The 55,683-nt window shown below is 63.8% G+C and carries 54 protein-coding genes and 2 tRNA genes (2 of these 56 running past the window's edge); 36 read left to right on the plus strand and 20 right to left on the minus strand.

The window, feature by feature from the left end:
- The 3 genes from serS to AC1RMD_RS13450 all read left to right on the plus strand — a co-directional run.
- Window positions 1–716, plus strand: partial view of a serine--tRNA ligase gene (gene serS, locus AC1RMD_RS13440; RefSeq protein ID WP_492927117.1) — the 3' portion only. It extends 574 nt beyond the left edge of the window; the window shows 716 of its 1,290 coding nt (coding positions 575–1,290); its start codon lies beyond the left edge, outside the window; it ends in the stop codon at window positions 714–716.
- 67 nt (window positions 717–783) lie between these two features.
- A tRNA-Ser gene (locus AC1RMD_RS13445) sits at window positions 784–873 on the plus strand.
- Between the two features lie 32 nt (window positions 874–905).
- A tRNA-Ser gene (locus AC1RMD_RS13450) sits at window positions 906–996 on the plus strand.
- A gap of 160 nt (window positions 997–1,156) precedes the next feature.
- On the opposite strand, the gene AC1RMD_RS13455 is transcribed toward AC1RMD_RS13450, so the two are convergent.
- Window positions 1,157–1,699, minus strand: coding sequence for a UPF0149 family protein (locus AC1RMD_RS13455; RefSeq protein WP_492927118.1), 543 nt, complete (start codon window positions 1,697–1,699; stop codon window positions 1,157–1,159).
- Window positions 1,700–1,774: 75 nt separating this feature from the next.
- Here AC1RMD_RS13455 and AC1RMD_RS13460 point away from each other — a divergent pair, with 75 nt between their 5' ends.
- On the plus strand, window positions 1,775–2,290 hold the full coding sequence (locus AC1RMD_RS13460) for a hypothetical protein (protein ID WP_492927119.1): 516 nt from the start codon (window positions 1,775–1,777) through the stop codon (window positions 2,288–2,290).
- A 1-nt stretch (window position 2,291) separates the two neighbouring features.
- On the opposite strand, the gene AC1RMD_RS13465 is transcribed toward AC1RMD_RS13460, so the two are convergent.
- Complete coding sequence (locus tag AC1RMD_RS13465) at window positions 2,292–2,441, minus strand: hypothetical protein (protein WP_492927120.1); 150 nt, start codon at window positions 2,439–2,441, stop codon at window positions 2,292–2,294.
- Window positions 2,442–2,558: 117 nt separating this feature from the next.
- On the opposite strand from AC1RMD_RS13465, the gene AC1RMD_RS13470 reads away from it, so the two are divergent.
- The 6 genes from AC1RMD_RS13470 (at window position 2,559) to AC1RMD_RS13495 (ending at window position 8,900) form a co-directional block, all read left to right on the plus strand.
- On the plus strand, window positions 2,559–3,287 hold the full coding sequence (locus tag AC1RMD_RS13470; protein WP_492927121.1) for an SIMPL domain-containing protein: 729 nt from the start codon (window positions 2,559–2,561) through the stop codon (window positions 3,285–3,287).
- Window positions 3,284–4,270: a phosphotransferase family protein gene (locus AC1RMD_RS13475; protein WP_492927122.1), complete on the plus strand. Its 987-nt coding sequence runs from the start codon at window positions 3,284–3,286 to the stop codon at window positions 4,268–4,270. Before AC1RMD_RS13470 ends, AC1RMD_RS13475 begins: the two co-directional genes overlap by 4 nt.
- Before the next feature lie 195 nt (window positions 4,271–4,465).
- Window positions 4,466–4,609, plus strand: a complete 144-nt coding sequence (locus tag AC1RMD_RS13480; RefSeq protein WP_199538447.1) for a hypothetical protein — start codon at window positions 4,466–4,468, stop codon at window positions 4,607–4,609.
- 142 nt (window positions 4,610–4,751) lie between these two features.
- A complete protein-coding gene (locus AC1RMD_RS13485; protein ID WP_175001208.1) occupies window positions 4,752–4,889 on the plus strand; it encodes a hypothetical protein in 138 nt (45 codons plus the stop codon).
- 141 nt (window positions 4,890–5,030) lie between these two features.
- The gene (locus AC1RMD_RS13490) at window positions 5,031–5,396 is read left to right on the plus strand and encodes a hypothetical protein (RefSeq protein WP_492927339.1); all 366 of its coding nucleotides are present in this window, start codon (window positions 5,031–5,033) and stop codon (window positions 5,394–5,396) included.
- A 78-nt stretch (window positions 5,397–5,474) separates the two neighbouring features.
- On the plus strand, window positions 5,475–8,900 hold the full coding sequence (locus tag AC1RMD_RS13495; protein ID WP_492927123.1) for a response regulator: 3,426 nt from the start codon (window positions 5,475–5,477) through the stop codon (window positions 8,898–8,900).
- A gap of 6 nt (window positions 8,901–8,906) precedes the next feature.
- Here AC1RMD_RS13495 and AC1RMD_RS13500 read toward each other — a convergent pair whose 3' ends face one another.
- On the minus strand, window positions 8,907–10,319 hold the full coding sequence (locus AC1RMD_RS13500; protein ID WP_492927124.1) for a M16 family metallopeptidase: 1,413 nt from the start codon (window positions 10,317–10,319) through the stop codon (window positions 8,907–8,909).
- Between the two features lie 4 nt (window positions 10,320–10,323).
- Window positions 10,324–11,637, minus strand: a complete 1,314-nt coding sequence (locus tag AC1RMD_RS13505) for a M16 family metallopeptidase (protein ID WP_492927125.1) — start codon at window positions 11,635–11,637, stop codon at window positions 10,324–10,326.
- 116 nt (window positions 11,638–11,753) lie between these two features.
- Between AC1RMD_RS13505 and AC1RMD_RS13510 the strand changes: the two genes are divergently transcribed.
- The 8 genes from AC1RMD_RS13510 (at window position 11,754) to AC1RMD_RS13545 (ending at window position 19,613) form a co-directional block, all read left to right on the plus strand.
- Entirely contained in the window at window positions 11,754–12,233 is a 480-nt protein-coding gene (locus AC1RMD_RS13510) for an acyl-CoA thioesterase (protein WP_116989659.1), read from the plus strand.
- Between the two features lie 9 nt (window positions 12,234–12,242).
- A complete protein-coding gene (locus tag AC1RMD_RS13515) occupies window positions 12,243–12,521 on the plus strand; it encodes a KTSC domain-containing protein (RefSeq protein WP_492927126.1) in 279 nt (92 codons plus the stop codon).
- Window positions 12,522–12,535: 14 nt separating this feature from the next.
- On the plus strand, window positions 12,536–13,066 hold the full coding sequence (locus AC1RMD_RS13520) for an SET domain-containing protein (protein WP_492927127.1): 531 nt from the start codon (window positions 12,536–12,538) through the stop codon (window positions 13,064–13,066).
- The gene (locus AC1RMD_RS13525; protein WP_492927128.1) at window positions 13,059–13,547 is read left to right on the plus strand and encodes an MgtC/SapB family protein; all 489 of its coding nucleotides are present in this window, start codon (window positions 13,059–13,061) and stop codon (window positions 13,545–13,547) included. The genes AC1RMD_RS13520 and AC1RMD_RS13525 overlap by 8 nt, the downstream gene beginning before the upstream one ends.
- Window positions 13,548–13,701: 154 nt before the next feature.
- Complete coding sequence (locus AC1RMD_RS13530; protein WP_492927129.1) at window positions 13,702–16,488, plus strand: type VI secretion system Vgr family protein; 2,787 nt, start codon at window positions 13,702–13,704, stop codon at window positions 16,486–16,488.
- 9 nt (window positions 16,489–16,497) lie between these two features.
- Window positions 16,498–18,228: an esterase/lipase family protein gene (locus AC1RMD_RS13535; RefSeq protein WP_492927130.1), complete on the plus strand. Its 1,731-nt coding sequence runs from the start codon at window positions 16,498–16,500 to the stop codon at window positions 18,226–18,228.
- Window position 18,229: 1 nt separating this feature from the next.
- Window positions 18,230–19,315, plus strand: coding sequence for a T6SS immunity protein Tli4 family protein (locus AC1RMD_RS13540; protein WP_492927131.1), 1,086 nt, complete (start codon window positions 18,230–18,232; stop codon window positions 19,313–19,315).
- Between the two features lie 31 nt (window positions 19,316–19,346).
- A complete protein-coding gene (locus AC1RMD_RS13545; RefSeq protein ID WP_492927132.1) occupies window positions 19,347–19,613 on the plus strand; it encodes a PAAR domain-containing protein in 267 nt (88 codons plus the stop codon).
- A 77-nt stretch (window positions 19,614–19,690) separates the two neighbouring features.
- On the opposite strand, the gene AC1RMD_RS13550 is transcribed toward AC1RMD_RS13545, so the two are convergent.
- On the minus strand, window positions 19,691–22,540 hold the full coding sequence (locus tag AC1RMD_RS13550; RefSeq protein WP_492927133.1) for a bifunctional diguanylate cyclase/phosphodiesterase: 2,850 nt from the start codon (window positions 22,538–22,540) through the stop codon (window positions 19,691–19,693).
- 178 nt (window positions 22,541–22,718) lie between these two features.
- Between AC1RMD_RS13550 and AC1RMD_RS13555 the strand changes: the two genes are divergently transcribed.
- Window positions 22,719–24,308 (plus strand): flavin monoamine oxidase family protein, encoded by a 1,590-nt coding sequence (locus tag AC1RMD_RS13555; RefSeq protein WP_492927134.1) that lies wholly within the window; start codon window positions 22,719–22,721, stop codon window positions 24,306–24,308.
- Window positions 24,309–24,329: 21 nt separating this feature from the next.
- The gene (locus tag AC1RMD_RS13560; RefSeq protein WP_492927135.1) at window positions 24,330–24,788 is read left to right on the plus strand and encodes a Rid family hydrolase; all 459 of its coding nucleotides are present in this window, start codon (window positions 24,330–24,332) and stop codon (window positions 24,786–24,788) included.
- Window positions 24,789–24,797: 9 nt separating this feature from the next.
- Here the strand turns inward: AC1RMD_RS13560 and AC1RMD_RS13565 are convergent, their stop codons facing one another.
- Window positions 24,798–25,547, minus strand: coding sequence for a spermine/spermidine synthase domain-containing protein (locus tag AC1RMD_RS13565; protein WP_492927136.1), 750 nt, complete (start codon window positions 25,545–25,547; stop codon window positions 24,798–24,800).
- 137 nt (window positions 25,548–25,684) lie between these two features.
- Between AC1RMD_RS13565 and AC1RMD_RS13570 the strand changes: the two genes are divergently transcribed.
- The 9 genes from AC1RMD_RS13570 (at window position 25,685) to fdhD (ending at window position 35,005) form a co-directional block, all read left to right on the plus strand.
- Window positions 25,685–25,960: a hypothetical protein gene (locus tag AC1RMD_RS13570; RefSeq protein ID WP_217943819.1), complete on the plus strand. Its 276-nt coding sequence runs from the start codon at window positions 25,685–25,687 to the stop codon at window positions 25,958–25,960.
- A gap of 13 nt (window positions 25,961–25,973) precedes the next feature.
- Window positions 25,974–27,149: a GGDEF domain-containing protein gene (locus AC1RMD_RS13575; RefSeq protein WP_492927137.1), complete on the plus strand. Its 1,176-nt coding sequence runs from the start codon at window positions 25,974–25,976 to the stop codon at window positions 27,147–27,149.
- A 123-nt stretch (window positions 27,150–27,272) separates the two neighbouring features.
- Window positions 27,273–28,727, plus strand: coding sequence for a Ppx/GppA phosphatase family protein (locus tag AC1RMD_RS13580; RefSeq protein WP_492927138.1), 1,455 nt, complete (start codon window positions 27,273–27,275; stop codon window positions 28,725–28,727).
- 15 nt (window positions 28,728–28,742) lie between these two features.
- Entirely contained in the window at window positions 28,743–29,534 is a 792-nt protein-coding gene (locus AC1RMD_RS13585) for a substrate-binding periplasmic protein (protein WP_492927139.1), read from the plus strand.
- 13 nt (window positions 29,535–29,547) lie between these two features.
- Complete coding sequence (locus AC1RMD_RS13590; protein ID WP_492927140.1) at window positions 29,548–32,190, plus strand: ATP-binding protein; 2,643 nt, start codon at window positions 29,548–29,550, stop codon at window positions 32,188–32,190.
- Entirely contained in the window at window positions 32,187–32,564 is a 378-nt protein-coding gene (locus tag AC1RMD_RS13595) for a response regulator (protein WP_492927141.1), read from the plus strand. The genes AC1RMD_RS13590 and AC1RMD_RS13595 overlap by 4 nt, the downstream gene beginning before the upstream one ends.
- 64 nt (window positions 32,565–32,628) lie before the next feature.
- On the plus strand, window positions 32,629–33,252 hold the full coding sequence (locus tag AC1RMD_RS13600; protein WP_492927142.1) for a hypothetical protein: 624 nt from the start codon (window positions 32,629–32,631) through the stop codon (window positions 33,250–33,252).
- Window positions 33,253–33,359: 107 nt separating this feature from the next.
- A complete protein-coding gene (locus AC1RMD_RS13605) occupies window positions 33,360–34,133 on the plus strand; it encodes a GNAT family N-acetyltransferase (protein ID WP_492927143.1) in 774 nt (257 codons plus the stop codon).
- Between the two features lie 53 nt (window positions 34,134–34,186).
- On the plus strand, window positions 34,187–35,005 hold the full coding sequence (gene fdhD, locus AC1RMD_RS13610; protein WP_492927144.1) for a formate dehydrogenase accessory sulfurtransferase FdhD: 819 nt from the start codon (window positions 34,187–34,189) through the stop codon (window positions 35,003–35,005).
- On the opposite strand, the gene AC1RMD_RS13615 is transcribed toward fdhD, so the two are convergent.
- Complete coding sequence (locus AC1RMD_RS13615) at window positions 35,006–37,327, minus strand: FdhF/YdeP family oxidoreductase (RefSeq protein ID WP_492927145.1); 2,322 nt, start codon at window positions 37,325–37,327, stop codon at window positions 35,006–35,008.
- A 72-nt stretch (window positions 37,328–37,399) separates the two neighbouring features.
- Here AC1RMD_RS13615 and AC1RMD_RS13620 point away from each other — a divergent pair, with 72 nt between their 5' ends.
- Complete coding sequence (locus AC1RMD_RS13620) at window positions 37,400–37,657, plus strand: ArsR family transcriptional regulator (protein ID WP_492927146.1); 258 nt, start codon at window positions 37,400–37,402, stop codon at window positions 37,655–37,657.
- A gap of 10 nt (window positions 37,658–37,667) precedes the next feature.
- Here AC1RMD_RS13620 and AC1RMD_RS13625 read toward each other — a convergent pair whose 3' ends face one another.
- The 3 genes from AC1RMD_RS13625 to AC1RMD_RS13635 all read right to left on the minus strand — a co-directional run bounded on the left by AC1RMD_RS13625 (window position 37,668) and on the right by AC1RMD_RS13635 (window position 40,688).
- Window positions 37,668–38,648, minus strand: coding sequence for a PEP-CTERM sorting domain-containing protein (locus tag AC1RMD_RS13625; protein ID WP_492927147.1), 981 nt, complete (start codon window positions 38,646–38,648; stop codon window positions 37,668–37,670).
- 82 nt (window positions 38,649–38,730) lie between these two features.
- Window positions 38,731–40,194, minus strand: a complete 1,464-nt coding sequence (locus AC1RMD_RS13630) for a radical SAM protein (protein ID WP_492927148.1) — start codon at window positions 40,192–40,194, stop codon at window positions 38,731–38,733.
- A 68-nt stretch (window positions 40,195–40,262) separates the two neighbouring features.
- Window positions 40,263–40,688, minus strand: a complete 426-nt coding sequence (locus AC1RMD_RS13635; RefSeq protein ID WP_492927149.1) for a hypothetical protein — start codon at window positions 40,686–40,688, stop codon at window positions 40,263–40,265.
- Between the two features lie 325 nt (window positions 40,689–41,013).
- Between AC1RMD_RS13635 and AC1RMD_RS13640 the strand changes: the two genes are divergently transcribed.
- Both AC1RMD_RS13640 and AC1RMD_RS13645 read left to right on the plus strand, forming a co-directional pair.
- Window positions 41,014–41,481 carry a nuclear transport factor 2 family protein gene (locus tag AC1RMD_RS13640; RefSeq protein ID WP_492927150.1) on the plus strand — a complete coding sequence of 156 codons (468 nt, stop codon included), beginning with the start codon at window positions 41,014–41,016 and terminating at the stop codon, window positions 41,479–41,481.
- 19 nt (window positions 41,482–41,500) lie between these two features.
- Entirely contained in the window at window positions 41,501–42,076 is a 576-nt protein-coding gene (locus AC1RMD_RS13645) for a TetR/AcrR family transcriptional regulator (RefSeq protein WP_492927151.1), read from the plus strand.
- On the opposite strand, the gene AC1RMD_RS13650 is transcribed toward AC1RMD_RS13645, so the two are convergent.
- The 3 genes from AC1RMD_RS13650 to AC1RMD_RS13660 are packed head-to-tail and all read right to left on the minus strand — an operon-like array spanning window position 42,077 to window position 45,661.
- Window positions 42,077–42,865, minus strand: coding sequence for a hypothetical protein (locus tag AC1RMD_RS13650; protein WP_492927152.1), 789 nt, complete (start codon window positions 42,863–42,865; stop codon window positions 42,077–42,079).
- Between the two features lie 48 nt (window positions 42,866–42,913).
- Entirely contained in the window at window positions 42,914–44,113 is a 1,200-nt protein-coding gene (locus AC1RMD_RS13655; protein ID WP_492927153.1) for a DUF1501 domain-containing protein, read from the minus strand.
- A gap of 12 nt (window positions 44,114–44,125) precedes the next feature.
- Window positions 44,126–45,661: a DUF1800 domain-containing protein gene (locus AC1RMD_RS13660; RefSeq protein ID WP_492927154.1), complete on the minus strand. Its 1,536-nt coding sequence runs from the start codon at window positions 45,659–45,661 to the stop codon at window positions 44,126–44,128.
- Window positions 45,662–45,795: 134 nt separating this feature from the next.
- On the opposite strand from AC1RMD_RS13660, the gene AC1RMD_RS13665 reads away from it, so the two are divergent.
- Window positions 45,796–47,130, plus strand: a complete 1,335-nt coding sequence (locus AC1RMD_RS13665) for a hypothetical protein (RefSeq protein WP_492927155.1) — start codon at window positions 45,796–45,798, stop codon at window positions 47,128–47,130.
- A gap of 111 nt (window positions 47,131–47,241) precedes the next feature.
- Complete coding sequence (locus tag AC1RMD_RS13670; RefSeq protein WP_492927156.1) at window positions 47,242–47,622, plus strand: DUF1801 domain-containing protein; 381 nt, start codon at window positions 47,242–47,244, stop codon at window positions 47,620–47,622.
- A 97-nt stretch (window positions 47,623–47,719) separates the two neighbouring features.
- On the opposite strand, the gene AC1RMD_RS13675 is transcribed toward AC1RMD_RS13670, so the two are convergent.
- The 6 genes from AC1RMD_RS13675 to AC1RMD_RS13700 form a co-directional block, all read right to left on the minus strand.
- On the minus strand, window positions 47,720–48,007 hold the full coding sequence (locus AC1RMD_RS13675) for a hypothetical protein (RefSeq protein ID WP_008447145.1): 288 nt from the start codon (window positions 48,005–48,007) through the stop codon (window positions 47,720–47,722).
- A gap of 182 nt (window positions 48,008–48,189) precedes the next feature.
- Entirely contained in the window at window positions 48,190–48,885 is a 696-nt protein-coding gene (locus AC1RMD_RS13680) for an ABC transporter ATP-binding protein (protein WP_492927157.1), read from the minus strand.
- A 15-nt stretch (window positions 48,886–48,900) separates the two neighbouring features.
- On the minus strand, window positions 48,901–49,695 hold the full coding sequence (gene phnE / locus AC1RMD_RS13685; protein ID WP_492927158.1) for a phosphonate ABC transporter, permease protein PhnE: 795 nt from the start codon (window positions 49,693–49,695) through the stop codon (window positions 48,901–48,903).
- Complete coding sequence (locus AC1RMD_RS13690) at window positions 49,692–50,519, minus strand: PhnE/PtxC family ABC transporter permease (protein ID WP_492927159.1); 828 nt, start codon at window positions 50,517–50,519, stop codon at window positions 49,692–49,694. Before AC1RMD_RS13690 ends, phnE begins: the two co-directional genes overlap by 4 nt.
- A complete protein-coding gene (locus AC1RMD_RS13695; RefSeq protein WP_492927160.1) occupies window positions 50,519–51,337 on the minus strand; it encodes a phosphonate ABC transporter ATP-binding protein in 819 nt (272 codons plus the stop codon). Before AC1RMD_RS13695 ends, AC1RMD_RS13690 begins: the two co-directional genes overlap by 1 nt.
- 3 nt (window positions 51,338–51,340) lie before the next feature.
- Window positions 51,341–52,216, minus strand: coding sequence for a putative selenate ABC transporter substrate-binding protein (locus tag AC1RMD_RS13700; RefSeq protein ID WP_492927161.1), 876 nt, complete (start codon window positions 52,214–52,216; stop codon window positions 51,341–51,343).
- Window positions 52,217–52,372: 156 nt separating this feature from the next.
- On the opposite strand from AC1RMD_RS13700, the gene egtD reads away from it, so the two are divergent.
- Both egtD and egtB read left to right on the plus strand, forming a co-directional pair.
- A complete protein-coding gene (gene egtD, locus AC1RMD_RS13705; RefSeq protein ID WP_492927162.1) occupies window positions 52,373–53,377 on the plus strand; it encodes an L-histidine N(alpha)-methyltransferase in 1,005 nt (334 codons plus the stop codon).
- Between the two features lie 15 nt (window positions 53,378–53,392).
- Window positions 53,393–54,646 carry an ergothioneine biosynthesis protein EgtB gene (egtB, locus tag AC1RMD_RS13710; protein ID WP_492927163.1) on the plus strand — a complete coding sequence of 418 codons (1,254 nt, stop codon included), beginning with the start codon at window positions 53,393–53,395 and terminating at the stop codon, window positions 54,644–54,646.
- A 3-nt stretch (window positions 54,647–54,649) separates the two neighbouring features.
- On the opposite strand, the gene AC1RMD_RS13715 is transcribed toward egtB, so the two are convergent.
- Window positions 54,650–55,683, minus strand: partial view of a cytochrome C gene (locus AC1RMD_RS13715; protein ID WP_492927164.1) — the 3' portion only. It continues 541 nt past the right edge of the window; the window shows 1,034 of its 1,575 coding nt (coding positions 542–1,575); its start codon lies beyond the right edge, outside the window; its stop codon occupies window positions 54,650–54,652.

Genomic DNA, 55,683 nt, shown 5'->3' on the forward strand with positions numbered 1-55,683 from the left:
GCTACACCCCGTACATGGTCAACGCCGATTCGCTGCGCGGCACCGGCCAGCTGCCGAAGTTTGAAGCCGACCTGTTCTCGGTGAAAAAAGGCGGCGCGGAAGGCGAGGGCGAGAACTTCTACCTGATCCCGACGTCGGAAGTCACGCTGACCAACCTGGTGCGCGACGAGATCGTGGCGGCCGACACGCTGCCGCTGAAGATGACCGCGCACACCCCGTGCTTCCGCTCGGAAGCGGGCAGCTACGGCCGCGACACCCGCGGCATGATCCGCCAGCACCAGTTCGACAAGGTCGAGATGGTGCAGGTGGTGCATCCGGACACCTCGTACGCGGTGCTGGACGAAATGGTCGGCCATGCGGAAACCATCTTGCAGCGCCTGGGCCTGCCGTACCGCGTGATGTCGCTGTGCACCGGCGACATGGGCTTCGGCGCCACCAAGACCTACGACCTGGAAGTGTGGCTGCCGGCGCAGAACACCTATCGTGAAATCTCGTCGCTGTCGAATTGCGAAGCCTTCCAGGCGCGCCGCATGCAGGCGCGCTTCCGCAACGCCCAGGGCAAGCCGGAACTGCTGCACACGCTCAACGGTTCGGGCCTGGCGGTGGGCCGCACCCTGGTCGCGGTGCTGGAGAATTACCAGCAGGCCGACGGCTCGGTGGAGATCCCGTCGGTACTGCGTCCGTACATGGGTGGATTGACTCACCTGAAGGCGTAAAATAGCCCTTCCTTTTTCCCGACGGCCTGCTATAATCTTGCCTTCTCGCAGCAGCAGGTGGGAAAACGGAGAGGTGGCAGAGTGGTCGAATGTACTTGACTCGAAATCAAGCGTACGTTAAATCGTACCGTGGGTTCGAATCCCACCCTCTCCGCCACAAAACGCTGCTGTAAGAAAAATGTACCACCAGGAGAGGTGGCAGAGTGGTCGAATGTACTTGACTCGAAATCAAGCGTACGTTAAATCGTACCGTGGGTTCGAATCCCAACCCTCTCCGCCATGAATAGCAGTAGAGAAAAAAGCTTCCGGGAGGAAGCTTTTTTTTCGTCCAGATTTTTTGCTGCCGTGCGACGCAGCGAAAATAGCAACGCCATGATCGCCGCAGTCACGCGCACCATCTTGGCCGTCCTCATCGTCTCCCAGCAGACCGATAGGATCGGTTAAGCGTCGCCGCAACACTTCTTGTACTTCTTGCCGCTGCCGCAAGGGCAGGGGTCGTTGCGGCCGACTTTCGGGCCTTTCGGCGGATGCCAGTAGGCGTTGATCTGGATCACCGACGGCGTCACCGCGTCGGCCCATGACGCGCCTTCGCGCCGGAACGGCGCCAGCCATTCCGGATGGGCCGCTTGCAACGGCGCCCAGGCCGCCGCATCCACCTGCATGCCGGCGGCGAAACCTTCGCACCACTGCTCGGGACCCCAGTTGCCGCCGCATTCGTAGATGGGCTCGAAACTGGCGGGATCCTTGCTCATCCAGGTTTGCATGTAGTGGTAGTGGCGCAGCGCCAGCGGCTCGGCGGCGGGATTTTTCAAGGCCGCCGGCAGCCAGCCTTCCGGCGCCGGTTTGGTCGGGCCGATGACGATGGCGGTCAGGAATCCTTCCAGCCAGGATACGTCCTGCAGCGCGTCCAGCGCATCGTATTCGTCGTCGTTCAGTGGCGTGTGTTGCATGGTGGGGATCTCGTAGTCTGTGTGAGCCGACATTCTACGCACCAATCATGCGGCCATGTTTGCGACTTTGGCAATATGATGGGTGCCTATGCCTACAAAGGAGCAGACATGAAACCAATAAAAATGCTGGCCGCGGCCACTTTGCTGATGAGCGCCATGCTGGCCCAGGCCGCGGCTCCCGGCGCCGCGCCGGACGCCGCCCGGGTCAAGGCCGCGCACGACCTGCTGGCGTCCATGCAGGCCGAGAAGATGATGCGCACCACCGCCGGCATGAGCAAGTACCCCAGCCCGGCCCAGCGCGAGCTGATGATGGCCAAGCTCGACAAGGTTCCGGCCGAAACCATCTACAGTCGCCTGGCGCTGCCGGTGGCGCGCCTGCTCAGCACCGAGGCGGCGGTCGAGATGACCCACTACTACCAGTCCAGCTATGGCCAAAAGGTGCTGACCGAGACCTACAACGGCCCGGCGCGCCTGTATCCGGTCGATCCGACGCCGAACGCCAAGGAAAAGGCCGAGCTGAAGAAACCGGCCTTCGTCAAGGCCAACCAGGAATTCAAGGCCGCCGAGCAGGCCATCCATCACGAAGCCTTCCTGCTGGTCGCCGAGATCAACAAGGGTAAATAGTTTATTTCGTTTTCGGCGGCGCCGGCTGGCGCGGGGGCGTCTCGACTATCAGCACATGCTTGTCGACGGCGCCCGATTTTTCCTGCTTGACCACCTGCACGGCGACGGGCCGGTTGTCCTGCACCGAACGCGGACGTGTTGGAACCAGCATCTTCTTCCCCTGAGTGATTGTGGTTGGAGTGGCAAATGGGTATGTCCCTACTTTTTGCAAGTTGTTTAATAGTAAAAAGTATTGGATACTCCAGCTTTCACTTTTGAAGGAAGTTCGATGTTGAAGAAACTCGCTCTGGTCGTCGCCCTGTTGCCGTTGGCCGCGCAGGCGTCCAACCTGCCGGATTATCCCTTCATCCACGTCAGCGGCGAAGGCTTCATGTCGGTGATGCCGGACTTGGGCGAGATCGATTTCGACATCAGCGCCTTCGACGCCGACACCAACGCCGCCGTGGCCGTGGTGCAGGCCCGCGTGGCGGAAGTGCAGGCCTTGCTGGCCGAGCAGGGCGGCGAGACCGGCAAGGACGCCGGGGCCGACGTCAGCTTCCGCGACCTGCGCAAGGAAATGCGCAAGTCCGCCAATCCCGATCCGAACGCGCCGCCCGAGTATGAGATCCGCAGCGCGGTACACGTCGTCGTGCGCAACCTGGGCAACTGGCGCGCCATCATGCAGGGCCTGCTGGGCAAACCGAATATCGATCACCTGAGCACCAGCTTCGGCCGGACCGACCGCCTCCAGACCGAGCAGGAACTGACCGCCGTCGCGATCAAGGATGCGCAGCGGCGCGCCGAGGGCATGGCGGCCGGCTTCGGCAAGAAAGTGGGGGCGGTGACGGCCATCTCGTCGGGCCAGCTGCGCAACCTGACCAACGCCGTCGGCCTGCTGCCGGTGGACTTCTACAACAATCGTCGCGGCAGCAATGCCTCGCCGGCGGAGAAGGACTTCCTGTCGATCCAGTCGCTGCAATGGACACAGACCGTGGACGTGATCTTCCGCATCAAATGAAAGCCTTGCTCGATTGCCTGCCGCGAGGCGTCGACAATGCCGCCTGCCGCGACTTCATAGAGAGCACGCCTTTGGCGTCGTGGCTGCCGGTGCTCGACCATCTGCGCCGGGAGTTTGGCCTGGCGGACGGTCCGTGGCAGAAAATCCCGCAAGGATCGAACGCCTTGTTCGACCTGAGGGCGGAGGTGATCGTCAAGCTGGTGCCGCCCAACTGGCGCCGGCAGGGCGACAAGGAGGTGCTGATTGCCCCGCTGTTGGAGGGCAAGCTGTCGGTGCGAACGCCCGGTTTGATCGGCAGCGGCGAAGTCGACGACTGGGTGTTCGTCGTCTCGACCCGCCTGGACGGCGTGGTGCTGGCGGACGTGTGGCCGACGCTGGCGCTTGAACAGAAACGGGCGATCATGCTGCAGACTGGGCAACTGTTGCGCGAATTGCGCGCCGTGGCGTTCGACGACGAGATTGCGATCAAGGTGGATTGGCCGTCGTATGTGCGGGGCCTGGTGGACGGCTGCCTGGCGCGGCATCAACGCCGGCAGATGCCGCAGGGCTTGCTGGACCAGGTGCTGCCGTATCTCGCGGCGGCGCAGGACTTTGCGCCACAGGGCGCGGCGCGCTTCATGCATATGGACGTACATCCGTGGAACTTGCTGGCGAAGCAGGAAGCGGGCGGCTGGAAGCTGACCGGCCTGCTTGATTTCGGCGATGCGATCGTCGGCAACAGCGACCGCTTCGAGCTGTTGACGCCGATGATCTTCATGGCGCAAGGCGACCCGGTGCTGCTCAAGGCGCTGCTCGACTCGTACGGCGCGCCAGGCGACATCAGTCCGTCCACCTTGCAGCGCCAGTTAACGGCATGCATGCTGGTCAGGCCGGACTCCGACGTCCTGTTCTGCATGGGGCAAGTCCCGTCCAGCGGTCCGCGCGACAACTGGGAACAGATCGCCGCGCAGATCTTTCCCATAGAACACCGGGGTCAAGTCTGACATTCGGACACGAGCTCTGCCGTAAGCAAGGGCACGGCAGAGCTCGTGTCCGAATGTCAGACTTGACCCCCGGTGGTGAAGCGACGGCCGGCGTGCGGCAACGCACGCTGGACGGCGATCCGCCACTTGTTTATCCGCCGTTTCTCCTAATCTGCCTCTTGAACAGCTTATTTCCACTTCAAGGAGGAATGCCCCATGAACATTCGCGCCCACACCACGCCCGAGCCCGATATGCCGCCGCCGCAGCCGGAAAAAGATCCGCCGCCGGACAATATGCCGCTGCCCGACCAGGCGCCTATCGAAGAGCCGCAACCCAAGCAAGCGCCGATCAAAACCTGACCGTGTTACCCCGTGAGAAAGTGTGATAGTTGTTGCTCAATGGATACATATTTTAAACTTTGTGCTGAGCGTCACATTGGGGTAATCAAAGAGTTTCTATAATTAAGTCATGTCATCGATTCACCCTCTCACGGAGAGCATCATGGGCAATTCCTTACACAATAAAATCTACCTCGGCCGTCGTAGCGTCGCCTTCAGTGCGAAGCGTGTTCAAGCCCTGATTTGTGTAGCGGCATTTGCCACCATTGGCCTGATCTGGCTGGCGATACGAGCGTTTTGAGCCACACTTTATTCTCGTTTTGAGGCGGCCATGCCGCCTCCGATCGCGTATCGGAGGCGTCGGGACGGTGCATTGTCTTGCCGTCGCTGCGCCGGGCGCGTACCATGAGGGCCGCAGCAGTCTCTTATGGATAAAATGGCAATGAAGAACGAGAAATTAACGCAAGACGAATACAACGCACTTGATGAAGTGAAGCGCGGCATCAAGGGCGAGCGCGTCAGCGCCTGCGTCGGCCGCAACACCAAGCGCCTGACCGGCATCAAGCTGTTCACGATCGCCAAGAACGGCCGCATTTCGCTCACCGACAAGGGCGAGGAAATCTTGTTCCTGCGCCGTTGCGTGCTGGGCTTGCGCGCCGTCGAAGCCGATCCGGCCAGCGTCATCGACGCCGACGTCGCCCAGTTCCTCGGCAAGAAGTCGCATATCGTGCCGCGCGCCGAAGGCGGCTACGATATCAGCGACAAGGGCCGGGAATCGCTGGCCGATATCGCCAGGCAAGGCTTGTAAAACAAAAAAACGCTCCTCCGGGGCGTTTTTTTTGCGTTAATGTAGAGGCATTAAAACAAGAAGAGACCGCCAGCCGCCATGAAAGCGCATACGCTGCAGAAATTCCGTAAACTGTTCGGCGTACTCGTTGCGGCGGTGGCTGCGGTGCTGTTGCTGGTCTCCCTGTTCGTCGCCCATGTGCTGCAAGTGAGCCAGGCGCGCTACTACGCCAACGCGGCCGAGACGGCGCACAACCTGTCGGTCTCGCTGGAAAACTTCCTGCACTCCCATTTCGAAGAGGTCGACCTGGCGATGCGCCGCGCCGGCGTCGAGTTCCGCGCCATGCATGCGTCCGGGCACTTCGATGACGAGAAGTTCGGCGCCTACCTGCGCACGCTGCGCGAACGCATGCCGAACGCGCAGGCGGTGCGCGGCGCCGACGCCGCCGGCCGCGTGATCTACGGCGAACAGGTCGATCCGGCCCATCCGCAAACCGTGATCGACCGCGAATTCTTCCAGCGCGCCAAGGTCGAACATGAGCTGATCATCGGCGTGCCGGTCAAGTCGCGCATCAGCGGCGAGTGGGTACTGCCGCTGGTCTACCCGCTGGCCATGGCGGACGGCAGTTTCGGCGGCACCGCCTACGCGCTGATGAACAGCTCGCGCCTGACCGAGCTGTTCTCGTCGCTGAACGTCGGCGCCAACGGCTCGATCGTGCTGCTGGACGACCGCCGCCGCGTACTGCACCGCCATCCGCTGGCCGACAACATGGCGATCGGCAGCACCATCGAGGTGACGCCGCAAACCCGGGCCATCCTGGACGGCAAGCAAAAGGGCGATACCTACAACATCGTCAGCGGGCGCGACAACCGCGAGCGCACGGTCAGCCTGGAGCGCGTCGGCGCCTATCCGATCTATGTGGTGGTCGGGCTGGCCAGCGAGGATTTCCTGGCGCCGTGGCGCAAGGAGGTGCGCAACGCCATCCTGTTCCTGGCCGTGCTGGCGGCCATCGCGGCGGCGCTGCTGGCGGGCGTCTGGTATTTGATGCGCAAGCAATACCAGTCGGTGCTGCAACTGGTGGAGGCCGACCGCGCGCTGCAAGCGTCGATGGTGCGGTTGACGGCGTCGGAATCGCGCTGGCGCTCGCTGACCGAGGGCCTGCCGCAAATGGTGTGGACCGTGACGCCGCAGATCCGCCTCGATTTCATGAGCCACCACTGGGAGCGTTTCAGCGGCGTGCCGTCGGCGCTGCTGATCGAGGCGGGCGACTGGGCGCCGCTGCTGCACCCGGACGACCGCCCGGCATTGCAGGCCGAGTGGCGGCGCGCCAGGGCCGCCGGCGACGCCTTCCGCTGCGATTGCCGGCTGCGCCGCGCCGACGGCGCCTGGCGCATCTTCGACAACCACGCCTTGCCGCAGAAGGACGGCGACGGCGCCGTGCTGGGCTGGGTGGGCAGCAGCACCGACCACACCGAGGCGCGCGCCGCGCACGACGCGCTGCTGCTGGCGAAGGAGGAGGCCGACAAGGCCGGCCGCGCCAAGTCCGAGTTCGTCGCCAACATGAGCCATGAGATCCGCTCGCCGATGAACGCCGTGCTGGGCATGCTGCAACTGCTGCAGCAAACCGAAATGAGCGAACGCCAGCAGGACTATGCCGCCAAGGCCCAGGCGGCCGCCAGCGCCTTGCTGGGACTGCTCAACGACATCCTCGATTTTTCCAAGGTGGAGGCCGGCAAGCTGGCGCTCGACCCGCATCCGTTCCGGCTCGACAAACTGTGGCGCGACCTGGCGGTGATCCTGTCGGCCAACGTCGGCGGTAAGAATATCGAAGTGCTGTTCCGCATCGATCCGCAACTGCCGGCGCTGGTGGTGGGCGACGCCTTGCGCCTGCAGCAGATCCTGCTCAACCTGGCCGGCAATGCCATCAAGTTCACCGAGCAGGGCGAGGTGGTGCTGTCGGCGCGGCTGCTGGCGCGCGGCGCCAACACGCTGTCGGTGGCGTTCGCCATCCACGACAGCGGCATCGGCATCTCGGCGGAGCAAAGCCGGCGCATCTTCGAAGGCTTTTCGCAGGCCGAGGCCTCGACCGCGCGCCGCTTCGGCGGCACCGGCCTGGGCCTGGCGATCAGCCAGCGCCTGGTGCGCCTGATGGGCGGCGAACTGAGCGTGACCAGCGAACTGGGCAAGGGCAGCGTGTTCGCGTTCACTATCGATTGCGGCGTGACGGCCACGCCGGCCGAAGCGCTCGGCCTGGCGCCGTCGTCGCCGGAGCACGGCTTGTTGAAGGACCTGGCCTGCCTGGTGGTGGACGACAACCCGGTGGCGCGCATGGTGCTGAGCGAAATGGCGACCTCGTTCGGCTGGCAGGTCGACGTGGCCGAGGGCGGCCGCGAGGCGCTGGCCGCCGTGAGCGGGCGCATGGCCGAGCGGCGCGCCTACGACGTGGTGTTCATCGACTGGCGCATGCCAGCCTTCGACGGCTGGGAAACCAGCTGCGAGATCCGTAAGCTGGCGCCGCACGGCAAGCTGCCGCTGATCGTCATGGTGACCGCGCACGACCGCGAACTGCTGGCGCAGCGCCACCTGGAGTTGGAACCGGTGCTGGACGGCTTCGTGGTCAAGCCGGTCACGGCGTCGATGCTGTTCGACGCGGTGGCCGATGCGCGCATGGAAAAGCGGGCGCCGCTGGCGGCGGTGGCGCTGCCGTCGCTGCGCCGGCTGGAGGGCCTGCATCTGCTGCTGGTGGACGACAATCCCGCCAACCAGCAAGTCGCCAGCGAACTGCTGGGCAACGACGGCGCGGAAGTCGAGGTGGCCAGTTCCGGCCAGATAGCGCTGGCCGCCGTTTCGCGCCCCGGCCCCTTGCCGGACCTGATCCTGATGGACATCCAGATGCCGGAGATGGACGGCTATGAAGCGACCTTGGCGATCCAGCGCAGGCTGGGCGCGCAGGCGCCGCCCATCGTGGCGATGACGGCCAACGCCATGCCGTCCGACCGCGTCGCCGCGCTGGATGCGGGCATGGTCGATCACATCGGCAAGCCTTTCGACCTGGTGCAGTTGATTGCGGTGATACGCAAGCACGCGCGGCGCGGGCGCGCGCCGGTGGAGGCGGCCATTGAGACCGCTGCCGACGATACGGCCGGCGCGGCGCCGCTGGCGGCGGCCGGCATCAACAGCGCCGCCGCGCTGAAACGGCTGGGCGGCCTGCATTCGGTGTATCTGATGGCGTTGCGGAGTTTCGCGGCGGAGGCGGGCAATATGGCGGCCCAGCTGCAAGCGGCTTGCGCGGACCGGAATCTCGACGAGGCGCTGCCTTTGCTGCATACGCTGAGGGGCCTGGCCGGCACCGTGGGCGCCGACCGTCTGTCCGGCCTGGCGCACCTGGCCGAGCAGGCGCTGAAGGTGGATGCCAGCGCCGCCGCCTGGGACCAGCTGGCGCTGGTGGTCGACGCCATCCCCGACACTGCGGACGACGTCGAACAACTGGCGCGCCAGCTGGATCCGGCCGGCGCCGTTCCCTGACCTGGCTTAACGAGGCTGGAAACCGTCCGCGCTGATTTGCAGCTCGGTCACTTCACCGTAGGTCTTGGCGATCTCGCGGATGGCGTCGGCTTTCCCCACCAGCACCGTCTGCAGATTCTTGCGCGGGAAGTGCTTGTCCACCAGCGCCTTGGCGCGTTCCGGCGTCAGGCTGTCGACATCCTTCATGAAGTTGTCGATCTGCTCGCGGCCGACCTTGGACGCATACATATCGCCCAGCAAACCGGCCAGCTGCTCGCCGGTCTCATAGCGCGGCGGGAACTGGCCCTTGACGTAGGCCTTGGCCGATTCCAGCGTCGGCTGGTCGATGCCCTTGTCCCACAAACGCTGGTAGGTCTTGTGCGCCAACGCCAGCGCCGCTTCGGTCTTGGGCAGCGCGGTGAAGCTGGAGATGGCGAAGGTGCCGGTCTGCGACAAGGTGGCGAACTCGCTGCGGGCGCCGTAGGTCAGCCCCGAGTTGACGCGCAGCTCGTCGTTCAGCCACGAGGTGAAGCGGCCGCCGACGATGGTGTTGAGCACTTGCAGCGGCACGTAGTCCGGGTCGTTGCGGGCGATGCCGACGCCGCCGATCAGGAAGGTGGTCTCGATCGCATCCGGCTTGTTGACCAGCCACACGCGCGCCTTGTCGGCCTGTACCTTGCCGTTGTCCTGCTGCGGCAGCGCCGGGCCGCTGGCCTGCCACGCGCCGAACAGCGACTCGATCTGCTTGCGCATCTCGGCCGCCTGGAAATCGCCGACCACGATGATGGCGGCGTTGTCCGGACGGTAGTAATGCTGGTAGTAACCCTGCACGTCAGCCTGCTTGAGCGCGCTGACACTGCTGACCGTGCCGCTGGCCGGGATCGCATACGGCGCCTCGCCGAACAGCATGGCGCGGTAGTAATTGGCCACCACATTGCGCGGCGCTTCCTTGGCCTGCTTCAGGCCGTTGACCTTGCGGTCGCGCAGCTTGGTCAGCTCGGCTTCGTCGAAGCTCGGTTGCTGGATGATCTCGGCAAACAGCGGCAGCAGCGCGGCGCTGTCGGCGCGCGCGAAGTTGGCTTGCACGGTGCTGGCCTCGGTGCCGGCGCCGCCGGCCAGGCGGGCGCCGCGGAAGTCGAACGCCTGGTCGATGGCGGTCTTGTTGTGGGCTTTGCTGCCCAGCAGCAGGGCGTCGCCGGTCAGGTTGGACAGGCCCGGCTGCTTGGCGTCGTTGACGGCGCCGGCCTTGACCACGGCGCGCACCGAGATCAGCGGCACTTCATGGCGCTCCATCAGGTACACGGTCAGGCCGTTGGGCAGGGTGACGGTGTCGAACGCCGGCAGGCGGAAATCTGCGGCGCCGGCCAGCGGCGCGGCGCCGATGGCGGCCAGCACGGCGGCGGCCATTACGGTTGCGTTGATGCTCACTTTGATGCTCATGTAATCAATCCTCCTTCGCAGCCAGCACGCCGACGGTGCGCTGCGATTTTTTCAGGTATTTGGCGGCGACGGCCTGGATATCGGCGGTCGTCAATTTTTCGTAGGCGGCCGGGGCGTCGAACATTTTCTTGTAGTCGCCGAAGAACACCTCGTAGTTGCCCAGCTGCTGGGCCTTGCCGTTGATGGTTTCCTGTTCGCGGTACAGGTTGAGCAGCTTCTGGTTCTTGACCTTTTGCAGCTCGTCCGCCGTCACGCCGTGCTTGACCACGTTGTCGACTTCGGCCAGCAGGGCTTTTTCCAGCTGCGCCGGTTCGGTCTTGGCGGTGGCCACGGCCGACAGGTACAGCAGGCCCGGATCGAAGCCGTCCATGCTGCTGGCGCTGACCTGGGTGGCCAGCTGCTGCTCGACCAGCGTCTTGTACAGGCGCGAGGTCTTGCCGTCGCCCAGTATGCTTTGCAGCACTTCCAGCGCGTAGAAGTCGGCGCTGTTGGCGGCCGGGACCTTGTAGGCCACCACCAGGTTGGCCGAGGTGGCCGATTCCTTGGCGACGAACACACGGCGTTCGCCTTTCTGTTCAGGCTCCACGGTGCGCACCGCCGGCGGCAGCGCGCGTTTCGGGATGCCGCCGAAGTACTTGGTGGCCAGCTTCCTGACGTCGTCGGTCTTGACGTCGCCGACGATCACCGACACCGCGTTGTTGGGCGCGTAGTAGGTGGTGAAGTAGCGTTGCAGGTCGTCCTGGGTCCAGGCCTTGATGTCCGATTCATGGCCGATCACCGGCCACGAGTACGGGTGGGCCTGGAAGGCGACGCCGTTGATCTCCTCGCGCAGCGCGCGGATGTTGGAGTTCTCCAGGCCGGTGCTGCGCTCGGACAGCACCACGCCGCGCTCGCTGGCCACCATTTTCGGGTCGATCGTCAGGTGGGCGATGCGGTCGCTTTCCAGCGTGAAGATGGTCTCCAGCGACGAGGCCGGGAACCAGTCCTGGTAGACCGTCAGGTCGTTGCTGGTGTAGGCGTTGTTGGAGCCGCCGCGGGCTTCCATGGTGCGGTCGAACATTTTCGGGCCGAAGTTTTTCGAGCCGTTGAACATCATGTGTTCGAAGAAGTGCGACAGGCCGGTGGTGCCGGGCGTCTCATTGCGCGAGCCGACCTTCCAGAACGTGTACATATTGGCGTTGGGGATGGTGTGCGATTCGAGCACGATGAACTTCATGCCGTTGGCCAGCGTGAAGGTGTGCACCTCGTCGGCCGTGACGGCCTGGGCGGTGGCGGCCGCGCCGAGCATGATGCCGGCGGCCAGGACTTTCCATTTCATGAGTGCTCCTCTATACGTGAAGCGCAAAGCATACGATAAACTTAGTTGGTTTTGATAACTATTTGCGAATGACAAGCTTAGCGGATAGCATGGAGAAAACAACTAGGGAGTATGCAATGGAAAAACCGATGAGCTGGACCGCGCACGAACTGAGCATGACCGTCCTGATGACCCCGGACATGGCCAATTTCTCCGGCAATGTCCACGGCGGCACCATCCTCAAATACCTGGACAGCGTGGCCTACGCCTGCGCCAGCCGCTATTCGGGCAGCTATGTGGTGACGCTGTCGGTGGACCAGGTGATGTTCCTGCAACCGATACACGTGGGCGAACTGGTGACGTTTTTGGCGTCGATTAACTACACCGGCCGCACCTCGATGGAGGTCGGCATCCGCGTGGTGACGGAAAACATTCAACAGCGTCTGGTGCGGCACGCCAATAGCTGCTACTTTACGATGGTGGCGGTCGATGAGAGCCGCAAACCGGTCGAGGTGCCGCCGCTGGCGCCGGAAACCGAAGAGCAGAAACAGCGCTGGGACCAGGCCCTGCTGCGTAAGCAGGCCCGTCAAATGGTGCATGGAGCTCGCAAGGCCTGAGGAGGCTGTATGGAAATGAAACGCATCAATGCCGGCAAGCTGCGCGCGATCGGGTACGATGCGCGCGATCGCATGCTGCGGGTGGAGTTCGACGACGGCCGCGCCATCGATTATTCGGGCGTGGGCAACGAGGTGTGGCGCAAGTTGTCGACATCGGCCGCCGCCTGGAGCTATTATCGCGATCATATCGAGGATGAATTCACCGGCCGGCGCGACGTGGTGCGCAAGCCCACCAGCCGCGCCGACCTGGAAGACCTGTTCAAGCCGCCCGGCGGCGACGCCACTTAACCTGCACCGTACTTATGCTCACTGAAAACGTCCTGGAAAGTCCTGCGGAATTGTCCGACCAACTGGCCTATGTGGTCAGGATCTCGCCGGTGCATGGCCGGGGCGTGTTCGCCAACCGCGATATCGCCGTCAGCGAATGCGTGATCGAATACACCGGCCGCGAGATCCCGTGGTCGGTGGCGCTGGAGCGCGCGGCCGAGCAGGACATGCCGCACAACCACACCTTCTTCTTCAGCCTGGCCAACGGCAACGTCATCGACGGCGGCGACCAGGGCAACGAGGCGCGCTACATCAACCACTCGTGCGAGCCCAACTGCCAGGCCATCGAGGACGAGGGCCGCATCTACATCTATGCGCTGCACGACATCAGGTGCGGCGAAGAGCTCAGCTATTCCTATCCGCTGATCTACGATGGCCGCCACACGCCGGCCATCAAGCGTTCCTTCGCCTGCCGCTGCGGCGCGCCGGGCTGCACCGGCACCATGCTGGCGCCCAAGAAGCGGCGCCGCAAGCCGAAGGGACCTGAACAGGCATCGCATGATTGATTATTGGAGCGTGGCGGGCCGGCTGGTGATTGCGATGCTGTTCGGTTGCGTCATCGGACTGGAGCGCAACCTGCGCGGCAAGCCCACCGGCATGAAGACGCTGGGCCTGGTGGCGCTGGGTGCGGCGCTGGTCACCACGGCCAGCATGGAGTTCGCCTCGGTGTCCGGCGAATTCAGCCATGATGCGCTGAGCCGGGCCATCCAGGGCGTCATCACCGGCATCGGTTTCCTCGGCGCCGGCGTGATTGTGTTCCATCATGAGTCGTCGAAGATCAAGGGGTTGACCACCGCCGCCTCGATCTGGGTGACGGCCGGCATCGGCATCATCTGCGGCATGGGCGCGTGGCAAATCGCCGGCATCGGCCTGATCCTGGTGCTGCTGCTGTTTTTCCTGGGCCAGCCGCTGGAGCGCATGCTGCACCGCCGTTGGATGGGCATGAGCGAGAAGGAGCGGGCCGAGATCGACTTGCATGAAGAATAGCTTTAGCCATCGCTTTTAAATCGGGCGTAAAGCAGTTGTTGATTGCTGTATGTCAAAAGGGGAATCCACGACAGTGACATGATCGCCAACCTGAGCGGCACATCCGTGGTGGCAGTCGAGAAGGAAAGACTGCTGCCTTGCCGGGGGGGCGATTGTGGAACGCGACAATGATTTCTTCAGCTTCATGGGCCAGGCCAAGGAACTGGTGGCCAGCAACCGGCCGCTGCGCCTGCGGCTGGATCTGCCGGGAGGCGTCAACGACGACATGCTGCTGCCGCAGCGGGTGTTCGGCTCGGAGACCTTGTGCGGCGGCATCGAGTATCGCGTGCTGTGTGTATCGGCCGACGCGTACCTGCCGCTGAAGCAAATGATCGCCGTGCCGGCCGCGCTGGAGTTCGTCACCGACATCGGAGAGTTGCGCAGCGTCTGCGGCATCGTCACCGAGGCCAGCTCGGGCGACAGCGACGGCGGCCTGGCCAGCTATCAACTGGTTATCCGCGACGCGCTGGCGATACTGGAAAAGCGCACCAACACGCGCGTGTTCCGCCACATGGACGAGGTGGAGATCGTCCAGCGCATCCTGAATGAATGGCGGCATAAGAATTCCACGCTCGGCGTCTGCTTCAAGCATGAGCTGGACGAGTGCTTCGAACTGCGTGAATATCCTCAGCGCGAATTCACCATGCAGCACAACGAATCGGACGCGGCTTTCATCCGGCGCCTGCTGAAGCGGCGCGGCATCGGCTGGTATGTGCGCGCCGAAGGCGGCAAGTACCCGGTGCATACGCTGGTGCTGTTCAACAACGCCGACATGCTGCGCCAGAACGCCGCCGGCACCATCCGCTATCACCGCGACGCTGCGACCGAGCAGCGCGACACGATCACCTCCTGGAACGCGGTGCGCAGCCTGCAACCGGGCACGGTGACGCGGCATAGCTGGGACTATCGCAACTCGCAAGGCCGCGACTTCATGATGATGGACATCGGCAGCGGCGTGAACCAGGGCATGAGCGGCAACGAGCTGGCCGCGAGCCTGGACGACTATCAAATCCTCGCGCCACATGCGGGGAGCGACAACGAGGACCTATGCCGTCTGGGCAGGCTGCGTATGCAGCGGCATGACTATGAAACGAAATGCTTCCACGGCGAAGGCAGCGTGCGCGATCTGTGCGCAGGGGAGTACTTCACGCTGGCGGGGCATCCGGAGGTGGATGGGCATCCGGCTCAGGAGCGGGATTTCGTCGTCACGGCCTTGCAGGTGAACGCGCAGAACAACCTGCCCAAGGCGCTGGCGGCGCGCGTGGAGCGCTTGTTCGCCCGCAGCCGCTGGATGCAGGGCGCGCAGGAGTTGCAGATGCAAAGGGATGTGGCGGACAAGGTGGCATCGGGACCGCTGCGCATGCATATCCAGTTCACGGCGGTGCGGCGCGGGGTGATCATCGTGCCGGCTTACGATCCGCGCACGGACCTGCCGCAGGCGCTGATGCAGAGCGCGATCGTTGTTGGGCCGAAAGGGGAGGAGGTCCACTGCGACCAGATGGGGCGGGTGAAGATTCGCTTCCCCGGCACCCGCGCGGCGGACCACGAGCAAGCCTCCAACGCCGGCGCATCCGATACCCAGACTGATTCCGCCTGGGTACGCGTGGCCTCGAACTGGGCGGGCAACGGCCCCGGCAGCCTTGAACAATGCGGCAACATCGGCCTGCCGCGCATCGGCACCGAGGTGTTGGTCAGCTTCCTCGGCGGAGACCCGGACAAGCCGGTGATCGTGGGCCAGCTCTACAACCAGCAAGCGCAGCCGCCAGCCCTCAGCAACGCAGACAACCTTCCTGGAAACCGCTACCTTTCCGGCATTAAAAGTCGTGAGGTGAAGGGGACGCGCGCGAATCAACTTCGTCTCGATGACACTCAGGGACAGATCAGTGCCCAGTTGGCTAGTGATCACGGTGCGACACAGCTTAATTTAGGCTTCCTTACTCAACCTAAGGTGGATGGCTACGGTGATCCACGAGGGGAAGGCGCAGAGCTGCGCAGTGAAAATGCGATATCGATTCGTGGAGCACAAGGCATTTTGATCAATGCTAGTGAGCGAGGAGATCCAGGTGGGCGTTTGTTGAGTCGGGCAGAGCTTATCCGTAGCGCGGAACTGGCCAGGCAAGTCGCCGGCGAACTGGCTACTCTCGCCGAGAAACATGCAGAGGATCCGACAGCGAGTCCAGAACTGACCAAGTTAGTGGATCGAATTAATAATTGGGATGGTGGCCGCTCAGGTAGTAGCGGTTCTGTCTCACAAAGCGGAGAACCTATTGTTGCCGTATGCGCCACGGCTGGGACTTTTGTCGGCAGCGAAAGTGCGTTGACACTCTCGGCGAGGTCGTCGTTAGACATGACTAGTGCCGAAGATGTTCAGATAGCGGGCGGCGCAAACCTTTTCCTTCGTGCTGCTCGTGGCGTTAGCATGTTCGCCTTCAAATTAGGCATCAAACTCATCGCTGCCAGCGGCAACATTCGCATTCAATCACAGGATGGCGATGTTGAGATCACTTCATTGAAGCGCATAAAGCTGATTGCAAATGAAGGTATCGAGTTTCAATCACCGACGGTCAAACTGGTCGCTCAGGGGTGTCAGGTCAATTATGGTGGCGGCGCTATAACTCAGCAGAGTAGTGGTGTGCATACGATCAAGTCATCAAAATTCATCCATGAGAGTGGAGGGGATGGTTTCCCTGAAAACTTACACCTCCCTAAAACGGACGTCGAACATGACCAGCATGTGCTTGTAACTGACCTCATTACCGACCAGCCGCTTGCCGGCCGCCGCTACCGCATTACGTTGGAGGATGGCCAAATATTCGAAGGTACAACCGACAAGGAAGGACTAACGGATAAGTTTAGTTCCAAAACGGCTTTTGCAAAATACCAGATCGAGCTTTTGGATTGAGGAGGCAAGATGCCAAACCAATTAGGTGTCCAAGCGGGAATAAATGGCGTCAGAGCAGAAGGATGCTGTACTCCGAAGGAGGACCAGCTTCCGCAGAAGATGAGCGTTCCACCAAGGAAAGTCATACCCATCATCTTTCTGCCTGGAATTATGGGGTCCAATCTTCGGATGAGTGCGGAGCGTCAAGCGAGGCTTAGAAAATCCAACAATATCGCCTGGAGGCCAGATCGTACTGGAGAGGCCCTTGCAATGGTCAATGCCAACGCGGCAAGGAGACAGCTCCAACTCGACCCATTGGAGACAGAGGTCGATATATATGATCCCACGACTAACCCGACAGGGGATAGTAAAGAGACGGCCGCGAAGCGTCATGACCTGGGAAACATTAGAGTCAAGTTGAACCCAGGAGTCAAGTCGCCGCTATTGACTGACGATCCAATTGGAGCACCGAACCCCAAAACTAAAGAAATGAAAGCTAAAGAGCGAGGGTGGGGCGAAGTGTACTTTGGCAGCTATAGGGAAATTTTAGAAGTTTGCGAAGAGGCGTTCAATCAACCTTGGCTTACGACTCATTGGGCCAAGATATTTGGTAAAAATCCGACGGAATGGGGAGCGGTGTCGCAGCCAGCATTAAAGGCTTTAGTGGAGAAAGAGCATAAAGATGCCGTCGCTGGTTGCTGGTTTCCTGTCCATGCTATGGGTTACAACTGGCTGCAATCTAGTGGAATTTCGGCAAAAATTTTGAGTGGAAGAATTAGAGAGCTAATTAAAAAATATCAGGCGCAGACGTATCAATGTGAAAAAGTAATATTGATGACCCATTCGATGGGTGGATTGGTTGCACGGGCATTGATCCATCCAAAAGTGGGCGGTTTGGGGGCTGAAGTATTGGGTATTGTGCATGGTGTTATGCCGGCAATCGGTGCACCTGCCGCATATAAACGCATGCGCTCCGGTTTCGAAGAGGCTTTTGGCGGCCTTGACCCTGCGCCTAAAGTGCTGGGAAATTTCGGCTCGGAAGTGACTGCAGTGCTGGGTAACGCACAAGGCGGTCTTGAACTATTGCCGAATAAGGTTTATGGAAACGGATGGCTTGAGATAAGACAGAACGGAACACTATTGCATAGTCTTCCAAAGTCAAACAACCCGTACAGTGAAATTTATAGATTACGTGGGAAGTGGTTCAATCTTCTGCGGGAGGATTGGCTTAATCCTGCTGAGCTTCCTGACTGTGGTTTTGATAATACATGTGATTTATTACGAGGTGCGGAAGAGTTTCATGATGCTATTCGTGATGCGTATCACTCACTTAGCTATGCCCATTACGGAGCCGATCCGGCAAGGCAGTCTTGGGAACGGGTGGTTTGGAATTTGGACAAGAAGAAAAATTCTGCCAGTTGGCAAGATTTACTTATTGTTACCGACAGTGGACATGGCGTCCTGGAATTAAATAAGACTGGCGAGGTCCCTGAAGCAAGTATTGGCTATTCAATTGATGGTGTCGAAGCGGGTTCTCCTAGTATTCCGGGTGCACTTGGCGTTTCGTTGGGTAAAAGCTCTGGCCCAGGTGATCAAACCGTTCCTTTACGTTCAGCTGAAAATCAACTTCAAAGTGGAAAATTTCAAGGAGTTTTTCAACAACAGGGCTATGAACACCAATCCAGCTACAGCGATATGCGTGCTGTTCAATCAACTCTATATAGTTTAAGTAGAATAATAAGTACGATGAAATGGAGTTGACATGCTTAAATTAACCAAGGCTCCATATCGCAACATAGTTCTAATTTTTACGGCCTTTCTATTTTCATTATTTTTTCTTACTTTCCTAAAGAAAGCAAATGGAGATAACATGCTACCGACATCTTCGCGCATTAATCAGCTTTTCGAAAAAACCAAGACGATTTGCGTGGGCAGGTTCCTGATAGATGTTCCACAGGAGTCGGAAGTAGTTTACGGCCCCACTTATCTTCCTTGGCAAATCACTGCCTATCCAGGTAAGGGCGATAGTATTGATATGATCGTCGCCGAACGGCTAAGCGAACTGGACGCGGAAAAGGCATGGGCGAGTGGCCCCTTGGCCGATGAAGACTCTTCCGTAGGTAAGATGCTCAACGGGACAATGCCGAGTCAAAAAATCATCTTCGGTGTTAGCAAAGGAAGTAGCCGCATCTATAGAATTGACTCATATGTAAAGGTGAACGGTGATTTGTTCATTCAAAAAGCTAATCCGATTTCTTCAAAAAGGGACGCGACCGTACGTGGACTAAACGCTATTGCTGCATCGCTTCGTTCAAGAGGGGAACTTGAAATTCCTACGCAACCGGGCGTATGCATTGAAGCTGGATTTGTCAGTGATTCCGACATTTCAGGTCCTGAGGCGTTAAACATAGGAGTCAGGCTGTCTGAATTCCCTGATGTGCACCTTTCGCTTTCTGTCACAAAGAAAAATGTTCGTGTGGAGTCCGATGCGTTGGAACCTCGGTTGCGGCAAGCTGAGGAGACAGCAAGTCATTCGGGAAATGCAGCGTGGTACTCGCACATCAAAACACTTCGTCGTGGACGGCGTCAAATTGGCAAGTGGCATGGCTTTGAAATGCTGGCGCGGAAGCCTGCGCAGGCAGAGGAAGGGGAGTCGCACGAGTTCGTATTTGTGAGTCAGGGCGAACCTAAAAATTCATTGTTGCCTGTTCTCGAAATTGAGTTCCACACCGGCGTCAAAGAAAACCGTATCGGCGGGACCAAGCCAAGCGTCAGTGACGATGAAGCAGTCGCCATATGGGATAGGCTCACCACATCCATCCGCGTTCGCCCCACAGTTGCTCAGTGACGGGTGTTAGTTTAACGTCGAGGAAGTCTATATGCCAAACGTCATCCGCGTCGGCGATCCTACATCGCACGGCGGCAGTGTCCTTAGCAGCAGCGTCGCCCATTTTACTGTTGAGGGAAAATCTGTCGTCGTCGTTGGCGACAAATGCAGTTGCCCCATCAATGGCCATCAGAATTGCACGGTTGCGAGTGGCAGCGCGACTCATACGGTGAATGGCAAGGCGGTAGCGTATGACGGTGATAAGACCTCGTGCGGTGCGACGCTTATGTCGACGATCGCTACTTTCTCGTCGAGTTGACTTTGTTCCATTTTTATGTGGCTCATCGTTCCGAACGGAATTTTCAAAGCAATGTCCTGCGGTCACATTCAAGGCTCTTATATTGCAATTGGCTGCGGCAGCAGATTCCTGCCCTCGACCAGCATCTGCTCGAAGGCCGCCACCGGCACCGGCTGGCTGAAGTAATAGCCCTGGATCTCATCGCAGCCGTTGCGCCGCAGGTAGTCCAGCTGCGCCTCGCTCTCCACGCCTTCCGCGATCACCCGCAGCTTGAGGTTGTGCGCCAGCGCGATGATCGACACCACGATGGCCGCCTCGTCGTCGGCGCCGATGTCGCTGACGAAGGAGCGGTCTATCTTCAGCACATCGATCGGGAACTTGCGCAGGTAGGAGAAGCTGGAGTATCCCGTGCCGAAATCGTCGATCGACAAGGCCAGCCCCAGCGCCTTGAGCTTGTGCAGCAACTCCACCGCCAGCGCCACGTCGTTCATGAACAGGCCCTCGGTCAGCTCGATGTCCAGGCAGGACGGCGGCAAGCCGGTCTGCTCCAGCACCTCCGCGATCGACGCCAGCAGGTTGGGCTCGCCGAACTGGCGCGGCGACAGGTTGACCGCGATCCGCAGCGGCCCATGCCCGGCATCCTGCCAGGCCTTGGCCTGCGCGCAGGCGGTGGCCAGCACCCAGGCGCCGATCGGCACGATCAGGCCGGTCTCCTCGGCCAGGCCAATGAAGCGGTGGGGCGTCACCATGCCCAGCTCGGGATGCTGCCAGCGGATCAGCGCCTCCATGCCGACGATGCGGCCGCTGCGCAGGTCCACCTGCGGCTGGTAGTGCAGCACGAACTCGTCGCGCTCGAGCGCGCTGCGCAGCGCGGTCTCGATGCGCACCCGCTCCAGCGCTTCCTCGTTCATGGCCGGCTGGTAGAACTGCGTATTGTTGCGGCCCAGCTTCTTGGCGCGGTACATGGCGATGTCCGCGTGTTCGATCAGGCGCTGCGCCGGCGTGCCGTCCGGATCGTAGATCGCCACGCCGATCGAGCAGGTGACGAAGAACTCCTTCCCCTCCAGCAGCACCGGCTGCGCCACCGCCCGCATGATGCGGTGCGTGATGTCCAGCGACAGCGCCTCGTCCGGGTATTCGGTCAGGATGGCGACGAATTCGTCGCCGGACAGGCGCGCCACGGTATCGCTCTCGCGCACGCTGTCCTGCAGCCGTTGGGCCACGGTCTTGAGCAGCAGGTCGCCGGCCTTGTGGCCCAGGCTGTCGTTGACGAACTTGAAGCGGTCGAGGTCGATCAGCATCACCCACAGCGGGATGCCGCTGCGGTTGGCGAAGGCGGCCGCCTGCGTCAGCCGGTCTTGCAGCAGCACGCGGTTGGGCAGGCCGGTCAGCACGTCGTGGTGGGCGATGTGGTGGATGCGCTGCTCGGACAGCTTGCGCTCGGTGATGTCGGTGCCGGTGCCGCGATAGCCCTTGAACCCGCCGTCCTTGTCGAACAGCGGTTCGCCGCTGATGCTGAACCAGTGCTGCTGGCCGTCGGTGCCGGGCAGCGCGTAGTCGAAGTTGAGGAAGGGCAGGTGGGCTTCCAGCAGCGCGATATGGTCCTGGCCCCAGCGCGCCTGCAACATTTGCGGATGGTGTTCCCAGCGCGTCTTGCCGATGAAGCTGTCCGGGTCCTGCTTGCCCTTGTCGAAGAAGCCGCCGGTGATGCTGGTGAAGCGGAATTGCGCATCCTGCTCCCAATACCAGTCGGACGACAGCGCCAGCAGGCGGCGGAAGCGCAGCTCGCTTTCCTGCAAGGCCTCCTCGGTGCGCTTGCGGGCGGCGACGTCTTCGTTCAGCAGCTCATTGCTCAATTGCAGGGCGCGGGTGCGCTCCTCGACCAGCCCCTGCACCCGCACCGAGCGGCGCGCCAGCGAGTTGACGAAGGCCGCCGTCAACAGCGAGAACAGCAGGCCGCCGATCGAGGTCGACAGCGAACCCAGGTGGCTGGCCAGGAAGGGCCGCGGCAGCGGCGTCACCTGCACGTGCCAGGCCTTGCCGGCCGCGCTGAAGGTGCTGGTGTAGAGGTCGTGGTAGTCGAAGGCCAGCCAGCGCTGCAAGGGCTTGGCGGCCGCCGTCTGCTCGTCCGGCTGGCCGAGGCTGAAGATCAGGTTGTCCGGCCGGACGTCGTCGCCGACGTAGACCCGCACCACCAGCGAGGCGTCGTCCAGCAGGTCGGCGCCATGCAGGATTTTGTGGATCAGGTCGGTGGAACGGATGACGGCGCCGGTATTGCCTATCCAGGCCGCGCGCCGCTGCGCCGCCGTGGCCGTTTGCGCGCCGGGGCGGTAGACCGGCATCAGCAGCACGAAGCCCTTCTGGTTGCCGCGTTCCTGTTGCAGCCGCAGCAGCGGCGTGGCCATGATGGCGCCGGCCGCCACGGCCTGGTTGATGATGTTGGACATCGGCCCCAGCGACATCACGTCCAGTCCGAACGCCGCCTCGTTGCCTTGCAGCGGTTCCAGATAGTCGACGATCGCATGCTGCGGCCGCGACGACAGCGGCAGGTGGCCGCCGTCGAACATGCTGTAGCCGGGATATTGGTTTTGCAGCGCGGCCGTATAACGGCCTGCCTCTTCGTCGTTCAGCACGCGGTGGTAGTTGAAAGCTTGCACAAAAGGATAACGCGCCAGCAGCGGCCGGGTGAAGTCGCCGAACTGTTCGCGGTTGACCGGGCCCACCGATTTGATCAGGTCGTTGAGGATGGTGACCAGTTCCAGTGTGTCGTCCAGGCCGCGGCGGATGGCGGCCGCCCGTACCTGCGCGCGCTGCTGGAAACTGAGTTCCATCTTGCCGTATTCCAGCGCGCTGACCGCCACGAACAGCATGCCGGTGACCGCCATCCCGGTGACCAGTGTCAGCGTCGCGGCCAGCGAGAACGGCGGTGGCTTGGGGAACAGCGGCATGCGGCGCTTTCTGGGTGGGGACGGCAGGGCTTGCAGTTGAATCTAGTGTGTCATAACTCATGCCTTTGCGACAGTTATTTGGGCCGTTGGCACTGGTTAGATTGTCTTATGCAAGCCACGGTCCGGGGCTGGATTGATGTTATATTGCCATGTCCCCGGCCCTGCAGGAGCACCGACCATGAAAGCCGCTCATGTCGTCACCCGCCGCAGCTTTCTGGCGCAGATCGCCCGTCGCGGCGGCGCCGCGGCCGCGTTCGCCGCGCTCGACGCCTTGGGCTGCGCCAGCCTGGCCTGGGGCGAGGACCTGGCCTACCGGGGGCCGCCGGCGCTGCCCGGCGGACTGGGCAGGGGCAAGCGCGTCGCCATCCTCGGCGCCGGCGTGGCCGGGCTGACGGCGGCCTACCAGCTGGGCAAGGCCGGTTTCGCGTGCACGGTGCTGGAGGCGCGCCATCGTCCCGGCGGCCGCAGCTGGACCATCCGCGGCGGCGACCGTTTCGAGCAGAGCGACGGCGTGCAGCAGGCGCGCTGGCCCAAGGCGCCGCATCTCTACCTCAATCCCGGTCCGGCGCGCATCTCGCACCACCACCGCGCGGTGCTGGGCTATTGCCGCGAGTTCGGCGTGCCGCTGGAAATCATGATGAACGACGATCGCGCCGCCTTGCTGCAGGACGACGGCGCCTTCGGCGGCAAGCCGGTGCAGGCGCGCCAGGTGCTGGGCGACACGCGCGGCCATTTCGGCGAGCTGCTGGGCAAGGCTGTCTCCACCGGCAGGCTGGACCAGGAACTGAGCCGGCAAGATCGGGAGCGCCTGCTCGGCGCCATCGCCAGCTTCGGCGATTTGCAGCGCGACGGCCGTTACACCGGCAGCGCGCGCAGCGGCTACAGCGCCACGCCGGCGCCGGGCCGGCCGCACGGCGCGGTGCGCGCGCCGCTGCCGCTGGACGAGCTGTTGCGGGCCGACTTCTGGCAGTTCAAGGCGACCTTCGCCGAAGACTTCGACCAGGCCGGCACCATGCTGCAACCGGTGGGCGGCATGGACCGCTTTCCGATGGCGTTCGCCAAGCGGGTAGGGCAGGTGATCCGCTACGACACGCTGGTCGACGAAATCCGCAAGACGGCGCAGGGCGCGCGCGTGGTCTGCCGTCGCGGCGGCGGCGCCCGCACCGTGATCGACAGCGATTATGTGATCTGCACCCTGCCGCTGTCGGTGTTGCGCGGCATCCCCAACGATTTCGCGCCGGCCTACCGGCAAGCCATCGCCGAGGTCGAGTATGCGCGCTCGGCCAAGACCGCCTTCTACGCGCCGCGCCGCTTCTGGGAGCAGGACGACGGCATCTACGGCGGCCTGTCGTGGACCAGCCGCGACGTCACGCAAATCCTCTATCCCTCGCAAGGTATCGGCCAGGCCGACGGCGTGCTGGTCGGCTCCTACAGCTTCGGCGCTTTTCCCGGCGACGACATGGGCCAGTTCCCGCTGGCCGAGCGCATCGAGAAGGCGCTGGCGGCGGGCGAGGCGATCCACCCCGGCTACCGCCGCATGGTGCGCGACGGCGTCAATATCGCCTGGCCCAAGGTGCCGTACAGCCTGGGCTCCTGGGCCGAGTGGAAGCCGGAGCAGTACGACACCGTCTACCAGTTGCTGCAACAGCCGGACGGCCCGATCTACTTCGCCGGCGAGTACCTGGGCTACCTCAGTTCGTGGCAGGAGGGCGCGGTGCTGTCGGCCCACCACGTGATCGAACAATTGGCGGCGCGGGTGCGCGCCTGATTTTTTCCTGAAAGGTTGAACATGAAATTGATCCCTGCCGTTTCTCTGCTGCTGGCCGCGCTGGTCGCCTTGCCGGCCGCCGCCCAGCTCAAAGTCCAGCACCTGCAGAGCGCCGACAGCGGCATCGCCAGCGCCGTGTGGGCCGGCGACACGCTGTACGTCTCGGGCAAGTTGGCCAGGTCGTTCGACGGCGACACCAAGGCGCAGACGGCCGACGTGCTCAGGCAGTTCGAGACCACGCTGCGCGAGCAGGGCCTGGGCATGGGCGACGTGGTGCAGATGCGGGTCTACCTGGTGGCGGACGCCGCCGGCAAGCTGGATTTCGCCGGCATGAACGAAGCCTACAAGGATTACTTCGGCACGCCGGCCCAGCCCAACAAGCCGGCCCGCGCCACGGTGCAGGTGGCGGCGCTGGTGGTGCCCAAGGCGCTGGTGGAGATCGAAGTGGTGGCGGTGCGCGGCCTGCCGGTCAAAAAATAGGCGGCTGGATCAAGCCGGGCCGCCCCAGCGCAGGCGCAGCACGATCCAGTGCGCCAGCAGCCGGTTGAACAGGGAGAAGCCGAGGCCGTGGCTGCGCGCCACCCTTTGCTGCATGGCCAGCGCCGGCGACGGCTTGCCGCCCTTGACCGCGAACAGGATGCGGTTGTTGCCGGCGATGCCGCGGAACCAGCAGATGCGGCCCTGGAAGGTCTCGCGCAGGCGCCGCAGCATGGGGCCGTACTGCGGATCGTAGCTGAAGATATTGGCCACCATCACGCCGCCGGGCCGCAGCGCGCGGCGGCAGTCGGCGTAGAAGGCGGCGCTGCCCAGCGCCGGCGGCAGGCCTTCGGCGTCGAAGCCGTCCACCAGCAGCACGTCGGCGGCGCCGGCCAGGCCGGCCATGTATTCGGTGGCGTCGGCCTGGATGATGCGGAAACGCGCGTTGTCGCCCGGTATGGCGAACTGCTCGCGCAGCGCGATCACGTCGGCGCGCAGCTCGAGCACGGTGATGCGGCTGTGCGGCAGGTAGCGGTAGCAGAACTTGGCCAGCGAGCCGCCGCCCAGTCCGACCATGACGATGTGCTCCGGCCTGGGATGGAACAGCACGAAACACATCATCGCGCGCGCATAGCTGAGCACCAGCTCGTCCGGCCGCGACAGCCGCATCTCGCTCTGGACCATGCCGGGCTGGAATTCGAGCGAGCGCTTGTCGCCGCGCGTATGCACTTGCGGCAGGTGGGAAGACGGGGGGACGGTCATATTGTGGATTTGCAAGGTCAATTTATAGTAGCATGCCGGCCAGTAAGCCACATTGCATTTACAGAAGCAACATTTGTAGGTACATTGGCGATAGCATAGGCCAGCCCCTCCCGGCGGCCCCCTTGGAGACAGAGACGATGTTTTTAGACCACCCAACGCTTACCGCCACCAACAGCTTCACCGAACCTGACCGCATGGAGCGCCTGCTGCGCGTGTATGGCTACGTGGCGGCGCTGGCCGACGTGGCCGGCAAGCCGGCCTTTATCGAAAAAGTCAGCCAGCTGCACGACCACAAGGGCACGCTGATCGTGTTCTGGCACGACGCCCCGACCGACGACGAGAAAGCCTATTTCTCCCAGGCCTGGGCCAGCAAGATGGGCGACGGCAGCACCAACGTCGAGCACGAGGTCTGACCCGCCGCAGGTCATGGATATAAAAACCTTGGTACTGGCGCTGGCGCTGGGCAATCTGAGCCTGTGCGCGGCGCTGTTCTTTTTTGAGCAGCAGCGGCGCCGCGACGGCCTGCCGTCGGCCGCCGCCACCTGGGGCATGGCCAAGCAGTGCCAGGCCGTGGCCTGGGGCCTGCTGTTCCTGCGCGGCACCCTGCCGGACTTCCTGACCATCCCCTTCGCCAACGCCTTGCTGTTCGCCGGCTTCGCGCTGGACGCCTCGGCCCTGTGGGAGCAGGCCGGGCGCCGCGTGTGGCGGCGCTTTCTGCTGCCGGCGCTGGGCGCGGCGATCGGCGTGTTCACCGGCGCCTGGCTGCTGGAGCTGCCGGCCGCCGAACGCATCGCCATCGCCTCGCTGAGCATCGGTTTCTTCTTCATCGCCGGCGCCGCCGCGCTGGGCCGCGGCTGGAGCGCCGCCAGCTTGCTGCGGCGCTACCTGGTGCTGTCCGCGCTGCTGCTGGCGCTGGCCGTGATGGCGCGCGGCCTGCTGACGGCGCTGTTGCCGGACGGCCGGGGCTGGGTCAGCCCGGCCATCATCCAGGGCGTCGGCATCGCCGCGCTGTACCTGATGATGCTGAGCAACGCTTTCGGCTACCTGCTGCTGACCCGTGAGCGGCAACAGGCCGAGCTGGCGCGGCTGGAGGTGGTCGACGCCCTGACCGACGTGCCCAACCGGCGCGGCTTCTACCAGACGCTGACGCCGTGGATCGCGCTGGCGCGCCGGCCCGGCATGCCGACCTCGCTGATCGTCCTGAACCTCGACCATTTCAAGCGCGTCAACGACAACTACGGCCATCCGGTGGGCGACCTGGTGCTCAAGGCCATGGTCGACGTCTGCAAAAAACAACTGCGCGACAGCGACCTGATGGGCCGGCTGGGCGGCGCCGAATTCGCCATCCAGCTGCCGCGCACCTCGCTGGAGGATGCGCTGACGGTGGCCGAACGCATCCGCAACGCCGTCGCCGCGCAGCCGGTGAAGGCGGAAAAAGCCGTCATCAACATGACCGCCAGCCTGGGCGTGACCACCATCCGCGCCGACGACAGCACCGTCAGCCTGTTCAAGCGCGCCGACGAGGCGCTGCAGCAGGCCAAGCAGGCCGGCCGCAACCGCGTGGTCGAAGCGCAAACCGGCGCCGGAACGCTGGAAGCCTGAATTGCTACACCGCTGTCATCAGCAGGTAACAAACTGCGCCTATCGTGATTATAATCATGTAAATCGTTTAGTTTGATTCACCCGCGAGCCTTCGTTGCCGTTTGCCGAGAGAGGCTTCCAAATATGTACGCAGCAGTAGATCTGGGTTCCAACAGTTTTCGCCTTCACATCGGCAAGCATGACGGGGAGGCGATCCGCGTCCTGAAGTCCGTGCGCGAGCCGATCCGCCTGGCCGCAGGGCTGGACGACAAGGGCAACCTGACCCCCGCCGCCATGCAGACCGCGCTGGCCTGCCTGAAAAACTTCCGCACCGTGCTGGCCGCCTACCAGCTCGATGGCGTGCGCGTGGTGGCCACGTCGGCCATGCGGGTGGCGCGCAATTCGGCCGCCTTCCTGCCCGAAGCCGAACTGGCGATCGGCTATCCGATCGAAATCATCTCCGGCGAAGAGGAGGGGCGCCTGATCTACATGGGCGTGGCCAACGCGCTGGCGCTGGCGGGCGAACGGCGGCTGGTGATCGACATCGGCGGCGGCTCCACCGAGTTGATACTGGGGCGCGGCCAGGAAATCGAACGGGTCGAATCGTTCAGCGTCGGCACGGTCAAGCAAAGCCTGTCGTTCTTCATCGGCGGCCGGGTCGACGCCGCCTCCTACGAGGCGGCCATCCTGTCGGCGCGCAGCCATTTCGAGGACGCGGCGCCGCCTTACCATCCGCAGTTCTGGAAGCAGTGCTACGGCTCCTCCGGCACCGCCCGCACCATCGCCGACATCATCGTCAAGAACGGCATCGGCCGCGAAGTCAATATCGACACGCTCAACGCGCTCAAACAGCGCTTCATCGAATTCGGTCACGTCAGCCGGATCGAGATGGCCGGCCTGCGCCCGGACCGCGCCGGCACCATCATCGGCGGCCTGGCGATCCTGATCGGCCTGGTGCACGAGCTGGATATCCCGGTGGTGAACCCGATCGAGGCCGGCCTGCGCATGGGGGTGATGTGGGACTTGCACCTGCGTTCGACCAAGCGTGACCGCCGCGAACAATCGGTGCAGGCCTGCCTGCTCAGGTTCCATTGCGACGAGCGGCGCGCCAACCGCGTGGCCGACGACGCGCTGGCCCTGTACATGCAGACCAAGCCGGCCGGCGAGCAGTACTCGCGCCACCTGTACTGGAGCGCGCTGCTGCACGAGATGGGCATGGTGGTGTCGCACACCGGCTACCACAAGCACGCCGCCTACATGATCGAGAACGCCGACCTGCCGGGCTTCACGGCGCGCGAGCAGAAGACCATGGCGCGCCTGATCTCCGCCCACAAGGGCAACCTGCGCAAGGTGGCCGACGCGCTGGCGGAGCCGGACTTCGTCAAGGCGGTGGTGGCGCTGCGGCTGGCGGTGCTGTTCATGCACTCGCGCATGGACATCGACTTCACGCTGATCAAGCTGCGCATGAAAAACCGCATCGAGCTGGAAATCCGCCGCGAATGGATAGGCGACCATCCAACCCTGTCCTACTGGCTGGAGAAGGAACAGGAGCAATGGGATGAAGTTGGGGTAGACTTCAGCATACGCACCATCGGCTAAACTCTGGGGAGGGCTATGACGAAGGACCGCATCTATCGCAGCTGGACGGGCGTTTGTGCGTTGCTGGCGTTGTCGGTGGTGGCGCCGGCCGGCGCCGCCGGCAAGCAGGAAACCGTGACCCTGTGCTTCGAGCAGCAGGACGTGCGCCCATGGCGCACCGAGCAGGGTGGCGGCCTGAATTTCGCGTTGCTCAAGATGGTCGAACAGCGGCTCGACCTGCGCTTCGATTACCAGAGCATTCCATGGAAACGCTGCCTGGCCGAACTCAAGGCCAACGCCGTCGACGGCGCCTTCGCCGTCAGCTACAAGCCGGACCGGCGCGAACTGGGCGAATACCCCGGCGGCCAGCAGGTCGACGCCAGCAAACGCATGCATATCGATAGCTACGTCGTGGTGCGCAAAAAAGGCAGCAAGGTCGAATGGGACGGCAAGAGCTTCCGCAACCTCGATGGCGCCATCGGCTTCCAGCTTGGCTACTCGGTGGGCGACGTGCTGCGCGCGCAGAATGTCGAGGTGGACGAGGGCAGCCAGCGCGCCGACGAACTGGCGCGCAAAGTGATCGCCGGCCGGGTGGCGGCGGCGGCGATCGGCGGCAGCGACGCCCACGGCCTGATGAACGGGCCGTTGGCGCCGCAGCTGGAGGAGCTACCCATCCCCATCATCGAAAAGCCCTATTTCCTGATCCTGTCGCACGGCATGCTGGCGGCGCGGCCGCAACTGGCGGAGCGCATCTGGCACGCCATCGAGGACGCCCGCAACAGCGCGGCCTACCGCAAGCTGGCAGCGGCCGAAGGAGTCCGTCATTGATGCGCTGGATCCGGTGCGCAATCCTGCGCTGAACGGCGGCGGCCCGCTGGCGCGCCTGCGCCGCGCGTGGCGCCGCAACATCCTGCTGCGGCTGGGCTTTGGCATCTTCGTGGCGGTGGCCGTGTCCACCGCCATCTACACCACCTACGTGATGCAGACGCTCAGGAGCGAGGCCGAACAAAATGTCCGCGAACGCGCCGAACGGCTGGCGGCGGTGCTGTCGCAGGCGCTGGCGCGGCCGCTGTTCGACATCAACGGCGCGGCCGTCTCCAGCGTGGTCGACGCCTCCGGCGCCACGCCGGAAGTGCTGGTGCTGCGGGTGCTGGCGCCCAACGGCGCGGAGCTGGCCAGCTATGTCTCGCCGCTGCGCGAACCGGTGGCGGCGATCAAGGTGCATCGCGACATCAGCTTCACCGACGCCCGCCGCAGCTATCCGGTCGGCTCGATCGACCTGGCCTTCTCGCGCCAGCAGATCGACCAGGACCTGCGGCGCCAGATCTACAACACGGTGGCCGCCAACCTGCTGCTGGCGCTGGCTATCGTGCTGTCGATCCTGGTGGTCGGGCGGCGCGCGGCGCGGCCGTTCGCCGACATCCAGACCGGCCTGGAAAAGCTGACGCGCGGCGAGACCGACATCAAGCTGTCCGGCATCGGCCGCGAAGACCAGGTGGGCCGCCTGTCCGGCGCCGTGCTGCGCTTTCGCGACACCTTGACCCGGCTGCGCGACGCCGAGCAGGAACTGCGCGAATTGAACAGCGACCTGGAACTGCGCATCGCCGCCCGCACCGGGGAGCTGACCAGCTCCATGCAGCAGCTGGGCGACAGCCAGGCCAAGCTGCAAACCATCCTCGACACCGCGCTCGATGCGGTGGTGCGCATGGACCTGGCGGGCCGCATCGTCGGCTGGAACGCGCAGGCCGAGCAGATCTTCGGCTGGAGCCGCGACGAGGCGCTGGGGCTGGAGCTGGACAAGACCATCATCCCGGCGCGCTACCGCTACGACCACCGGCGCGGCATGCAGCGCTACCTGGCCGGCGGCGCCGCCCCGGTGCTCGATGCGCGCATCGAGGTGGTGGCCTTGCGCCGCAACGGCGATGAGTTCCCGATCGAGCTGGCGATCACCCAGGTCAGGTCGGAAGGGCAGGACAGCTACGAGTTCTGCGCCTTCATCCGCGACATCAGCGACCGCCGCGAGCGCGAGCAAAAGCTGGTCAACGCCAACGTGGCGGCGGAGGCGGCCAATATCGCCAAGTCCGAGTTCCTGGCCAATATGAGCCACGAGATCCGCACGCCGATGAGCGCCGTGATCGGCATGGCCTACCTGGCGCTGCGCACCGAGATGTCGCCCAAGCAGCACGACTACATCAGCAAGATCCATCGCGCCGCCTTGTCGCTGCTGGGCATCATCAACGACATCCTGGATTTCTCGAAGATCGAGGCGGGGCGGCTGGAGGTGGAGGCGATCCCGTTCGCATTGGAGGATGTGCTGGCCCATGTCTCCAGCGTGACGGCGCAGCGCGCCGCCGACAAGCACCTGCGCTACCTGGTCTCGACCGCGCCCGAGGTGCCGCGCTATCTGGTGGGCGACCCGCTGCGCCTGGGCCAGGTGCTGGTCAACCTGGCCAACAACGCGGTCAAGTTCACCGCCGAGGGCGAGCTGGAATTGCGCTGCGTAGCCACTCATATCGACGCCAGTGAAGGCAAGGCCACGCTGCGCTTCACGGTGCGCGACACCGGCATCGGCATGAGCCAGCAGCAGAAGGCGAAGCTGTTCCACGCCTTCAGCCAGGCCAACGGTTCGACCACGCGCCACTACGGCGGCACCGGACTGGGACTGTCGATCTCGCAGCAACTGGTGCGACTGATGGGCGGACGCATCGAGGTCGAGAGCGAGCCGGATCAGGGCGCGAGCTTCCATTTCGAGCTTCAGTTCACGTTGTCCGACGTGGCGGCGGTGGCGGTGCAGGCGGCCGTGCACCAGGGGCCGGTGGGCGACCTGATGCTGCAGGCTTCGCCGGGCCGGGCGGCGCGCGTGCTGCTGGCCGAGGATAGCCCGGACAACCAGGACGTGACGGTGGAGCTGCTGGAGTTGCAGGGCATCGTGGTCGACGTGGTGGCCAACGGCCGCGAGGCGCTGGACCGCTTGCAGGCCGCCGTTCCCGGCAGCTACGACCTGGTGCTGATGGACCTGGGCATGCCGGTGATGAACGGCCACGAAGCCACGCGCCTGCTGCGCCAGGACAGCCGTTTCAGCGAGCTGCCGGTGGTCGCGCTGACCTCCCACGCGCTGGCCGGCGTGGAGGCGCGCTGCATGGAAGAGGGCATGCAGGACTACATCACCAAACCGGTCGATCCGCAGCGCCTGTACGGCGTGCTGTCGCGCTGGCTGGGGGTGTCGATGAAGACGATCCCGCCGCTGCCGCCGCGCGCCGATGCCGGTCAGGTCGATCCGCAACTGGCGCTGGCCGAACTGTGCGCGCTGCTGGCGGACTTCAGCGGCGACAGCGTGGATTATTTCGGCAGCGTGCAGGCATCGCTGGCGACGCTGCTGCCGCCGGTGACGATGACCCGTCTGGGCAGCCATATGATGCATTATGAATTCGAGGCCGCCGGAAAACTGCTGGCGGCGGTCGTGCAAGAACTGGAGAAGCCATGAACGGAAAAATCAGCCGGCCGACTATCCTGATTGTCGACGACACGCCGGACAATATCACGCTGCTGTCCAATCTTCTGAAGGACAAGTACAACACCAAGGTCGCGACCAGCGGCGCCACGGCGCTGCAGATCGTCGCGGCCTCGCCGGTGGACCTGATCCTGCTCGACATCATGATGCCGGACATGGACGGCTTCGAGACTTGCCGCCGGCTCAAGGCCGATGCGCACAGCAGTGCCATTCCGGTGCTGTTCCTGACGGCTAAAAGCCAGTCCGAGGACGAGGCCAGGGGACTGGCTTTGGGCGCTGTAGATTTCTTACGCAAACCCGTCAATCCCGACGTTTTGTTTGCCCGCGTCGCTCTGCATTTGCGCTAGGACAAGCAAAAAAACTGTAAATGATATATATTGTTTATATTGTTGATTAATAAATGGAGTTGGTATGAACAAGTCTGTCAATGGCGTGCTGAATGGTAAAGAACCGGTGCTGCCGAAAAAACCTGTTGTGAAAGCGCCTGCCAAAGCTGCCGCCAAGCCGGTGGCCAAGGCCGCGGTCAAGCCAGCCGCGCCGAAAGCCGCCGCCAAGCCAGTCGCAGCGAAGGCCGTACCTAAAGCCGCCGCCAAGCCAGCCGCCGCCAAGGCCGCGCCGAAAGCAGCACCTAAAGCAGCACCTAAAGCAGCACCTAAAGCAGCACCTAAGGCCGCCGCCAAGCCCGCGCCCAAAGCAGCCGCCAAGCCAGCCGCCAAGCCGGCCCCTAAGGCAGCGCCCAAGGCCGCCGTCAAGCCAGCGCCTAAAGCCGCGGCAGTCAAGCCGGCGCCGGTGGATGCCAACAAGGACAAAACCCGCAAGGAAAAACTGGTGCGCGACAGCTTCACCATGCCGGAGCAGGAATATGCGGTGCTCGGCCAGGTCAAGAAGGCCTGCCTGAAAGCCGGTTTCGAAATCAAGAAGAGCGAATTGCTGCGTATCGGCGTGGCCCTGATCAGCCAGATCGACCTTGCCACGCTGCAAAATGTGCTGGCAGGCCTGCCGCAACTGAAGACCGGCCGTCCAAAGAAAGCCTAATTAAAAAACAACACTTCGGCTCATGTCACGGAACTGACACCACGATGTCATTTTCTTGAAGTATTCGACCGTTACGCTTGCTTCGTCTCCCACAGAAAGGATGAAGCATGCAAACTTCGATCATACAAGCCGACGTGCGGGCAGCGTCCGGTAAGCTGGTACTCAGTATGGCAAGCACACCGGAAGAGCTGCGCGAGGTACAGCGCCTGCGCTACAAGGTGTTCATCGAAACAATGGGATTGAGTTCGCTGGTCCGCGAAGATGGACTGGACAGCGACGAATTCGACGAACACTGCGATCACCTGATCGTGCGTGATTCGAGCACGCTCAAGGTGGTGGGCACCTACCGCCTGCTGAGCGCTGCGCGCGCCCGCAAGCTGGGCCGTGTCTACGCCGAGGGCGAGTTCGACCTGGGCCGCCTGAACAACCTGCGCGGCCGCATGGTGGAGGCGGGCCGTGCCTGCATCCATCCCGACTACCGTGGCGGCAGCGTCATCATGCTGCTGTGGTCCGGCCTGGCCGAATACATGCGCCGCGAGAACTGCGATTACCTGGCCGGCTGCGCCAGCATCAGCCTGGCCGATGGCGGCCACAATGCGGTCGCCGTCTACCAGTCGCTGATCGGCGCCCACCTGGCGCCGTCCGAGTATCGCGTGACCCCGCACCTGCCGTTCCCGTTCTCGAAACTGGAAGCCGCCCAGAAGCCGCAAGTACCGCCGCTGCTGAAGGGTTACGTGCGTTCGGGCGCCTGGATTTGCGGCGAACCGGCCTGGGATCCCGATTTCGAAAGCGCCGACCTGTTCCTGCTGCTGCCGCTGGCCAACCTGGACGGCCGCTACGCCCGCCACTACGGCGTGGCTGGCGAACAGCTGGCTGCCTGAGGCAGGCCCGCCCCGTGTAGAATAAGCCGTTGTGCTTATTCTGCGGGGCGGCGATGAAGTTTGAAACAGGGACGGAACGAACCGGATCGCAGGAGCGGTCCGTGTTGCGCCGTCGCGGCCCGGCGGCGCACGACGCCAGCCGCAGCACCGACCGCGTGGCCGAGGAACTCCCGGTGGCGCTGGTCGTCAATGGCATTTCGCATGCGGTCATGATGGTCACGCCGCGCGAGCTGGAAGCGTTCGCGCTCGGCTTCGCATTGACCGAGGGCCTGGTCGGCAAGGCCGCCGACGTCTTCGATATCGAACTGCGGGAACACGCGCGCAGCTTCGAGGTCGCCCTCACCATCGCTCAGGAAGATTTCATGCAGCTCAAGCAGCAGCGCCGCTCGTTGGCCGGCCGCAGCGGTTGCGGCGTGTGCGGCGTCGAGAGCCTGGAGCTGCTCGATCTGCAGCCCGAGCGCATCGCCGCGGCGGCGCTGCACGACGCGGATGCGCTGTCGCCGGCCATCGCGCGCGCGGCGGCGCAACTGGGCGCGCACCAGCAGCTGATGCACGCCACCGGCGGCGTGCACGCCGCCGCCTGGTGCGCGGCGGACGGCGCCGTACTGCGGGTGTGCGAGGACGTCGGCCGCCACAACGCGCTCGATAAACTGATCGGCCACCTGGCGCGCGACGGCGTGGACATGCGGCGCGGTTTCGTGTTCATGTCCAGCCGCGCCAGTTATGAGCTGGTGCGCAAGGCGGCGCGCATGCACATACCGATGCTGGCGACCATTTCCGCCCCCAGCACGCTGGCGATCGACATCGCCGCCGAGGCGGGCATCAAGCTGGTCAGTTTTTGCCGCCACGACGGCTGCGTCGAATATACGTAATTATTCGGCCGACGACTGCTCGGCCGATAGTTGCAACAGCACCGGGATCGATTTCGAGGTCGGCGTGCCGGCGCCGTCGGCGGTGCTGTGCAGCGGGACCAGGCCGTTGGTCTCCGGGAAGTAGGAGCCCAGGCAGCCGCGCGGGATGTCGTATTCCACCAGCAGGAAGCGGTCGGCGCGGCGTTCCACGCCGTCGTCCCACACGCTGACCAGGTCGACCCACTGGCCGTTGCGCATGCCCAGCAGCGCCAGGTCCGCCGGGTTGATGAACACCACGCGGCGCAGGCCGAACACGCCGCGATAGCGGTCGTCCATGCCGTAGATGGTGGTGTTGTACTGGTCGTGCGACCGGGCCGTCATCAGCGTCATCAAACGCTCGCCGTGCAGCGCGCGGGCGCGGTGGATGGGGGTGTCGGTGTCGACCGCGTGCGGCACGAACTGCGCCTTGCCGCTGGCGGTGCGCCATTCGCGCTCGCGCGAGGCCACCTTCAGATGGAAGCCGCCCGGCTTGGCCACGCGCGCGTTGAAGTCGTGGAAATCGTCGAAGACCTGTTCGATGGCGTCGCGGATGCGGGCGTAATCGCCGCCGTAGCCCAGCCAGTCCAGCTTGGCGCTGCCCAGCGTGGCGTGCGCCATGCGGGCGGCGATCATGGTCTCGGACAGCAGGTTGGCGGAGGCCGGCGTGTTCATGCCGTAGGACATGTGGACCATGCTCATCGAATCCTCCACCGTCACGCCCTGCGGCACGCCGGCCTGCAGGTCGATCTCGGTGCGGCCCAGGGTCGGCAGGATCAGCGCGTCCTTGCCGTGCACCAGATGGCTGCGATTGAGTTTGGTGGCCACGTGCACCGTCAGGTCGCAGGCGCGCAGGGCGGCCAAGGTCAGCGGCGTGTCCGGCGTCGCCATCGCGAAGTTGCCGCCCATGCCGAAGAAGACTTTCACTTTCCCGTCCAGCATGGCCTGGATGCTGGCCACCGTGTCGTAGCCGTGCGCGCGCGGCGGCTCGAACGCGAACACCCGCTGCAAGCGGTCGAGGAAGGCCTGGGTCGGCTGTTCTTCGATGCCCATGGTGCGGTCGCCCTGCACGTTGGAGTGGCCGCGCACCGGGCACAGGCCGGCGCCGAGGCGGCCGATGTTCCCGCGCATCATCATCAGGTTGGACAGCATCTGGATCGTCGCCACCGCGCCCTTGTGCTGGGTCAGGCCCATGCCCCAGGTGCAGATGACTTTCTGGCCTTTGATGTAGATCTCGGTCAGCTCGTCGATCTGCGCGCGCGGCACGCCGGATTCGGCCAGCAGCTGGTCCCAGTCCTGGGCGCGCAAATCCTGTTCGAAGGCTGCGTAGCCGCTGGTGTGGGCGGCGATGAACTCGCGGTCCAGCAACGAGGCCTGGCCGGCGGCCAGCGCGGCGTCGTCGCGTTCGACCAGGCGCTTGGCGACGGCCTTGATCAGCGCGAAGTCGCCGCTCAGTTTCGGTTGCACGAACATGCCGCAGATGCTGGTGCTGGAATTGGTCAGCATCTCCAGCGCGTGCGCCGGGCTGGTGAAGCGTTCCAGGCCGCGCTCGCGCAGCGGGTTGATCGAGACGATGGTGGCGCCGCGTTTGGCGCAGTCGCGCAGTTCGCCCAGCATGCGCGGGTGGTTGGTGGCCGGGTTCTGGCCGAAGATCAGCAGCGTGTCGGCGTGTTCGAAATCCTCCAGCGTGACCGTGCCCTTGCCGACGCCGACCGTGCCAGGCAGGCCGCGGCTGGTGGGCTCGTGGCACATATTCGAGCAGTCGGGGAAGTTGTTGGTGCCGTACATGCGCACGAACAGCTGGAACAGGAAGGCCGCTTCGTTGCCGGTGCGGCCGGACACGTAGAACGCGGCCTGGTTGGGATCGGGTAGCGCCCGCAGGTGGCGGGCGATCAGCGCGAAGGCGTCGTCCCAGGCGATCGCCAGGTATTTGTCGCTGGCGCTGTCGTAGACCATCGGATCGGTCAGGCGGCCGTGCTGTTCGAGCTGGTAGTCGGACTGGGCGAGCAGCTCGGCCACGGTGTGGGCGGCGAAGAAGTCGGGACGCACGCGCTTGCTGGTGGCTTCGGCCGCCACCGCCTTGACGCCGTTTTCGCAGAACTCGAAGGTGGACGCATGTTCGCGGTCCGGCCAGGCGCAACCGGGACAGTCGAAACCGTCCGGCTGGTTTTGCTTGAGCAAGGTCTTGTAGTTGCCGCCGCTGACCTTTTCGCGCACCAGATTAATCGCCACCTGCTTCAACGCGCCCCAGCCCGCGGCGGCGTGTCGATACGGTTCGATGCGTCCTTCGGGTTTCGTCTTTTGCATGCCATATTCCAGTCGATCTTGTTGAGCGGAGTATAGTGCAGAATTGCGGTTTTGAGCTTACGGGTGCGCTGTATGGATGAAGAGGTCATGGCCGCGCTGGTCGGCGTGCTGGAAGCGCTGTGGCGCAGCAACGCGGAGTGGCCGGACAAGCCATGTACGCTGGCAAAACTGAGCAAGCAGTCGGCGCGGCCGATGTCCGTGCTGCGGCGCCAACTGACCATGCTGGTCGATGCCGGCTGGGTCGAGTTGCGGCTGGAAGAGGGCGGCGTCGCCGGCGCCGTGCTGCTGACCGAGAGCGGCCGGCAGCTGGGCCGGGAGCTGTTCGCCTGAACCGGTTGGCCTAGGCGCTGCGGTGCTGGCGCTGGCGGCGGCGCGTGGCCAGCAGGCCCACGCCCGCCAGCAGCATCGCATACGTGGCCGGTTCCGGCACCGGCGCCAGCTGGTAGTGGTACAGCGCCAGGTGCAGGTTGGGATTGGTCAGCGACTGGCCGCTGCGGTCCGGGTCGACCACCTGTTCGATATACATATCGAGCGCGCCGTTGGCGCCTTCGCGCAGCGCCAGTCCTTCCATTTCCAGGTCGCCCAGCGGCTGCGGCAAACGCAGCACTTCCTCCACCGCGCCGGTCAGCAGGTTGCTGCGATAGATCGATTGGGTGTCGTTGTCCGAGGCCATGTACAGCCAGTCGCCGACCACCTTGGCGCCTTGCACGCGGCCCAGCGACGCGGACAGCGTGAGCGTATGGCTGAAGCTCCAGTCGCTCAGCTTGTAGACGTTGATGGTGTTCCCGTTCTGCCATTCCTTGCCGTAGCCGAAGCCGCGCTTGGCGTCCACCGCGACCCAGCTGGCCAGGTCCTTGTTCGGGTTGGCGGGCGTGCCGCCCAGCTCATAGGTCTTGCCGGTGTAGCTCAGGTCCGCGGCGTTGAACAGCGCCACGTGCGGCTTGGTGTAGCCGGCGGTGGAATCGAGCGCAGCGTAGATGATGCCGTTGTGATAGTCGATGTCGCCGATGTGGTTCAATCCCTGCGCCGTCAGCGCGGTCGGGATGCCGGGCGACAGGCCGCCGCTCAGCGTGAACGAGGAGTTGCGCTGCAAGGAGTCGAAGTTGTCGTTGGCGCGCTCCAGGCCGTACTGCCAGGAAAAGAACCACTGCTTGCCGTCGGTGGCCATGCCTTGGCTGCGATACAGGCCGGTGAAGGAGTTGGGCGTGGGCGTGTGCATATAAAAGTTGTCGACGCCGACCAGCTTCCAGGCATCGGCGGCGTGGGCCGGGGCTATTGCCGCTGCGGCCAGCAACGCCACCAGCAGGGGAGGGATACGCATGTCATGCTCCATTATCAAATTTACTTATTGTTATGATAATGCTGTTTTGTGACCAGCCCGCGACAAGAAATGAAGATGCGATTCAGCATGTCGGAGCGATTTGCGCGGCGACAGTTTGTTGTCCAGCGGCGGAGAGCTCGACTCCCTTGTTGCGCTGAGCAAGCAGCAATGGCAGCGTGCGCTCCCAGTTGAACTTTTGGGATGGGCATTTGTTCGCCTGCGAGGAAGACGGCAGCATATTCTTGTGTGGGCAATTCGAATAACACACCGGTAGCAAGGCGCATGTGTCGCAGCCGGGGTTGGATTCGGGTCGATAGTCGTCCCACAGGCGCTGGTGATTGCGATTGAACAGCGCCGGGTCGCGCAGCGACGCCACGGCAGTGCCGGCTACGCCCAGCTCGTGGTCGCACTTCTTGATCTCGCCGTTGCTGTCGATCACAAATCCATTCTTGCTCACCGCAATGCAGCCGGCAAACGATGAATTTGCCCAGTCACGTAAGGTGAAACCTTGTGCCGCCGCATATTCCAGCAGCTCCGCTTCGAGTTCGGCAAAGTCGCGTGGACTGAAGTGCACCGTCTCGACAGGCTGATAGTTTTTCTTGGCATCGGTGACCTTGAAGTTAAATATCGGCGCAAGGTAAATGGAGTCCAGTTTGTCCGCGAGTCCAAGCGATGCGAGGTCGTCGATCAGTTGTTTGATCGACGATGCATTGCGACGGCTGACATTGATGCGCACGATCACGCGCATGGCCTCCGACGCATGCAAAATGTTCTGCACAATTCTGTCGTAAGAGCCGAGACGGCTCGCCTTTGGCGCCTGGGCATTGCGCAGGACGATTACCGGCCTCGCTGTTGCTGCCGACGGCAGGACCGCAGGCGGTAAATGCCTTCTGACGGTGTCGTGCTGCTGCTGCTGTCCGTCCAGCGTCACCTGGATACTTTCCACCCGATGGTCGCACAGCGCCCGTATCGTTGCCGGATCCAGCTGATAGCCGTTGGACACGATGCCGGCGGAATAACGTGCCTGTCGACTTTCCGTTAGTTGCATCAGCACGCGCGATACTTCCAGCACGAAGTCTTTCATCAGGAGCGGTTCGCCACCAAACCAGGTGACATGAAGATGGCCATGCTCGGGGAGGCGGTCGGCGACGAAACGGGCAATGGCATCGATATCCGTGGTGCGCAGCTTCTCAGTGCTGTTTCGGTCTTCGAAGCAATAGTAGCACCCCATATTGCACTCCATCGTGGTGGTGATGGTCAGCGCCATGGTTGCTGATTCAGAACGGCCCTGGTCGTATTTCTTGAGCGCCATTGCGAGTTCATCGGTGCCCACTGGTACCACGAAGCCATTGTCGAGCAGGAAATTGGCCACGCGTAGTTGTTCCGGCCGCACAGTCCCGGATGCGGCTATCTCGGCCAGGATGACATCGAATGCTTCGCGTTCCGCCGGATCGAGCGCAATGGATGCTCCCGATAGCGTATTGAAGAAAAAGGACGTAGACCCGTGCGCGACGGTTAGGGTATAGCGCGAAATTTCAATATGCATGACGCCTCCTTGGAACACGGATATGAATGCCATGCGCGGGCAGCGCATGGCTGGGCTGTTACTTGGCCTTAGAAGTTAACGCCGTTGCAGTCGCCAATTGGCGCCGGACCGCTACGCGTCAAGTTGCGGTTCAACGCAAAGTACAGATCGGACTCGGTGACGGTGTTGCCGATGAAGCTACCTTCCGGCAACGTGAGTCGCAGTTGATTTTGGCCGACCTTTTCGATCACCACGCCTTGTCCCGCGGCGGCGACGGAGGAGATGTTGCACACACCATCCGCGAGCGACATGAGGAAGGTCAGCGCAGCTTTAATTTTGCTGCCAACAAAAGGAATCTTGCCGACCAGCGGCAGTGCGATCAGCAAGATCGGACGGTATTTTGCATAGTCTGCGCAGTCGGGCAACGACACTGCTTTCGAGTCAACAAACGGCGTCAGCAAGGCATCCAGAGTTTGCTGTTCGTCGGCGGATAAGGTGAGGGCGTTCGAGGTCATGATTTGTCTCTTTCAATTGTGTTGAGCGCACGATGGCGGCTCTGGCTAAGGTGGACTGCTGCTGGGTAGGAACGACGCGGGAAGCCATCGCTCTACCTCCACTACTTCGCAAGCGCCATGCCAGGCGTTTTGGGCCGATAAACCGCCCAATACCTGGGAATTTCCCGTCGTTCCTCGCAATTGACATGTAAATAATATGAATTTGACATGTAAGCCACTGCTCCCGCTTATCCATGAGGAAGCTGCAAATCCCCTTGCGTCGGCACGAAACACGGACTAGACTCTGGTTTGTACCGATTGGTACAATTCAATTGAAAGGTTTGACATGACACGACCACCCCTCCCGCCGTTCACCCGTGAAACCGCGATCCTGAAGGTCCGCCTGGCCGAAGACGGCTGGAACACCCGCAACCCGGAAAAGGTCTCGCTGGCCTACACCGAGGATTGCCGCTGGCGCAACCGCGCCGAATTCGTCACCGGCCGCGCCGCCATCGTCGGCCTGCTGTCGCGCAAATGGACGCGCGAACTTGAGTACCGGCTGATCAAGGAATTGTGGGCATTCGAGGGCAACCGCATTGCAGTTCGCTTCGCCTACGAATACCATGACGACTCCGGCCAGTGGTATCGCGCCTACGGCAACGAGAACTGGGAATTCGCCGAGGACGGCTTGATGCGCCACCGCCTGGCCAGCATCAACGAAGCGCCGATCGCGGCGGCCGACCGCAAGTTCCATTGGGACCTGAACGGCCCGCGTCCGGCCGATCATCCGGGCTTGAGCGAGTTCGGATTTTGAATGTTTTAAGAAAGTAGCTATGGCAAGAACGATGGTCGAACGCGGCGACGTGATCCCGCTGCTGGCGGAAGTGTTCCGGACTTACGGATTCGAGGGCGCCAGCCTGTCGCGGATTTCCGAAGGCACCAAGCTGGGCAAGGGGAGCATGTATAATTTTTTCCCCGGCGGGAAAGACGAGATGGCGGACGCCGTGCTGGCCGAGATCGACGGCTGGTTCCGCGACCAGGTGTTCCAGCCGCTGCGCGGCGCCGACGACGCGGCGCAGGGGATAGCGCGGATGTTCGTCGCGGTCGGCCATTACTTCGAGTCGGGTCGCAAGGTGTGCCTGGTGGGCGTGTTCGCGCTGGGCCATGAGCGCGACCGTTTCACCCTCAAGGTGCAGGGCTACTTTGCCGAGTGGGTGGCGGCGCTGGCCGATGCGCTGGAGCGCGCCGGCCGCGACGCCGACAGCGCGCTGGCGCTGGCCGAGGACACCGTCGGCGGCATCCAGGGCGCGCTGGTGCTGGCGCGCGCCGCCGCCGAGCCGGAACTGTTCATGCGCACGCTGGAGCGCTTGCAGCGGCGCCTGGCCGATTCAGCTGTTACAGTCCGCTAGCTACTTCTTCTGGCTTTTCGCCAGTTCCGCCAGTGCCTTGCGTTGCGTGGCCTGGAAAGCCGGCGTGCGGCGGATGCGGCCGATGGCGTCCCACAGCTTTTCCATCAACTGCGGGTTGGACTTGTAGAAATGGCGCGAGGTGGCGAGGAAGTAGGGCGCGTCGGTCAAGGGCAGTGGCAGTTCCTCGATCTTGCCGGCGTACTGCGGCAAGGCCAGCAGCTCGCGGCCATGGTATTCGGTGCCGACCGCGATGTCGCCGCGGCCTGCCAGCATCTTGACGAAGTTGGCTTCCATGGTCTTGCCGCTGTTGTCCATGCTGATCTCCAGCTCTTTCAGCCGGTCCTGCAGCATCACCATGCCGAAAGGGACCAGCACCGGTGTGGTCAGCTGCGCGAAGCGCTGGCCATCCCATTCCGTCTTGCTGCCGATGCGGCGAAACACCATCGAACGGCCGTTGCTGACGGCGCGCGCCGCGTCGATGGCGGCGCCGCGCATCGGGTAGACAAAGACCGGGGCCAGCGACGGCGAATGGGGCGTGTAGGGAAAACCATCGGCGACGTTGTTGCGTACTTCTTCGCGGCAGCGCGTCAAGGGCGCCACGTGGTATTCGATGGCGATGCCGACTTCCTGTGCGGCCTGGCGTATTAACTGGTCGACCGTGCCGGTGGCGGCGACCGTGATGAAGGGGGGATTGCCCGATTCCATGGTGCACAGGTGCAGCGTGACGGCACCTGCCTGGCAACATGGCAGAAAAGTTAAAGCGAGCGCTGAAACGGCAAGGCGAGTCATGTCGATCTCCACCGGCGGGTGGGTTCATTCTACATGACGGCGTTACGCTCAGACCAGCCCGATATCGCGGCCTTTGGCGCCGAAAATACGTTCGACCTGCGCGGCATTGAGGCCGTACATGCGCGACAGCAGGCCGCCGAACATGGCGCGGTATTCGTTGAGCACCGGGTAGTCGCGGTTCTGGAACAGCGTGGCTTGCTCCAGCCGCACTTGCTCGCCGCGCACCTTGCCGCCCTGGATGCCGCCGCCCAGCACCCAGTAGACGGTGCCGTGTCCGTGGTCGGTGCCGCGGTTGCCGTTCTCGCGGAAGGTGCGGCCGAATTCACTGACGACGATCACCACCGTGTCCTTCCAGTCCGGGCCCATCTCCTGCGCGAAGCCGGCCAGGCCGCGTCCCAGTTCGTCCAGCCGCCCGGCCAGGTAGCCGGTGGCGCCGCCCTGGCCGACGTGGGTGTCCCAGCCGCCGACGTCGACGAAGCCGATGTTGTATTTGTCCTTCATCAGCTTGGCGATACGGCGTGCTTCCAGCTCGAAGCCCTTGGCGGTGATGGCGTTGCGGTTGGCCGCGTCCATCTCGCCGATCATTTCCTTCATCACGTCCTCGCGCACGGCGAAGCCGTCGCGCACCTGCTGCGATAGCGCGTTGCCGTCGTACATGGCGGAGATCAGCCTGGCCTGGCGCGCGTCGACCGAGGGCTTGGCGATGGAACGCAGCGCCATGTTGGGCAACTGCACGCCACCCTGCATGATCAGCGGCAGCTGGTCGGTGAAAGAGATGGCGCCGGCGCCGGGGGCTGCACGATCTGCGGTCAGCGTCTGCGCCAGCCGGTTCAGGAAGCCGGAGCGGTAGTCGCGCGTGCGGTCCAACGCCTGGCCAAGCTCGATGCTGTCCTGGGTTTCGAAGTGGCTGCGCGAGATGTCCTCGGTGCCGGCGAACGGCACGAACGCCGCCTGGCCGGCGGTGAACAGCGGGTAGATGCTGTCGCGCAGGGCGGGGTGCAGGCCCCAGTCGCTGTCGACAGGCAGCGCGGAATTGAGGTCCGCGCCGGGCTTGGGTATCGCGATGTTGGGCCGCACCTGGTAGTAGTACTGGCTGGAGACGGGCACCAGCAGGCTGCTGGCGTCATAGCCGCCGCGCATGAAGACGAACAGCAGCCGGGTCTTGCCGGCCGGGGCGGCCCACAGCTTGCCGGCCATCGTCGGCAGCGCCAATGCGGACAGGGATTTGAGCAGGGTGCGGCGTTTCATCGTGCGGGTTCCTCAGCGGTGCATCAGTTCCGGGGACGATAGCAGGAAGGTGTTCCACTCCTGCGGCGAGGCGGCCTGCTCCAGCACTTGGCGGGTCGCAGGGCCGATGGTTTTTTGCAGCGACTGGTAGTACAGCGCGTTGGCCAGTTGCGGGAAGGCGGCGCGTTCCTGCGCCTGCGGGCCGTCGGTCTTGAACAGGCCCGCGCTGCCGGAACCGATGGCCTTGGCGATCTCGAAGCGGGTGCTCATCTGGCCGGGACTGGCCCAGCCGGATTGGGTGAGCTGGTAGCCGTCCGGCGTCTGGCGGCCGTACAGCGGTTCGGCCATGCGCGTGAGCCAGTACAGCATCGGCCCGGTGTTGAGGACCACCTTGTCGTCGTAGGCCAGGCGCACGGCGGACACCACGTAATGGGCGGGATCCTTGAATTTGCGGCCCAGCGACTGCGCGAATTCGGCCGACGTGAACATGGTGCGCAGCACGGCGGCGATGTCGCCGTCGGTGGACAGGAAGCTGGCCGACATCCGCTCCACCAGCGCCGGCGGCGCTTCGTCGGCGACGAAGTAGAGCGCCAGCTTGCGGCTGACGAAATGCGCGGTGGCGGGGTGGCGGCTCAGGCGGTCGAGCGCTTCATCCACTTCTGCCAGGCCGCGTCCCTTCACCGTTTGGCCGAGGAATTCCTTGTTGCCGTAGTCGTGGCGGTTCGGGTTGAATTCAAACAGCCCTTGCCGCACATACTGCGCTTGCAGTTCCTTCTTTACGTTCGGCGCGTTGGTGCCGAGGTTGACGCCGACGCCGGTCAGGATGCGCGCCAGCTCCTGCACGTCGCGCTGGCTGTAGCCGCCGTCCACGCCCAGCGTGTGCAGCTCCATCAGCTCGCGCGCGTGGTTTTCGTTGAGGCGGCCGACGGCGTTCTGCTCGTTGTCCAGGTAGCGAATCATGGCCGGATGGCGCAGCGTGGCCCCCAGCAGGTCGCGGAACTTGCCCAGCGCGTGGGCGCGCACCGCCGTGTCCTCGTAGTCGCCGACCAGCAGGCGCAGGTTGCTCTTGCCCTGGTGGACGTTGAAGTGGTTCATCCAGAACCACGTCATCTGCTCCTGCAACTGGTTGGGCGAGTACAGGTCGCGCAGCAGCGAACGGGTGGCCGCTTCCCTGGCGATGCGGTTCAATTCCTGCTGGTAGGCCTGCTGCGCGGCTTTCTTCAGGTCGTCGTTGGCGATCTGGTCGGCGTCCTTGCGTTGCTGGTCCAGCTCCTGGTTCAGCTGCGCCAGCGGTTTGCGGGTGATCGTCATGGCGTCGATCTGCGCCTGCGCTGCGGCCGGCAAGCGCGCGGCGGCGGGGTGCAGCTGCTGCTCCAGCCAGGTGTCGTAGCCGAGTTTTTCAGCCTGCTGGTAGGTGCTCAGGTTGACGCCCCAGCTGACGCGGTTCAGCGCTTCGCTCAACTGCTCGGGCTTGACGGCGGATGGACCGCCGCCGTTGCCGGTCGTGGCGCAGCCGGCCAGCATCAGCAGGGCGCCGCAGACGGCCAGGGGGAGCGATGAATGTCTCATGAGCTGAGTATAGTTCGCGCGGGCGGCGGGCGGCGCGCGCAACAAAATGTTACAAAACATGTAATGAGTAAGCGTTGTCTAAAATCGTCGGCCCATCTAGCATGGATTTTTTTAACGCCACCGGGCGGGTATCCATGAAGCGCATTCAATTGTTGGCCGCGTTGGCGTTGGCCGTTGGCGCGAGCTGCGAGGCTGCCGTCACGCTGCAAGTCACGACGTCCGTGCATTTCGAACCGTCGACGTCCGCGACCCAGCTGCCGCCTGACAGCAAGACCACGTCGTTCGTCACGCTGGCCGACGATTACATCGCGGTCAAATCCGATAACGCGACGACGATATACGATTTCAAGAACCGGCGGCGCGTGGTGCTGAACGACACGGACAAAACCTACGTCGATTACTCGCTGTACGATACCCTAGGCTTCCGGGTCTTCGAGATGCGCAACCGCGCCGGCCTGAACGCCGCGATGGCCAAGATAAACCCCGCCGTCACGCCTGTTCGCAAGGTGGACCTTGAGCAGGAACTGTCGCTGGCCGAGGACAGCGCCACCGTCATCGACGCCGGCGCCAGCGGCGACGCGCTGCGGTTCTCCAGCGAAGGCAGTCAGCTGGCGACATGGAGCAAGCATGGCGCCCGGACCGGCGCGCGCGATGCGGCCCACTTCGCGCAGCTGTTGCGCTACACGCAGTCGATCCATCCGCAGGTGCTGGCCAAGTTGGCCGAAGGCGGCGTTATTCCCGACAGCCTGACTTTCACCACCAATACGTCGCTCGCCGCCGTGACGGTCCGCGTGGCGGCGGAGAAGGTGCAGGGCGCATCGCCGCCCGCCTTCACGCTGCAAGCTTATGCGCGCCGCCAGGCCGCGCCGGCGCAAGGCGCGCTGGATGCACTGCTCGACCGCATGGCGGCACAGACGCCGGAACAACTGGATGTGCTGCGCGCCGAACATCCGTGCGACACCGAGTCCGCTTATCGCGAAGACCAACTGCTCGATACGATGCTTGGCCGCGTGGAATGCACGCTGGCCACCGGTGCGCCGATGCTTGCCTTCTCGCCTGCGCAGCTGGAGCAGATCCGCGCCAGCGTCCCGGTCAGCCTGGCCTTCAGTGCCACCAAGGTCACCAGGCAGGAGGAGTACGCAGCGGCGGTGAGGACCTTGTCCGCCTTGCGCGGCCAGGCGCCGCGCAAGGCCTATATCCTGAAGCTCTTCGAAGCCAACAACCGCGCCAGGCTGGGGCAGTTCAATGAATCCCGCCAGCTGTTTGCCGACGTGCTGGAGGCCAATCCGGTGCTGGGCGGCGCCTGGAAGGACTTGGGCGACCTGATGATCATGCGCTTCGATATGCCCGCCGCGTGGCGCAGTTGGGACATCGGCCGCCGCATCGCGCCGACGCTGCCGAACTTCACCTTCGTCAACCAGCTGGAAAGCGAAATGGCCAAGCGCCATCCGGAGTATTTGGTATATTGACGCAAACAACAACCAGCCGGGCATCATCATGCCCACCATCGATCCGCGCGTCGACGCCTACATCGCCAAGTCCTCCGAATTTGCGCACCCATCCTCAAGCATCTGCGCGCCGTGGTGCACGAGGCCTGCCCCGACGTCGAAGAGACGATGAAGTGGTGCTTCCCGCACTTTATGTACAAGGGCATGATGTGCGGGATGTCGGCCTTCAAGGCCCACTGCGCGCTGGGCTTCTGGAAGGGCGAGCTGCTGATGGCCGATGAAACCAACCGCGAAGCGATGGGGCAGTTCGGCCGTATCGAAACGGTCAAGGACCTGCCGTCCATGAAGGTCCTGACGGCTTACATCAAGAAGGCGATGAAGCGCGCTGGCGTGAACAGGCTGTCGAGTGGATCGCCGAAGGCAAGGCAGGCAACTGGAAGTATGAGAAGTGCTAAAGAGGCGGACAGGGACTGGGAACCAGTGTGTAGGGTAAGGCGTTACCGTAAGGGATAATGCGGCGTTCAGCGGGGTTTGGGCTGTACGCAGTGCGCATTAGAGGGCGCCGGATACCGCATGCCGGCGCCTGGCATGGCAAGATCAGCTGGGCTGCTCAATGCATAGACGCGGTCGACAGATCCTTCAATTCCCGTATGCTGATATCTGACTTTTCATGCATACGCAGCAGGATGGTAGCCCCGACGGCCAATTTCCGGTGTCGGATCTTGCTGATGATGGGTGGCTGCACCTCCAAAACTCGGCAAAGTTCCGCGTCGTTTTTCAGGTTCATTTTTTCGATCAAAGTATCAAGAAGCTTGTTCGGAACAAAACTGGATGGTTCCAGTGCCCGAGCGCGGTTCATGGCTTCGATCAGTTCCAGCTTTTTTTGCCGTACGTTCATGATTGCTCCTCCTTTGCTCAAAACGTGAAAAAAATATTAACGTTTCCCGGCAAGGCCAGCGTCCACACTTTTTTGGTCTGAATGTGGTACGCAACTCAACATTCTTGATAACCATGCAAGTTAATTTCAATAATACTACGCGCGGATCAGAATGGGAGGGTTTGATAAAAAAATTATCTTGTTTATTGCTTAAACGAGTTGACGATTGTTGTTTCTTGTATGCCTGTTTTTGAAAGTTGTAGGGTTTTGTCTGTCATTTTGGCCGCCGCCTGCGAATGGGTGACCATGATCGCGCACGCGCCGGTGGCTTTGATTTCGCGCCGGAGCAGGGTCAGGATGCTGTGGGCGGTATCCGGATCGAGATTACCGGTCGGTTCGTCGGCCAGCACCAGCGCCGGACGGTGCACCAGCGCGCGGGCGATCGCCACCCGCTGCATTTCGCCGCCGGACAGTTGATGCGGGAAGTCGTCGCCGCGGCCACCCAGGCCCACCGCCTCCAGCATTTCCGCCGCGCGCTCGGTCGGCAGGCCGTTCAACAGCAGCGGCAGGGCGACGTTTTGCAGCAGCGTCAGGTGCGGCAGCACGTGGAAGGCCTGGAAGATGAAGCCCATGCGCGCGCGCCGCAGCCTGGTGGCGGCGTCGTCGTCCAGGCCGGACATCGGCACGCCGTCGACGATGATGGGCGAGTCGCCCGGCACGGGGTTTGGGCCCACATCCGGCGTATCGAGGCCGGCGATCAGGTTCAGCAGCGTCGATTTGCCGACGCCGGAGTCGCCCATGATGGAGACGAATTCGCCGGCCTTGAAGTTCCAGGACAGGTTGGACAGCACCGGACGGCCGCTGGCATAGGACTTGGAGAGGTTGCGCAGTTCGAGCATGGAGTTTTTATCGGGTTAGCGGGTGAGGACGCGGCGCAGCGCGAAGCTGATGCCGTCGACCAGGGCGACCAGCAGCAGCATGGCGACGATGACCGTGGCCGCTTGCTGCATCTGGAACAGCGACAGGTGGTACTTGAGCATCTGCCCCAGGCCGCCGGCGCCGACCACGCCGAGGATGGCGGCGGCGCGGATGTTGTTCTCCCAGCGGTACAGCGTGTAGGACAGCATCTGCGGCAGTGTTTGCGGCAGCGTGGCGTAGAAGAAGGCCGCGCCGGCGGAGGCGCCGTTGGTGCGCAGGCTTTGCTCCGGCAGCGGCGCGGCGTTTTCCAGAGAATCGGCGAACAGGCGACCCAGCACGCCGGCGGTGTGGGCGGCCAGCGCCAGCGTGCCGCCGAACGGCCCCAGGCCGCAGGCGATCAGCAGGATCGAGGCCCACACCAGTTCGGGGATGGAGCGCAGCACGTTGAGCAGGCCTCGCATCAAGGCGCGCGCCGGGCGGCCGAAGCGGCCGGACGCGGACAGCGAAAACGCCAGGCCGGCCAGCACCGCCAGCAGCGTGCCGAGGGCGGACATGGCCATGGTCTCGATGGCGGCCCAGCCGGTCTTGATCAGGAAAGGCGCGGACAGGTCGGGCGGCGCGAAGCCGGCCAGCAGCTCCAAGGTGCTGTTGACCGCTTCCAGCGTGAAGAACTCGCGCCACCTCAGCGGCAGCGAGGCGAAGCTGGCGAGCACCAGCAGCGCCACCATCGCCAGCATGGCCAGCACGGTCCAGTCGCGGCGCGGCGGCTTGGGCATCATGGAAGGGTTCATCCGAGGCGCCTGCGCAGGATCTTGGAGAACTGGTCGGCCAGCGCCACCAGCAGCACGAACACCAGCAGCATCGAAGACACTTCAGCGCCGGCCAGCATTTTCATCGATTCGTCCATGCGCTGACCGAGGCCGCCGGCGCCGACAAAGCCCATCACCACCGAGCCGCGGATCGCGCATTCCCAGCGGTAGACGGTGTAGGACATCAGTTCCGACGCCGCTTCCGGCAGCGCGCCGTACAGCAGCGCCGCCAGCCGCCCGCCGCCGTTGGCCAGCAGCGTGTCGCTGGCATGGGCGTCGGACGATTCGAGGATCTCGGCGTAAACCTTGCCCAGCATGCCGCAGTAGGTGAGGGCGATGGCCAGCACGCCGGCCGTCGGCCCGAGGCCGATGATGCGCACGAACAGCAGCGCCCACACCAGCTCCGGCACGCTGCGCAGCAGCACCAGCGTCCAGCGCACCGCCTGCCGCACGATGCGCGCCAGCGGCCGCATGCGGCCGGTGCCCAGGCGCGAGATCGACAGCTGTTCGCTGATGATCAGCGCGGCGGGAATGGCGCCCAGCAGGGCCAGCGCCAGGCCGGAGGTGGCGATGGCGATGGTCAGCCAGGTCTGCTCCAGCAGCATGGTGAGGAATTCGGCGCCGTGCGCCGGCACCAGGAAGTCGGCCAGGAAGCGGCCGGTGGAACTGAGGCTCTGCCAGTCGAACAGCGCCCATGGCTTGAATTCGGTGACCACCAGCGTCGGCCACAGGATCAGCAGGCAGACGGCGGTGGCGACGACGCGGCCGCGCCAGGCCGGATCGGGATGGGCGTTCAACGTCGCCATTACAGACAGGCGCCGACGCCGAGCTTGACGGCCATGGCCTGGTCCAGCGGCCGGGGGCTGGCGGCGGGCTGCTCGCCCTGGTACAGCGCGGCGATCATTTCAGGGGTGACCTGGGCGCGCGGCAGGTCGAATTCGATGCGGCCGTTGCGCAGGCCGACGATGCGCGGGAAGTGGCTCAGCGCCAGGTCGACCTGGTGCAGGCTGCAAATCAGCGTGGCGTTGCGCGCCTTGGCTTCATCGCGCAGCGTGGACAGCGTCAGCTCGGACAGCACCGGGTCGAGCGCGGACAGCGGCTCGTCCACCAGCAGCGCCTTGGCCGGCGACAGCAGCAGGCGCGCCAGGCCGCAGCGTTGGCGTTCGCCGCCGGACAGGCGGTCGACGCGGGAATACAGTTTGTCGCCCAGGTTGAAGCGCGACAGCGCCTGCCACGCCGCTTCCGGGTCGGCCGGCTTGACCAGCGAGACCAGTGCGCGCCACAAGCTCCATTGCGGCAGGCGCGCGGCCAGCACCGCCGTCACCACCCGCTGGCGCGGCGGTAGCGGCGGGGTTTGCGGCGCCAGGAACAGCTGCGCGCGCAGGCGGTGGCGCTCGGCGTGCCCCAGCGCCCACGGATCGACGCCGAAGGCCTGGAAGCCGCCTTCAGCCGGCTGGTGGGCGCAGGCCAGCGTCGCCAGCAAGGTGGTCTTGCCGGCGCCGGACGGGCCGATCAGGGCCAGTTGCTCGCCCTGTTGTATCGTCAACGAGATCGCATGCAGTGCGGCCGCCTGCGATGCGCCGAGATGGCGCACCGTCAGGTTCTGCAAGTGGTAAGTGGACATCGATTACTTCTTCAGCAGGCCCGCGTTTTGTGCCGCGGCTTCGATCGCGATGTAGTTCTCGGCCTTGGTCGGGATGAACTTGGAGGCGCGCTGCAGGTCCATGATGACCTTGTCCTGCGGGTTCTTCGGATCCAGCGCCAGGAAGGCATCGGTCAGCTTTTTCTTCAGGTCGGCGTTCATGTCGGTGCGCACGCTCCAGTTGTAGTCGTAGTAGCCTGGCGTGGTGTAGAACACGCGCACCACGGCCGGATCGACCTTCTTCTCGGCGATCAGTTTTTCCCAGACCGAGATGTTCAGCGCGCCGGCATCGACCTTGCCGCCAGCAACGGCAGCCACGGTGGCGTCATGCGCGCCGGAGAAGGCGATGCGTTTCAGGTCGGTGTCCGGGTTGATCTTGGCCGCCAGCAGGAAGGAGCGCGGCATCAGGTGGCCCGAGGTCGACGACTCGGAACCGAAGCTCAGCGTGCGGCCCTTCAGGTCTTCCAGCTTGTTGATGTCCTTGTTGGTGGTGATGAAGACCGACTTGAATTTCTCGTCCTCGGCGCGCTGCACCAGCGGCGTGATCTGGTTCTTGCTGCGGTCCTTGGCTTGCACGAAGGTGAAGCCGCCGAACCAGACCATGTCGACCTTTTTATTGATCAGCGCTTCGACCGAAGCGGCGTAGTCGGTCACGGGCGTAAATTCAACCTTCATGCCGATTTTCTTCTCGATGTACTCGCCCAGCGGCTTGAACTTGCGCTGCAACTCGGTCGGCGCTTCGTCCGGGATGGCGGACACGCGGAACACGTGGTCGGCCGATTGCGCCTGGGAGTGGGCCGCTGCCAGCATCAGGCCGGCGGCAAACAGGGATTTGATCGTGCGCATGGCGGAGAATGTCATGGTCGTGTGCCTTTTTTGTAAGATTTGTGCTTCGATTGCGACGAATGTGAAGGGCCGCACAGTTTTGTCGGCCCGGCGCTGCAAAATGGATATTCGGCTATCATAACAAAAATGTTATCCGCGAATGGGATGACCTCCTTTAAAGGCAGAGCAACTATGCAGATGTCCCGCTCCTCGGCGATCCGTGTTGTTTCGACCGATGCAAGCAACACGCCGCCGCAGCAACGGGTGCACGGCAGTGCCGGGGTGGTGGCCGAGATCGGCGCCGGTTTGCTGGCCGCACGGCCGCACATTTCGCCCAAATACCTGTACGACGGCCTCGGCTCCAAGCTGTTCGAGGCCATCTGCGAGCTGCCCGAGTATTATCCGACCCGCACCGAGGCCGGCATCTTCGCCGGGCACGGCGCCGACATGGCGGACGCGATCGGCACCGGCGCCACGTTGATCGACCTGGGTGCCGGCAATTGCGCCAAGGCCGCCAGCCTGTTCCCGCTGCTGCAACCGGCGCAGTATGTGCCGGTCGATATCTCGCGCGATTTTCTCACCGAGGCGGTGAGCCGCTTGCAGCAGCGCTTTCCCGCTATCGAGATGACGGCGCTGGGGCTGGACTTCTCCCACGGCTTCGCGCTGCCGGACAGCGTGCGGCCAGGCCGCCGCCTGTTCTTCTATCCCGGTTCGTCGATCGGCAATTTCTCGCCGGAGCAGGCGGTCGGCTTCCTGCGCGGCCTGCGCGCCAACGCGGGCGCGGACGGCGGCCTGCTGATCGGCGTGGACCTGATCAAGGACAGCGCCGTGCTGGACGCGGCCTACGACGATGCGCTGGGCGTCACCGCGGCCTTCAACCTGAACATGCTGCGCCATCTGAATCATTTGATCGGCGCCGACTTCGATGTCGCCCAGTGGCAGCACCGCGCCTTCTTCAACGAGGCCGACAGCCGCATCGAAATGCACCTGGAAGCGCGCGCCGCGCTGACCGCGCGCTGGGCCGATGGCGAACGCCATTTCGCGCGCGGTGAGCGCATCCACACCGAGGACAGCTACAAGTACACGCGGCAGTCCTTCGTCAGCTTGCTGGAGCGCGCCGGCTTCGAGACGGCCGCTGTCTGGACCGATGCGTCGAACTGGTTCGCCGTCATCCACGCCCGGGTTGCCCCTATCTGAAAGCCGATCACGCCTATGGACATGCGCCCGCCGCAGCAAGACCTCCACGCCCGCTATGACAAGGTGCGCCGCCGTTCGCTGGCGCTGGCCGAGCCGCTGACCGACGAGGATTGCGGCGCGCAGTCGATGCCGGACGCCAGTCCGGTCAAATGGCACCTGGCGCATACCACCTGGTTCTTCGAGACCTTCATCCTGGAGCGCATGGAGGCTGGGTTCGCGCCGTTCCATCCGGCGTTCCGGGTGCTGTTCAATTCCTACTACAACGGCATCGGCGAGAAGCATCCGCGCGCGCAGCGCGGCCTGTTGACGCGCCCGGCGATGGCGCAGGTACGCGCTTACCGCGCCGACGTCGATGCCCGCGTGGCCCGCCTGCTGGCAGGCGAACTCGATGCGGAACAGCGCGCGCAGCTGACGAAGCTGGTCACGCTGGGACTGGAGCACGAGCAGCAGCACCAGGAGTTGCTGCTCACCGACATCAAGCACCTGCTGGCGCAAAGCGCGCTGCTGCCGGAGTATATGGACCTGCCGCTGGCGCCGGCCAAGGCCGCGCCGGCGATGGCCTGGCTGCCGTTCGCGGGCGGACTGACGGACATCGGCCATCACGGTAGCGGTTTTTGCTTCGACAACGAGCTGCCGCGCCACAAGCAGTATGTGGCGCCGTTCGAGCTGGCGTCGCGGCTGGTGACGAATGGCGAGTATCTGGAGTTCGTCGCCGCCGGTGGCTACTTCAACGCGGCGCTGTGGCTGGCGGAGGGTTGGGATTGGGTGCGCGGCCAGAGCCTGAATGCCCCGATGTACTGGCAGCAGGACGAGCAGGGCCGGTGGCGCGAATTCACGCTGCACGGCGCACAGCCGCTGGACCTGTCGCGGCCTGTGACGCATCTGTCGTTGTTTGAAGCGGATGCTTATGCCCATTGGGCCGGCGCCCGCCTGCCGACCGAGGCGGAATGGGAATTCGCCGCCGCGCAGGCGGAGGTGGAAACCGGGACCCTGCATCCTGCGGGCGCCGCCGATGACGACGGCCTGCTGCAAATGTTCGGCCACTGCTGGCAGTGGACCAGCAGCAGCTACGCCGCCTATCCCGGTTTCCAGAGCGCGCCCGGCGCGCTGGGCGAATACAACGGCAAGTTCATGCTGAACCAGTACGTGTTGCGCGGTTCGTCCTGCGCCACGCCGGACGGCCACGCGCGCGCCAGCTACCGTAATTTCTTCCCTGCCGGCGCCCGCTGGCAGTTCACCGGCATCCGGCTGGCGCGCCTGGCGCCGTAAGCTTTACAGCGCTTTCATGAAGGCCGCCAGGTCGGCCGCCTCCCGCGCGGTGAAGCCGATGTTGAAACGCTTGTCGTAGAAGGTCACGATGTCTTCGATGGTATGCACCGAGCCGTCGTGGAAGTAGGGCGAGCGCGATTCGATGCCGCGCAGGCTGGGTACTTTGACCCGGCCTATATCCTTCCATTTACCCGTCAGCATGGCGGCACCCGGATCGGTGGTGGCGACCGTTTCGCCGCTGACGTTGTTGCGCAGCGTGTAGAGCGGCATGTCCGCCGTGCGGCGCGCGCCGTCCGATACGCCGGTGTTGAACATGCGGACCACCGAGTGCGTGCCGGAGTTGGGCGTGTCATGGCAACTGGCGCAAGAGCCGCGCTGCAGGGGGCGCCGCAGCTCGTCGTTGAAGCCGGCCACGCCGCTGATGTTGAACGGCTTGTTGTTGAAGATTTGCTCGCCGCGCGCGATCGAGGCGCGCGCCAGGTTCTGCGGGCTTGGTGCGGCCGGCGGCGGTGGAGCGGGGCGGCCGCGCGCCGGTGGCGGTGGCGGGGCCGGGCGGTCCAGGTTGCGCCAGGCGCCGAAGATCGCCATCACGTTGCGGTTGAAGGACGCGCCGGTCTGGTAGTCGCCGGATTCAAGGTCGTTGATGCCGAAGTAGAAGGCGCTGGCGGCCAGCCGCGCCGGGCCGCCCAGCGCGCCGGTATCGGTCAGGCTGCCGGCTTCGATGGAGCTGACCTGGGTGGTGAACAGCGTTTTCTCGAAATCGACGATGGCGCGCTGCTCGGCGGCGGTCAGGTCCTGCGCCGCTTCGGCGTGGCCGCGCACCGCGCTGTTGGCCTGGTGGAGCAGGCCGGCGTCGAGGGTGGCGAAGCACTGGGCGGGACGCGCGTCCTTCAGGCACAGGGTGGAGGCGGGATCGCTGGCGGTTTCGCGGCTGTCCCACATCACGCTGCTGTTGAATTTGAGGTTGGTGGTGGGCAGCGGGCGGCGGAACAGCGACAGCTCCTTGGCGCTGGCGTAGTTGTAGGGGTCCTCGGTTT

The sequence above is a fragment of the Duganella sp. GW822-FHT06D06 genome, from assembly GCF_058799615.1.

Coding starts and splice junctions, on each gene's coding strand:
- AC1RMD_RS13455 (WP_492927118.1), bottom strand. CDS start 1,699: ATGTCGGCTCACACAGACTACGAGATCCCCACCATGCAACACACGCCA.
- AC1RMD_RS13460 (WP_492927119.1), top strand. CDS start 1,775: ATGAAACCAATAAAAATGCTGGCCGCGGCCACTTTGCTGATGAGCGCC.
- AC1RMD_RS13465 (WP_492927120.1), bottom strand. CDS start 2,441: ATGCTGGTTCCAACACGTCCGCGTTCGGTGCAGGACAACCGGCCCGTC.
- AC1RMD_RS13470 (WP_492927121.1), top strand. CDS start 2,559: ATGTTGAAGAAACTCGCTCTGGTCGTCGCCCTGTTGCCGTTGGCCGCG.
- AC1RMD_RS13475 (WP_492927122.1), top strand. CDS start 3,284: ATGAAAGCCTTGCTCGATTGCCTGCCGCGAGGCGTCGACAATGCCGCC.
- AC1RMD_RS13480 (WP_199538447.1), top strand. CDS start 4,466: ATGAACATTCGCGCCCACACCACGCCCGAGCCCGATATGCCGCCGCCG.
- AC1RMD_RS13485 (WP_175001208.1), top strand. CDS start 4,752: ATGGGCAATTCCTTACACAATAAAATCTACCTCGGCCGTCGTAGCGTC.
- AC1RMD_RS13490 (WP_492927339.1), top strand. CDS start 5,031: ATGAAGAACGAGAAATTAACGCAAGACGAATACAACGCACTTGATGAA.
- AC1RMD_RS13495 (WP_492927123.1), top strand. CDS start 5,475: ATGAAAGCGCATACGCTGCAGAAATTCCGTAAACTGTTCGGCGTACTC.
- AC1RMD_RS13500 (WP_492927124.1), bottom strand. CDS start 10,319: ATGAGCATCAAAGTGAGCATCAACGCAACCGTAATGGCCGCCGCCGTG.
- AC1RMD_RS13505 (WP_492927125.1), bottom strand. CDS start 11,637: ATGAAATGGAAAGTCCTGGCCGCCGGCATCATGCTCGGCGCGGCCGCC.
- AC1RMD_RS13510 (WP_116989659.1), top strand. CDS start 11,754: ATGGAAAAACCGATGAGCTGGACCGCGCACGAACTGAGCATGACCGTC.
- AC1RMD_RS13515 (WP_492927126.1), top strand. CDS start 12,243: ATGGAAATGAAACGCATCAATGCCGGCAAGCTGCGCGCGATCGGGTAC.
- AC1RMD_RS13520 (WP_492927127.1), top strand. CDS start 12,536: ATGCTCACTGAAAACGTCCTGGAAAGTCCTGCGGAATTGTCCGACCAA.
- AC1RMD_RS13525 (WP_492927128.1), top strand. CDS start 13,059: ATGATTGATTATTGGAGCGTGGCGGGCCGGCTGGTGATTGCGATGCTG.
- AC1RMD_RS13535 (WP_492927130.1), top strand. CDS start 16,498: ATGCCAAACCAATTAGGTGTCCAAGCGGGAATAAATGGCGTCAGAGCA.
- AC1RMD_RS13540 (WP_492927131.1), top strand. CDS start 18,230: ATGCTTAAATTAACCAAGGCTCCATATCGCAACATAGTTCTAATTTTT.
- AC1RMD_RS13545 (WP_492927132.1), top strand. CDS start 19,347: ATGCCAAACGTCATCCGCGTCGGCGATCCTACATCGCACGGCGGCAGT.
- AC1RMD_RS13550 (WP_492927133.1), bottom strand. CDS start 22,540: ATGCCGCTGTTCCCCAAGCCACCGCCGTTCTCGCTGGCCGCGACGCTG.
- AC1RMD_RS13555 (WP_492927134.1), top strand. CDS start 22,719: ATGAAAGCCGCTCATGTCGTCACCCGCCGCAGCTTTCTGGCGCAGATC.
- AC1RMD_RS13560 (WP_492927135.1), top strand. CDS start 24,330: ATGAAATTGATCCCTGCCGTTTCTCTGCTGCTGGCCGCGCTGGTCGCC.
- AC1RMD_RS13565 (WP_492927136.1), bottom strand. CDS start 25,547: ATGACCGTCCCCCCGTCTTCCCACCTGCCGCAAGTGCATACGCGCGGC.
- AC1RMD_RS13570 (WP_217943819.1), top strand. CDS start 25,685: ATGTTTTTAGACCACCCAACGCTTACCGCCACCAACAGCTTCACCGAA.
- AC1RMD_RS13575 (WP_492927137.1), top strand. CDS start 25,974: ATGGATATAAAAACCTTGGTACTGGCGCTGGCGCTGGGCAATCTGAGC.
- AC1RMD_RS13580 (WP_492927138.1), top strand. CDS start 27,273: ATGTACGCAGCAGTAGATCTGGGTTCCAACAGTTTTCGCCTTCACATC.
- AC1RMD_RS13585 (WP_492927139.1), top strand. CDS start 28,743: ATGACGAAGGACCGCATCTATCGCAGCTGGACGGGCGTTTGTGCGTTG.
- AC1RMD_RS13595 (WP_492927141.1), top strand. CDS start 32,187: ATGAACGGAAAAATCAGCCGGCCGACTATCCTGATTGTCGACGACACG.
- AC1RMD_RS13600 (WP_492927142.1), top strand. CDS start 32,629: ATGAACAAGTCTGTCAATGGCGTGCTGAATGGTAAAGAACCGGTGCTG.
- AC1RMD_RS13605 (WP_492927143.1), top strand. CDS start 33,360: ATGCAAACTTCGATCATACAAGCCGACGTGCGGGCAGCGTCCGGTAAG.
- fdhD (WP_492927144.1), top strand. CDS start 34,187: ATGAAGTTTGAAACAGGGACGGAACGAACCGGATCGCAGGAGCGGTCC.
- AC1RMD_RS13615 (WP_492927145.1), bottom strand. CDS start 37,327: ATGCAAAAGACGAAACCCGAAGGACGCATCGAACCGTATCGACACGCC.
- AC1RMD_RS13620 (WP_492927146.1), top strand. CDS start 37,400: ATGGATGAAGAGGTCATGGCCGCGCTGGTCGGCGTGCTGGAAGCGCTG.
- AC1RMD_RS13625 (WP_492927147.1), bottom strand. CDS start 38,648: ATGCGTATCCCTCCCCTGCTGGTGGCGTTGCTGGCCGCAGCGGCAATA.
- AC1RMD_RS13630 (WP_492927148.1), bottom strand. CDS start 40,194: ATGCATATTGAAATTTCGCGCTATACCCTAACCGTCGCGCACGGGTCT.
- AC1RMD_RS13635 (WP_492927149.1), bottom strand. CDS start 40,688: ATGACCTCGAACGCCCTCACCTTATCCGCCGACGAACAGCAAACTCTG.
- AC1RMD_RS13640 (WP_492927150.1), top strand. CDS start 41,014: ATGACACGACCACCCCTCCCGCCGTTCACCCGTGAAACCGCGATCCTG.
- AC1RMD_RS13645 (WP_492927151.1), top strand. CDS start 41,501: ATGGCAAGAACGATGGTCGAACGCGGCGACGTGATCCCGCTGCTGGCG.
- AC1RMD_RS13650 (WP_492927152.1), bottom strand. CDS start 42,865: ATGACTCGCCTTGCCGTTTCAGCGCTCGCTTTAACTTTTCTGCCATGT.
- AC1RMD_RS13655 (WP_492927153.1), bottom strand. CDS start 44,113: ATGAAACGCCGCACCCTGCTCAAATCCCTGTCCGCATTGGCGCTGCCG.
- AC1RMD_RS13660 (WP_492927154.1), bottom strand. CDS start 45,661: ATGAGACATTCATCGCTCCCCCTGGCCGTCTGCGGCGCCCTGCTGATG.
- AC1RMD_RS13665 (WP_492927155.1), top strand. CDS start 45,796: ATGAAGCGCATTCAATTGTTGGCCGCGTTGGCGTTGGCCGTTGGCGCG.
- AC1RMD_RS13675 (WP_008447145.1), bottom strand. CDS start 48,007: ATGAACGTACGGCAAAAAAAGCTGGAACTGATCGAAGCCATGAACCGC.
- AC1RMD_RS13680 (WP_492927157.1), bottom strand. CDS start 48,885: ATGCTCGAACTGCGCAACCTCTCCAAGTCCTATGCCAGCGGCCGTCCG.
- phnE (WP_492927158.1), bottom strand. CDS start 49,695: ATGAACCCTTCCATGATGCCCAAGCCGCCGCGCCGCGACTGGACCGTG.
- AC1RMD_RS13690 (WP_492927159.1), bottom strand. CDS start 50,519: ATGGCGACGTTGAACGCCCATCCCGATCCGGCCTGGCGCGGCCGCGTC.
- AC1RMD_RS13695 (WP_492927160.1), bottom strand. CDS start 51,337: ATGTCCACTTACCACTTGCAGAACCTGACGGTGCGCCATCTCGGCGCA.
- AC1RMD_RS13700 (WP_492927161.1), bottom strand. CDS start 52,216: ATGACATTCTCCGCCATGCGCACGATCAAATCCCTGTTTGCCGCCGGC.
- egtD (WP_492927162.1), top strand. CDS start 52,373: ATGCAGATGTCCCGCTCCTCGGCGATCCGTGTTGTTTCGACCGATGCA.
- egtB (WP_492927163.1), top strand. CDS start 53,393: ATGGACATGCGCCCGCCGCAGCAAGACCTCCACGCCCGCTATGACAAG.